The organism is Oryzibacillus soli (assembly GCF_051594765.1).
In the GTDB taxonomy this organism is placed as follows: Bacteria; Bacillota; Bacilli; order Paenibacillales; family NBRC-103111; genus Paenibacillus_AR.
In genome coordinates this window covers 227946-284573 of record NZ_JBPPGJ010000008.1, presented here as the reverse complement: position 1 = coordinate 284573, position 56628 = coordinate 227946, and the positions used below count along the sequence as shown (strand labels likewise).

Annotated in this window: 54 protein-coding genes and 2 riboswitches (1 of these 56 cut by a window edge); of the genes, 11 read left to right on the top strand and 43 right to left on the bottom strand. The window is 57.3% G+C overall.

Translation table 11 applies throughout. The features are described from left to right. Positions 1-79 precede the first annotated feature (79 nt). The 8 genes from ACSEXW_RS13320 to ACSEXW_RS13285 form a co-directional block, all read right to left on the bottom strand. Positions 80-1264: a GyrI-like domain-containing protein gene (locus tag ACSEXW_RS13320; RefSeq protein WP_438446642.1), complete on the bottom strand. Its 1185-nt coding sequence runs from the start codon at positions 1262-1264 to the stop codon at positions 80-82. Then, positions 1261-1938 carry a GNAT family N-acetyltransferase gene (locus tag ACSEXW_RS13315; protein ID WP_438446641.1) on the bottom strand — a complete coding sequence of 226 codons (678 nt, stop codon included), beginning with the start codon at positions 1936-1938 and terminating at the stop codon, positions 1261-1263. Before ACSEXW_RS13315 ends, ACSEXW_RS13320 begins: the two co-directional genes overlap by 4 nt. Before the next feature lie 48 nt (positions 1939-1986). After that, on the bottom strand, positions 1987-3255 hold the full coding sequence (locus tag ACSEXW_RS13310) for a helix-turn-helix domain-containing protein (protein ID WP_438446640.1): 1269 nt from the start codon (positions 3253-3255) through the stop codon (positions 1987-1989). A 60-nt stretch (positions 3256-3315) separates the two neighbouring features. Further along, positions 3316-4104: an EFR1 family ferrodoxin gene (locus tag ACSEXW_RS13305; protein WP_438446639.1), complete on the bottom strand. Its 789-nt coding sequence runs from the start codon at positions 4102-4104 to the stop codon at positions 3316-3318. A gap of 5 nt (positions 4105-4109) precedes the next feature. Beyond that, positions 4110-4508: an FMN-binding protein gene (locus tag ACSEXW_RS13300; RefSeq protein ID WP_438446638.1), complete on the bottom strand. Its 399-nt coding sequence runs from the start codon at positions 4506-4508 to the stop codon at positions 4110-4112. A gap of 31 nt (positions 4509-4539) precedes the next feature. After that, positions 4540-5502 (bottom strand): FAD:protein FMN transferase, encoded by a 963-nt coding sequence (locus ACSEXW_RS13295; RefSeq protein ID WP_438446637.1) that lies wholly within the window; start codon positions 5500-5502, stop codon positions 4540-4542. A 24-nt stretch (positions 5503-5526) separates the two neighbouring features. Continuing rightward, a complete protein-coding gene (locus ACSEXW_RS13290; protein ID WP_438446636.1) occupies positions 5527-6102 on the bottom strand; it encodes a TetR/AcrR family transcriptional regulator in 576 nt (191 codons plus the stop codon). Positions 6103-6247: 145 nt separating this feature from the next. Further along, complete coding sequence (locus ACSEXW_RS13285) at positions 6248-6907, bottom strand: DUF6483 family protein (RefSeq protein WP_438446635.1); 660 nt, start codon at positions 6905-6907, stop codon at positions 6248-6250. 133 nt (positions 6908-7040) lie between these two features. On the opposite strand from ACSEXW_RS13285, the gene ACSEXW_RS13280 reads away from it, so the two are divergent. Both ACSEXW_RS13280 and ACSEXW_RS13275 read left to right on the top strand, forming a co-directional pair. Continuing rightward, positions 7041-7757, top strand: coding sequence for a DUF2161 domain-containing phosphodiesterase (locus ACSEXW_RS13280; protein WP_438446634.1), 717 nt, complete (start codon positions 7041-7043; stop codon positions 7755-7757). Positions 7758-7852: 95 nt separating this feature from the next. Beyond that, positions 7853-8959, top strand: a complete 1107-nt coding sequence (locus ACSEXW_RS13275) for a polysaccharide deacetylase family protein (RefSeq protein WP_438446633.1) — start codon at positions 7853-7855, stop codon at positions 8957-8959. Between the two features lie 55 nt (positions 8960-9014). On the opposite strand, the gene ACSEXW_RS13270 is transcribed toward ACSEXW_RS13275, so the two are convergent. From ACSEXW_RS13270 to ACSEXW_RS13240, 7 genes are all read right to left on the bottom strand, one after another. Then, positions 9015-9179: a hypothetical protein gene (locus ACSEXW_RS13270; protein WP_438446632.1), complete on the bottom strand. Its 165-nt coding sequence runs from the start codon at positions 9177-9179 to the stop codon at positions 9015-9017. 135 nt (positions 9180-9314) lie between these two features. Beyond that, a complete protein-coding gene (locus ACSEXW_RS13265) occupies positions 9315-10253 on the bottom strand; it encodes an NAD(P)/FAD-dependent oxidoreductase (protein ID WP_438446631.1) in 939 nt (312 codons plus the stop codon). A gap of 81 nt (positions 10254-10334) precedes the next feature. Then, positions 10335-11102 (bottom strand): sulfite exporter TauE/SafE family protein, encoded by a 768-nt coding sequence (locus ACSEXW_RS13260; protein WP_438446630.1) that lies wholly within the window; start codon positions 11100-11102, stop codon positions 10335-10337. A 267-nt stretch (positions 11103-11369) separates the two neighbouring features. Next, a complete protein-coding gene (locus ACSEXW_RS13255) occupies positions 11370-12641 on the bottom strand; it encodes an MFS transporter (protein WP_438446629.1) in 1272 nt (423 codons plus the stop codon). A 185-nt stretch (positions 12642-12826) separates the two neighbouring features. Then, entirely contained in the window at positions 12827-14155 is a 1329-nt protein-coding gene (locus ACSEXW_RS13250) for an ABC transporter substrate-binding protein (protein ID WP_438446628.1), read from the bottom strand. 170 nt (positions 14156-14325) lie between these two features. Next, positions 14326-15162 carry a carbohydrate ABC transporter permease gene (locus ACSEXW_RS13245; RefSeq protein ID WP_438446627.1) on the bottom strand — a complete coding sequence of 279 codons (837 nt, stop codon included), beginning with the start codon at positions 15160-15162 and terminating at the stop codon, positions 14326-14328. Continuing rightward, entirely contained in the window at positions 15162-16019 is an 858-nt protein-coding gene (locus tag ACSEXW_RS13240) for a carbohydrate ABC transporter permease (protein WP_438446654.1), read from the bottom strand. Before ACSEXW_RS13240 ends, ACSEXW_RS13245 begins: the two co-directional genes overlap by 1 nt. 310 nt (positions 16020-16329) lie before the next feature. On the opposite strand from ACSEXW_RS13240, the gene ACSEXW_RS13235 reads away from it, so the two are divergent. The 4 genes from ACSEXW_RS13235 to ACSEXW_RS13220 all read left to right on the top strand — a co-directional run bounded on the left by ACSEXW_RS13235 (position 16330) and on the right by ACSEXW_RS13220 (position 21383). Next, positions 16330-18135 (top strand): cache domain-containing sensor histidine kinase, encoded by a 1806-nt coding sequence (locus tag ACSEXW_RS13235; protein ID WP_438446626.1) that lies wholly within the window; start codon positions 16330-16332, stop codon positions 18133-18135. Next, on the top strand, positions 18132-19766 hold the full coding sequence (locus ACSEXW_RS13230) for a response regulator (protein ID WP_438446625.1): 1635 nt from the start codon (positions 18132-18134) through the stop codon (positions 19764-19766). Before ACSEXW_RS13235 ends, ACSEXW_RS13230 begins: the two co-directional genes overlap by 4 nt. Positions 19767-19881: 115 nt before the next feature. Next, positions 19882-20313, top strand: a complete 432-nt coding sequence (locus ACSEXW_RS13225) for a hypothetical protein (RefSeq protein ID WP_438446624.1) — start codon at positions 19882-19884, stop codon at positions 20311-20313. Beyond that, positions 20310-21383 (top strand): phosphodiester glycosidase family protein, encoded by a 1074-nt coding sequence (locus ACSEXW_RS13220; protein ID WP_438446623.1) that lies wholly within the window; start codon positions 20310-20312, stop codon positions 21381-21383. The genes ACSEXW_RS13225 and ACSEXW_RS13220 overlap by 4 nt, the downstream gene beginning before the upstream one ends. A 63-nt stretch (positions 21384-21446) precedes the next feature. Here the strand turns inward: ACSEXW_RS13220 and rnhA are convergent, their stop codons facing one another. From rnhA to trmL, 3 genes are all read right to left on the bottom strand, one after another. Beyond that, positions 21447-22106 carry a ribonuclease H gene (gene rnhA, locus ACSEXW_RS13215; protein WP_438446622.1) on the bottom strand — a complete coding sequence of 220 codons (660 nt, stop codon included), beginning with the start codon at positions 22104-22106 and terminating at the stop codon, positions 21447-21449. 357 nt (positions 22107-22463) lie between these two features. Next, a complete protein-coding gene (locus tag ACSEXW_RS13210; RefSeq protein ID WP_438446621.1) occupies positions 22464-22712 on the bottom strand; it encodes an AbrB/MazE/SpoVT family DNA-binding domain-containing protein in 249 nt (82 codons plus the stop codon). Between the two features lie 239 nt (positions 22713-22951). Next, complete coding sequence (trmL, locus tag ACSEXW_RS13205) at positions 22952-23416, bottom strand: tRNA (uridine(34)/cytosine(34)/5-carboxymethylaminomethyluridine(34)-2'-O)-methyltransferase TrmL (RefSeq protein ID WP_438446620.1); 465 nt, start codon at positions 23414-23416, stop codon at positions 22952-22954. A 151-nt stretch (positions 23417-23567) separates the two neighbouring features. Between trmL and ACSEXW_RS13200 the strand changes: the two genes are divergently transcribed. After that, complete coding sequence (locus tag ACSEXW_RS13200) at positions 23568-24281, top strand: response regulator transcription factor (RefSeq protein ID WP_438446619.1); 714 nt, start codon at positions 23568-23570, stop codon at positions 24279-24281. Between the two features lie 81 nt (positions 24282-24362). Here the strand turns inward: ACSEXW_RS13200 and ACSEXW_RS13195 are convergent, their stop codons facing one another. From ACSEXW_RS13195 to ACSEXW_RS13185, 3 genes are all read right to left on the bottom strand, one after another. Further along, positions 24363-26048, bottom strand: a complete 1686-nt coding sequence (locus ACSEXW_RS13195) for a methyl-accepting chemotaxis protein (RefSeq protein WP_438446618.1) — start codon at positions 26046-26048, stop codon at positions 24363-24365. 149 nt (positions 26049-26197) lie between these two features. Then, positions 26198-27280, bottom strand: coding sequence for a 3-phosphoserine/phosphohydroxythreonine transaminase (gene serC, locus ACSEXW_RS13190; RefSeq protein ID WP_438446617.1), 1083 nt, complete (start codon positions 27278-27280; stop codon positions 26198-26200). A 202-nt stretch (positions 27281-27482) separates the two neighbouring features. Then, on the bottom strand, positions 27483-28226 hold the full coding sequence (locus ACSEXW_RS13185; RefSeq protein ID WP_438446616.1) for a stalk domain-containing protein: 744 nt from the start codon (positions 28224-28226) through the stop codon (positions 27483-27485). 92 nt (positions 28227-28318) lie between these two features. Next, positions 28319-28476: riboswitch (cyclic di-AMP (ydaO/yuaA leader) on the bottom strand. A gap of 76 nt (positions 28477-28552) precedes the next feature. Here ACSEXW_RS13185 and thpR point away from each other — a divergent pair. After that, positions 28553-29140: an RNA 2',3'-cyclic phosphodiesterase gene (thpR, locus tag ACSEXW_RS13180; RefSeq protein WP_438446615.1), complete on the top strand. Its 588-nt coding sequence runs from the start codon at positions 28553-28555 to the stop codon at positions 29138-29140. Between the two features lie 78 nt (positions 29141-29218). Next, positions 29219-29440: a hypothetical protein gene (locus ACSEXW_RS13175; RefSeq protein ID WP_438446614.1), complete on the top strand. Its 222-nt coding sequence runs from the start codon at positions 29219-29221 to the stop codon at positions 29438-29440. A 68-nt stretch (positions 29441-29508) separates the two neighbouring features. On the opposite strand, the gene glnA is transcribed toward ACSEXW_RS13175, so the two are convergent. The 11 genes from glnA to liaF form a co-directional block, all read right to left on the bottom strand. Further along, positions 29509-30933, bottom strand: a complete 1425-nt coding sequence (gene glnA, locus ACSEXW_RS13170; protein WP_438446613.1) for a type I glutamate--ammonia ligase — start codon at positions 30931-30933, stop codon at positions 29509-29511. Positions 30934-31182: 249 nt separating this feature from the next. Then, complete coding sequence (gene aroF / locus ACSEXW_RS13165) at positions 31183-32241, bottom strand: 3-deoxy-7-phosphoheptulonate synthase (RefSeq protein ID WP_438446612.1); 1059 nt, start codon at positions 32239-32241, stop codon at positions 31183-31185. A 158-nt stretch (positions 32242-32399) separates the two neighbouring features. Beyond that, positions 32400-32897 (bottom strand): DUF2062 domain-containing protein, encoded by a 498-nt coding sequence (locus ACSEXW_RS13160; protein WP_438446611.1) that lies wholly within the window; start codon positions 32895-32897, stop codon positions 32400-32402. Position 32898: 1 nt separating this feature from the next. Next, complete coding sequence (locus ACSEXW_RS13155) at positions 32899-33843, bottom strand: 4-hydroxy-3-methylbut-2-enyl diphosphate reductase (protein ID WP_438446610.1); 945 nt, start codon at positions 33841-33843, stop codon at positions 32899-32901. Positions 33844-33875: 32 nt separating this feature from the next. Next, positions 33876-35342, bottom strand: a complete 1467-nt coding sequence (locus tag ACSEXW_RS13150) for a sensor histidine kinase (RefSeq protein ID WP_438446609.1) — start codon at positions 35340-35342, stop codon at positions 33876-33878. A gap of 1 nt (position 35343) precedes the next feature. After that, positions 35344-36036, bottom strand: a complete 693-nt coding sequence (locus tag ACSEXW_RS13145; protein WP_438446608.1) for a response regulator transcription factor — start codon at positions 36034-36036, stop codon at positions 35344-35346. A gap of 140 nt (positions 36037-36176) precedes the next feature. Beyond that, entirely contained in the window at positions 36177-37745 is a 1569-nt protein-coding gene (locus ACSEXW_RS13140) for a S1C family serine protease (RefSeq protein WP_438446607.1), read from the bottom strand. A 233-nt stretch (positions 37746-37978) separates the two neighbouring features. Next, complete coding sequence (locus ACSEXW_RS13135; protein ID WP_438446606.1) at positions 37979-38392, bottom strand: YugN family protein; 414 nt, start codon at positions 38390-38392, stop codon at positions 37979-37981. A gap of 87 nt (positions 38393-38479) precedes the next feature. After that, positions 38480-39151, bottom strand: a complete 672-nt coding sequence (locus ACSEXW_RS13130; RefSeq protein WP_438446605.1) for a response regulator — start codon at positions 39149-39151, stop codon at positions 38480-38482. After that, positions 39148-40191 (bottom strand): sensor histidine kinase, encoded by a 1044-nt coding sequence (locus tag ACSEXW_RS13125; RefSeq protein ID WP_438446604.1) that lies wholly within the window; start codon positions 40189-40191, stop codon positions 39148-39150. The genes ACSEXW_RS13130 and ACSEXW_RS13125 overlap by 4 nt, the downstream gene beginning before the upstream one ends. Before the next feature lie 15 nt (positions 40192-40206). Then, positions 40207-41418, bottom strand: coding sequence for a cell wall-active antibiotics response protein LiaF (liaF, locus tag ACSEXW_RS13120; protein WP_438446603.1), 1212 nt, complete (start codon positions 41416-41418; stop codon positions 40207-40209). Positions 41419-41648: 230 nt separating this feature from the next. Between liaF and ACSEXW_RS13115 the strand changes: the two genes are divergently transcribed. After that, positions 41649-42953: an ammonium transporter gene (locus ACSEXW_RS13115; protein WP_438446602.1), complete on the top strand. Its 1305-nt coding sequence runs from the start codon at positions 41649-41651 to the stop codon at positions 42951-42953. A gap of 96 nt (positions 42954-43049) precedes the next feature. Here ACSEXW_RS13115 and ACSEXW_RS13110 read toward each other — a convergent pair whose 3' ends face one another. Together ACSEXW_RS13110 and ACSEXW_RS13105 are read right to left on the bottom strand one after the other, a co-directional pair. Beyond that, entirely contained in the window at positions 43050-43436 is a 387-nt protein-coding gene (locus tag ACSEXW_RS13110) for a hypothetical protein (protein ID WP_438446601.1), read from the bottom strand. 84 nt (positions 43437-43520) lie between these two features. Beyond that, positions 43521-44981, bottom strand: coding sequence for a methyl-accepting chemotaxis protein (locus ACSEXW_RS13105; protein WP_438446600.1), 1461 nt, complete (start codon positions 44979-44981; stop codon positions 43521-43523). Between the two features lie 493 nt (positions 44982-45474). Between ACSEXW_RS13105 and ACSEXW_RS13100 the strand changes: the two genes are divergently transcribed. After that, positions 45475-46518 (top strand): aldo/keto reductase, encoded by a 1044-nt coding sequence (locus ACSEXW_RS13100; RefSeq protein WP_438446599.1) that lies wholly within the window; start codon positions 45475-45477, stop codon positions 46516-46518. Positions 46519-46586: 68 nt separating this feature from the next. Here the strand turns inward: ACSEXW_RS13100 and ACSEXW_RS13095 are convergent, their stop codons facing one another. From ACSEXW_RS13095 to metA, 9 genes are all read right to left on the bottom strand, one after another. Then, the gene (locus ACSEXW_RS13095; protein WP_438446598.1) at positions 46587-47324 is read right to left on the bottom strand and encodes a 3D domain-containing protein; all 738 of its coding nucleotides are present in this window, start codon (positions 47322-47324) and stop codon (positions 46587-46589) included. Positions 47325-47478: 154 nt separating this feature from the next. Beyond that, the gene (gene thrS, locus ACSEXW_RS13090) at positions 47479-49422 is read right to left on the bottom strand and encodes a threonine--tRNA ligase (RefSeq protein ID WP_438446653.1); all 1944 of its coding nucleotides are present in this window, start codon (positions 49420-49422) and stop codon (positions 47479-47481) included. Positions 49423-49803: 381 nt separating this feature from the next. Next, the gene (ytxC, locus tag ACSEXW_RS13085) at positions 49804-50730 is read right to left on the bottom strand and encodes a sporulation protein YtxC (protein WP_438446597.1); all 927 of its coding nucleotides are present in this window, start codon (positions 50728-50730) and stop codon (positions 49804-49806) included. Between the two features lie 145 nt (positions 50731-50875). Next, a complete protein-coding gene (locus ACSEXW_RS13080) occupies positions 50876-51022 on the bottom strand; it encodes a hypothetical protein (RefSeq protein ID WP_438446596.1) in 147 nt (48 codons plus the stop codon). 74 nt (positions 51023-51096) lie between these two features. Then, on the bottom strand, positions 51097-51378 hold the full coding sequence (locus tag ACSEXW_RS13075; RefSeq protein ID WP_438446595.1) for a hypothetical protein: 282 nt from the start codon (positions 51376-51378) through the stop codon (positions 51097-51099). Between the two features lie 21 nt (positions 51379-51399). Continuing rightward, on the bottom strand, positions 51400-52530 hold the full coding sequence (gene mqnC, locus ACSEXW_RS13070; RefSeq protein ID WP_438446594.1) for a cyclic dehypoxanthinyl futalosine synthase: 1131 nt from the start codon (positions 52528-52530) through the stop codon (positions 51400-51402). Positions 52531-52629: 99 nt separating this feature from the next. Beyond that, positions 52630-53997 (bottom strand): EAL domain-containing protein, encoded by a 1368-nt coding sequence (locus ACSEXW_RS13065; protein ID WP_438446593.1) that lies wholly within the window; start codon positions 53995-53997, stop codon positions 52630-52632. Between the two features lie 164 nt (positions 53998-54161). Then, positions 54162-55319: an aminotransferase class I/II-fold pyridoxal phosphate-dependent enzyme gene (locus ACSEXW_RS13060; protein ID WP_438446592.1), complete on the bottom strand. Its 1158-nt coding sequence runs from the start codon at positions 55317-55319 to the stop codon at positions 54162-54164. Between the two features lie 113 nt (positions 55320-55432). Continuing rightward, on the bottom strand, positions 55433-56419 hold the full coding sequence (metA, locus tag ACSEXW_RS13055; protein WP_438446591.1) for a homoserine O-acetyltransferase MetA: 987 nt from the start codon (positions 56417-56419) through the stop codon (positions 55433-55435). Between the two features lie 112 nt (positions 56420-56531). Further along, positions 56532-56628, bottom strand: a riboswitch (SAM riboswitch); it runs 16 nt beyond the window's last position.

Here is a 56628-nt window from a genome sequence, read left to right as displayed (position 1 = left end):
AGTTGCCGTCGAATGGGTCGACACAAGAACGAAGGCACCTGCTTACCGGGAACCGACCGGCTGCAGGTGCCTGAAGACCTTACGACGATGCAGGGATGGAGGACAACAACAGCGGGACAAAGACGGAAGCGCAGTTAGCTTGCCGGAAGCGGGCGACCACATGCCGGCTCCAGTCGCGCTGGTATCGGGGATTGGCGGACAGGAACATCTCGTTCAATCGCTGGAACGCCACGTGATAGGGGATGGAAGGATCATCCCCGTTCACCTCCAATTGCGAGATGTGCAGATAGATGCCGCCCGGCACCGTCAGCTTTTCTACGCAATCGGGAAGCCCGTCGAAGGTGCTGACCCGGGTGCCGAAGCAGGAGCTGATCTTCCCCGGCTGGTCGCTGTCGATCGGGAACCCGTAATAATCATGCAGATAGTATTTGGCCGCTTCGGTGGCGAAGACCTGGTTCTGAACGCCGAAATACTTGAAGATGACGAATTCCTCGGCATCAGGAGGCGTTACGCTGCAAGCCATCTTCATCTCCGGCAGGCTGACCACCTTCATCCGGATGGAGTCGTAGCGCTCTGAATCGTCCGCCGGGATTTTGACAGGCTCGTACTTGGTCAGGACATCTCCCGTCTCATCGTAGGTATTGAACGCCACCCCCGCCGAGTTATAGACATAGCCGGTATCCTGGCGGAACTTGCCGATAAAATACCCGTCCGCATGCATCCGCTCGTCATAGCCCTTGCGGTCCGGCCGCTTGGTCTCGTTAATCAGAATCTTGGCGTACCGACAGGCAGGCACGGTGAAGAGCTCCGTGTATTCCGGCAGATACTCCGGCAGATCCTCGAAGCCCAGGACCTCGTATCCCGCGATGACCTTGTAATTGCCGTCGCCTTGAACCTCCGTACGCACGGTCGTAATCGTGCCGCTCCTCCTGCTCTCGCCGAGCAGACCGGACAGCAGGGACAGGTCATCTTCCTGAACCAGCTTCTTGGTGAAGAAATAATCGTTCAGAATACAATTCGCATGCTCGAAGCCGGAATAGCCGCCATACCCCCGGCTCTCGTAGCTGATGGGCAGGGCATAGCCCACAAGCTTCATCTCCGGCCTGTCCACAATGGTGCAGAACTCATCGATTTGCTCCACCACCGTTTCCCTGGGCTGCTCCACAAGGCTCATCTCCTCCGCAATCTTCAGGATGGCCGGTTTAACGGCTGGGCTGTAGCCTTCGGGCAATTGCTGCGGCAGCGCTTTCTTTTTGGGGTTCACGGCTCATTCCACCTTTCTCTGGTGATCTCCAGTCTGCAGCCTGTAAAATAGATCGGATGCCCCTCTTCATCCTTGGCGAAGGAGGCGTTCGGAATGGTTTCCGTCAAGGCCATTCCCACATCCAGCAAGGGGGCAATCTGGGGCGCGCAATCCAAGGGATTATGGGCATAGACGCCCTCTGCCCCCAGATGCTCGAAGGCATACTGAACCATAAGCGAGATGGCTTCGGTATCCAGCTTGGCGTGCCAATGCTCCGTATGCCACACATGCCCCAAGTCGATCCAGCGCTGCGCATCCATCGTATTGAAGACGATCATGCCGATCAAGGGATAATCGGGCTTCAAGCATACCGCCCACATATTCTCCCGGGAGGCGAACCAATCGGTCGCCTTCCTGCAGCCCGGCTCATCCGTTGGCCACGGATGGTCGTAATTCTTCATCACCGACCGGTTCCGGTCGTTGGCCAGAATATGAACATCCGCGGCATCTTCGGGATAGAACCGGCGGATGATCAAACGGCTTGTCTCGAACAGGAACGGCCGTTTCTCCGCGTTCTCATAGACCACCGCCTCCTGCTCCGCCAGCCGCTTGACCAGCTTGACGATCTCCGGCACGAACCGGGGAGAATAGTCCGCGGGCATGACTTGAATCGACAGCTTCTTCACCACATTCATGGAATCCCCTCCTTGCCTTCCACTTTACCGCATAACCTGGGAGCCGTATTATCCGTTCTTAACATCCTCCAATCGGATCCAGCAGGTGGTCTTGACATGCTCTGGCCCATAGCCGCCATCCACAACATAAATGGAACAAGCCGGCTGCACGCTCTTCCTTAATCCGTTTTCCCTGACCCACCTATCCAGCCGGGATTCCAGCACCTGCCCGTCTCCACAGCAGCCGCTCTCCAGCACCGCATAGCTCCCCTCCGGCAGCCGGAGCACCTCCAATCCGCTGTTCGCGGATGGCACAGCCGCCGGATCGAGCCTGACGCCGCAGGTGCTGGAGTCCGCTGTCTTGGACACATAGAATTCCCGTACGGCTCGGATCGCCTCTGGCTTGTGGGACGCCAAGACGTTCATGACCGCATGCGAAGCCTCCTGCTCCGCATCCTCTCCCTTCCGGGTAGCCACCAGGAAGGTCCTTTCCTCGGAACGGGTCAGGGTGATCCGGTCATAGTCCTCCCGCTTCTTCACCGGCAGGTACAGAACAAGCCGCTTGACCTGACCGTCCTGGCGAAGGTACTCTTCGTAGTAACCCTCGGCATCCGGCTCGAACATGCTGGTCTTCAACCAGCCGTCGTAGAGATCGTTCCATGCCTGTCCAATCTCCTCCTCGTCATTGCGGACGGCGGTTCTGGCACAGACCAGCCCCGTCTCCGGATGGACGGCGGCATCGCAGAAGACGCTGTTCCGGAATGTCCCCAACAGATCCGGAGCGTATTCCACGGATACCTCGTAGCAGAAGCGGTTGCCTCTTTGAGGCCCGTTTCTGCCGAAGATTCTGCCCCGGTAGGCAGGCAGCAGAAGGCTCAGACTGCGAACCGCATGATCCTCGATCCCTCTTAATTGCGGGTGATAGAACTTGGCACGGATGGTCTTCGGGAGATTCTCCGATGCGACGGTTACCTGCCGCGATGAAGCGCCGTCGAATCGGGGGAAGTAATAGAAGGCGCGGCTATGACGATATTCCAACGGGGTCATGAAGACAGCGGACCTGACGCTTCTGCATAGGGCTTGCTGGGAGCTGTAGCCGCAGCCGTAGGCGATGTCGACGAGGGAGATGTCCGAGCACCGGATCAGATTGAGCGCATTGGAGAGCCTCCGTTTGCGGATATATTCCTTCACCGAATGTCCGGTGAAGGTGTAGAAATCCCGGTACAGCTGCATGATGGAGGTGAACCCGGCTTGGGCCGCCCGCTCGAGAGCGATCTTGCCGGTCAGATGCTCCTCGATGTAATGAATGGCTCTATTGAACCGCGTAATCCTATCCATCTGGAAGAGCTCCTCTCGTGAAGCAGACGCTCCCGCTCCCGTTCCCGTATCCTCAGAAGATCATCCGCCTATGATTTCCTTAATGCTGACATTCCGGTTGGTATATCTGCCCTTTCTCTCCGTGCTCTTCCCATATTGAATCGCTTGAACGGGGCAATAGTGAAGGCAGGCGAGACACAGGGTGCACCGGCTCCCCCACTCCGGCTTCCCGTCAACGGCAATGTTGCCGCTGCCGCATACCTTCTCGCAAGTCTCGCAGCCTTGGCAGGAATCGGTGGCATGGAACTTTGCGGGCTGGATTCCGTTCTTCACGAACATCGGATGGACCACACCGGTTAATAACCTAGCGGGGAACCCCTTTTTGAGCCGAAAAACGCCCCGTTGCCTGTCCATAACGGCTTCCCGGATGCTCTCCAAAGCCTTCTCAGCCGCACTCAGCTTGGCCTCCTGTCTTTCCTTGGAATCCACATCGCCCATGATGATATAGTTATTGGGCATCACGATGGAAAACCCGCTGCTTAACTCCATTCCCTTCCGCTTCAGCTGACGGTTGACCACGTCCATCGCGTTGCCGATATTGCCCCCGCAAGTCGCTACACCAAACATATAGTGGCTGTCATATCCGTCCAGTTCAAGCCCTTCGAGAAAATCGAGAACGATCTTGGGCGGTCCCCACGAGTGTGTCGGAAATACGAAACCAATCGCTTCCCGGTCCTTCAATGTGTACTTGTAAGCTTGCGAACCGCTGTTCACGGCGGCGGCTATCGATACGAGCGGCTCATGAATATGCTCGGCGATTTGTTTGGCGGCGTAGAACGAGTTCCCGGTGCCGGAAAAATAAAAAATCATCGGATTCACCCTTTCGGATTATGGGAGAGCGCAATCTCCACGGATTTGAGATAAGCTTTGGAAGTGAGCGTCGCGCCGCTGATGGTATCCACCTGAAGCGACTGCGCATGAATGACCCGGCCATAGAGCTGGCCGGTGAAGGTGGCCGATTGATTTTCCTTGTGCATTAACAGCTCGATTCGGGTAACCTTGCCCTTGGACACCGTGACCTTGACTTCGTTAGCCCTCCATTTGTACATGCCGCCCTCGTATTTGCCGATATAGGTGCCGTCCTTCAGCTTGCTGAAATCAATGTTGCCGATGGGAAGATTTCGAGCCTCGCGATGCTCTCTGGATAAGAACGGCCATCCGATGGCCAATCCGGTCACGGTGACCGCGGTAATCCCCAACAAGATCTTCAACATGATCTTCATCTCCTCTGGCTTCCTCCGTTTCTTAATCCCATACGACCGTCCGGATGGATTCGGCGGCCCGGAACCTTTCCTTCAAATCCGGCGTCACATGAACCAACAGGTCCTTATCCACCAAGACAGCTCCCGTTCCGGGAAAACCTCTCAATAGAGCGAGCCCCTTCTCCATGCCGGCCAGGAACAAGATCGTGGATAACGCATCGGCCGTTGTGGAGCTGTCCGCGACGACGGTCACACTTACGAGCCCTGAATCGGAGGGATATCCGGTGGACGGATTCAGAATATGGTGGTATCGGTACCCTTCGGGGCCGGCGAAGCACCGCATGTAATCTCCGGAAGTCACGACGGCCTTGCTGCTTACCGCCACCGAACCGATCAAGGCGTGGTTCATCCTGGGATGCCTAATACCTACCTGCCACGGAGAGCCGTCAGGCTTCGTTCCCAAGGCGACGACATTGCCTCCGATGTTGCTGAAGGCCGATGTGACGCCATATTCTGTGAATATATTCACAAATTTGTCACCGGCAAACCCCTTCCCTATCCCCCCAAGGTCTACGGACTGCCCTTTTCTCCGAAGGCCCGCCGTCTTCTTGCATGGATCCAGCACCAGGTCCCTGTAATTTACCAAGGGTAGCAGCCGGCTAATCGCGGCTTGCTCCGGAGGCCTTGAGCGATCCCTGCCTTCTTGCCATAGAGCGGCCAAGGGGGCGATGGTCACGTCGAAGCAGCCCTGGCACCTGCTGGAGAAGCGCACTGCCTGCTCAAGCACCGCCCAGGTGTCATCGCTTACGAGTATGCCGGCTCCCCCGGCAGTCCGGTTGATCCGGCTGATCTCGCTGTCCGGTAGAAAGCGGCTCAAGAGCCTCTCGATTCGGTGCGCTTCTTCTTCGACAGCCCGAAGAGATGGTTCCGCATGCTTCCCGTAAGCCCGATGGGTCATGACAGTCCCCATCCCCATGTGAGCGGAATCCGCAATCCATGCTGACACCACGGTCACTCCTCCTTAGGTACCCTATACATCCGTCAGCCCTCTTAGCACAAAATCCGTCAGATAATCCAAAATGTGCGGAAAGTACTGGATGCCGATCTCCTCCTTATGGGTATCTACCTGGATCAATGCCGAGAACATCGCCATGATCAGCTCGCTGTCTATGTCCGTCCGCATCTTGCCCTCGGCCTGCCACTTCCGGACGAGCTCAATGGCGCCGCCATATAAGAATTCAACCGAGCTGCCCCCTTGATCCTCCCGGAACATCTGCTCCAGCTTGCCGAACACGTCCCGGTTATACCACATCTTCAGGATCGGATTCGAGTTCATCCCCTCCAGGTTCTTCGCCAGGAATTCCTTAATCAGCTTCGCAGGCTCGTCATCCGGGTTCACCGATTCCATGATGCTCATCTTGAGCTTCGCGTTCTCGTCCAGGTAGATCTCCATAAAGAGCTTATCCTTCGAGGAATAGTAGTTATAGAAAGTGCCGACGGCGACTCCCGCCTTCTCCGTGATGTCGGAAACATTGGTGTCCTTGAAGCCCTTCGTTTGGAACAGCTCTTTCCCGCAGCTATAGATTTCCGCTTTCTTATCCTTCAACAGAGGAACCTCCAACATGGTGAATGAATATTTTTTGGTTCATTCATATCGTACTATATCCATATTTTCCCGTCAATGAGAAAAAAAGAACATCTCAGGAGGCTTGGCCCGCCTCCTAGGATGTTCTTCTGCATTCGGCCGCTTCTCAGCCGAAGCGCCGTTCCAGCTCATGCCGCCCTTCCTCCGCTTCGGTTCGGGGCAGGCTGCCCTGCTCCAGCTCTTCGTCGGTCAACTCCAGAATCCGTCCGAAGAACGCCCGGGCATCCTCCAGGTACAAGTCCGGAGACTGTACCGTCTCCAACAGCTCGAACCAGACATCCTCCGCCTGCCCGAACCGTCTCGAGGATTCATAATGATCCGCCAGAAGCACCAGGGTTTCCGGCGGTATCCGGTAGGTCCGCAGAGATTCCCGCAGCTCTTCGATGTGACGGCTGCAGTCCACGCCGGGCACGTCCGCTCCCAGCCGAGCGGAGGTCACCATCAGATAGAGGGCTTTGATGAATCGCCCCGAACTATCCGCATGCCTTCCCAGATTCTCCAGTACCCGCCCCTCCTCCTGGAAGACCAGCGCCAGGCTTACCGTCTTGTCCAGGTCTGGCTCGCCGTTCACGCTCAGGAGAGTCAGGAGCTCCCGGTCCGTCATCCCTAAGAGCAGGCCGGCCTTGGGCAGCCGCAACTTGCCGTAGAATTCCTCCAGCTGCAGGAGCACCGCCTTCTGCTCCTCTTGGACTTTCAGCCGCATATACCGGGCCATGACCTGTGCCAGCTGCTCAATCATCCGTAAGATATAGTCGCGTTGGAACATGTCCGGCTCCTCCTCTCTTGCAATCGATCCTCGCTATTTCCCGCCGGGGCGTTTGACATCTTTTTACAACCTCCCCAGTTGGCCCTATGTTATAATGACTGTATCACAACTTGTAAAGGCGTGGAAACGAAAAATGCCCATCCAACATGAAACCGAGCTCTATGCACCGGTCAAAGCCTACTTCGAGAAGATGGGATACGAGGTCCGGGGCGAGGTGCGCAATTGCGACCTGGTGGCGATCCGCGGCGAGGAGGACCCGGTCATCGTGGAGCTGAAGAAAATCTTCAACATCCCTCTGCTCGTCCAAGGGCTGGATCGTCTCCGGACTACAGACCGCGTATATGTAGCGGTAGAGATGAACGCGAAGGGCCGCGCTCCCCACGGGCTGGGCTGGAGTGATCTGGTCCGCTTATGCCGGCGGCTGGGCCTCGGCCTCATCACCGTCCGCTTCTATAAATCGAAGAAACCGCATGTGGAGGTCCAATGCGATCCCGAGACCTATGTCCCCCGCAAGACCGCACGGAGAACGGCAGGGCTTGTAGCCGAATTCCGCCAGCGCTCCGCGGATTACAATGTCGGAGGCAGCACTAAGGTCAAGCTGGTGACCGCCTACCGGGAGAAGGCGCTTCACTGCGCCTACGCTATGCATACACACGGTCCTATGACCACCAAGCAACTTCGGGAAATCACCGGCAGCTCCAAGATTACCGAAATACTCCAAAAGAACTTCTACGGCTGGTACAGGAGAGTCAACCGGGGCACCTACGAGCTAACCCCGGCCGGCCGGGAGGCCTTGCGCCTCTTCGACAGCGTCATCCAAGGCTTGGATGCCGGGACGCTTCCCGGTTGATCCCTCCACGGCTGTATCCATAAGCACGGCACCGGAGAACCGCATCACGTGAACCACCGATCGAACATTCATGTTGGATAGGAGATGCGTGTGCCATGACCAAAAGCCGTGCCGTTTCTGCCCTCGTGTACGCCGCCGTACTGCTGTTCTTGCTGGCTGTTCTGCCTGCCGCCGTCCGGATGAAGCCCCATCCGCTGACTCCCGCCTTCGCCATGCTGCCGGCACAGACCCGGGAACCGGGGAATGCGCTCATCGTCGATCCCACCCGCCCCCATGCCGAGGTTCCCCCCGGGGCGGAGACCGCTTCCAGTGCCGCCCCCTTATCGGACAGCTCCTCACCGCCGGCTTCGACGGAAGCTGCAGCTGCCGGCCCCGAACGAACAGGCGAGTGGAGCCCCTCGGGGACTCCGCCCATACCGGCGGCCTCCGCTCCTACCATCGCTCTTCCAGCGGTGGCGGCTCCCGAAGCCTCGCCTGCCGGGCCTTCCGCAAGCGTGACCCAAGCCGTCTATCAGCCGGGTTCCCCCTCCCGAAACGCCAAGTTCAAGCCCATTCCGGTGCTGAATTACCACAGCGTCTCCGTGGATCCGGGCAATATCGTCGTGATCCATCCGGACAAATTCCGGGAGCAGATGCAGTACCTGCATGATAATGGCTATTCGACGCTGACGCTTAAGGAATTTACGGATATTTTCGAAGGCGCGGCAGAGGCTCCGGCCAAGCCGGTCCTGCTCACCTTCGACGACGGCTATACCGACAATTACATGACGGCCATGCCGGTGTTGAAGGAATACGGCTTCCATGCCACTTTATTTATGTCACCCGGGATGGTAGGAACCGCCGGTTATATCGATTGGGATCAGGCGAGGGCTCTGCAGGAGAACGGCTGGGACATCCAGCCCCACGGCATGACGCACCCTTCGCTTCCGAAGCTGTCCACGGATGACCAGACCCGGGAGATCACCGAGGCCCGCCGGCTGATCGAGGAGCACTTGAAGGTTACCGCCGACGTCTATTGTTACCCGTACGGTCAGTATAATAAGGAGACGCTGGACATCTTGACTCGGCACGGCTTCCGGTACGCGTTCACCATCGAGCAGGGGAAAACCGCGGCCGGCCAGCATCCCTACAAGCTGACCCGGATCTTCGTCAACGGCGAGGAGAAGCTCGCCTCTCTCATACACAAACTAACCAAGTGGTGAGCCGCCTCCCTTACATAATAACAGCCCCGGAGAACTCTCCGGGGCTGCATCTGGTTTAGGACTCCTGCTCATTCTCGTTATCAATCTTCGCAATGTGCCCCTGAACGGCCTGCATCGCATCGTCCTGCTGGTCTGCCTGGTTCTCCAGCTTCTGGTCGATGTCGCGGATCTCCTCACGCGCCTGGTCCATGCTCATGTTAATCTTCTTGTTGTAGGGCATACCGGTTCCTCCTTGGGGACTGACTTCCGTTTCCCGACTAGGTTGTGCCGAGGAGGGACGGCTTATTCTTCCCGTACCGGCTCCCACGGGAGTTTACGTCCATACCGCGTTACCGCATCCCTAGGCCTCTCTGCGCTAGGTTCCCGCACCTACCGGCTCCCTCGCCTTCATCTTCTCCCTGGCCAGCAGAGCCTTGTGCATCCAGATGGCCGCCTGCTGGCCGTCGCCCATGGCGATCACCACCTGCTCGGAATGCACGCCGATATCTCCGGCCAGCCACACCCCCGGCACCGAGGTTTCCTTCGTCCGCGGATCCGCCAAGGCATGCTTGTTCTCCAGTCGCTCCACTCCCAGCTGCTGCAGGAGCTCGGTCCTTACCTCATTGCCACCGAACGCGATAAATGCCTTCTCCGCCTCCACCTTGGCGCCATCCTCCAGAATAACGCCGCGGAGCTGACCGTCTCCCTCCGTCAGCACCTCCCGAATCGCCTGGGCATGAACCGGAATGCCTCCCTTCTGAAGCGATTCAAGAGCCTCCTCCGGAACGGGCTCCTTCCCATGATTCACATACACGAGGCTCCCGGCCGACCGCCGCAGCACCTCGGCCATGCTGGCCCCCGTTTTCCCGGAGCCCAAAACCAGGGTACGCTTGCCCCGAATTTCATAGCTGTCGCAATCCGGGCAGACATAGATGCTCTTGCCCATACAAGCCTCAAGCCCCGGAAGGTCCGGGTACCGGTCCTTCACCCCCGTAGCCACCAGCAGAACCGCCCCTTCATAAGAGGAGCCGCTGCGGCAGGTAATCCGAAAGCCTCCATCCAGCTTGACGGCGCGCACCGCCTCCTCCGTGACGAATCGGACCCCATATCGGCCTGCATGCTCCCGGCCCAGCCGCCTCAGCTCCTCGCCTGAGACGCCATCGGGCCATCCCAGCACATTATGATAGCCTCTGCAGAGCGTGGATCTCCCCGAGCCCGCATCCATAACCAGCACCTGGTGCTGCCCCCGGCCCAGCTGAATGGCGGCCTGCAAGCCGGCAATGCCTCCCCCTACGATCAGCGCATCCCATTCCATAATGAAAAACCCCCTTCCTGTGCCATTCCTTATAGGATGGACGTCCGAAGGGGGAACTATGAGAGCAGATGGGGGATGGAATCAAATCAGCTTCAAGCCGCTGATGAGAATGATGCCGGCCATGGCCGTCCGCAGCGGCGTCGGCGGAAGCTTGGCGCTCAGCACGCTGCCGATCAGCACTCCGGGAACGGAGCCGATCAGAAGCCGGCCCGCCAAGGCGAAGTCCACGTTGCCGAAGCTGGCGTGCATGATGCCCGCTACGGTTACGAGCAGGAAAGCATGGGCGATGTCCGTGCCAACAATCTCCGATGTCTTCAAGCGGAAGAGATACAGCATAGCCAGAGCGAACAGGGAGCCCGATCCGATGGAGGTCAAGCCGACGATAAACCCGAGGACAAATCCGACCGTCACGGTCAGGATTTTCTTGTCGGCCACGACATGCTCCTCCACCTCACCGCTCTTCTTCTCCTTCAGCTTCAGAAGCGGCTTCACTAGCGTGGCCACAGAGGCAATGATCAAGACTACGCCCAGCGCATGCTTGGTGAAGGACTCGGAGCTGTGGAATACACTGTCGAAGGCCTTCAGGATCAGCACCGCCGAGATGGCGCCCGGTATGCTGCCGTAAGCCAGATAGCGCACCAGCGTCTTGTTCACGGTGCGCTGCCGCCAATGCTGAACCGTACCGAACAGCTTCGTAATGGAGTTATAGAACAAATCCGTGCCGACCGCGATGGAAGGATTGATGCCGATCAGAACCAAAAGCGGGGTCAGAAGCGCCGCGCCGCCTACGCCCGTCAAACCAACGAGAAGTCCGACCAACAAGCCCAATAATGAAATTTCCCATCCCATCCAAAACACCACCCGTTCGTTATTCCTAGTAATTATATTGGAATTATAGTTCAATCCTTCGTGAACTGTAAAGATAAATTTTAGTAATTTGATCGGAAATGTGAGGTTGTTTTCATCTCCTTGATTTATCAGCTTCTCTTATGGGGTTTCATATTACACCTTATGATATGTGGCGTATGCCGGGTGGGTTCCTGTCTCTCCGAACGCAAACAAGCCCGAAATATCCGACGGATATCCCGGGCCAGCCCTATGAACGGCCGTATGCAATTAGGCGGAGCCTTTTATTTTTCCCGAGCCCAGAGGGCTTGCGGTCGTGGTCTTCTCCGTGTGCCGAAGCATCAGCGGAATGAACAGCTGACAGACGGAGCCTGCGATCAGCACCCAGGCCAGCTGCCTGCCGTCCAGCTCTTTCAGGAACAGGATCAAGGTGAAGATGGAGATCACTCGGCCCGTATTGATGAAGAATTCCCGGACCACGACGGACTCCACCCGGAAATTGCCCTTCAGGGGGAGCGTGCCGACCAGCCGGTAGAAGATCGTCGTCAAGGTATTCCCCTGGAGCGGGTTGAAGAAGGAGTAGACGACCATGAAGCCGATGACCGTCCAGACGTTCAAGCCGAACAGCATGAGGCTGGCTCCGGCAACCAGTCCCACAGCGGAGACCTGGAGATACAGCCCTGAGTACCGTTCCTTGGCGTACCGGGAGATCAGGGTTCCCATCAATATCGTGATCAAGGAGAAGGCTACGGTCATGTAGCCGACCTTATCCTCGCGGCTCATCACCTGGTACAAGAGGATGTTGGGCAGGAACAGCATGATGCCCTGAAGCAGGCCATAGATCAGATAGGCCCACAGAGACCGAAGCCACATGGGATTGCGGCGCATCATGGTGATGGTGTGGGGCAGGTAATAAGTCTTGTGCTTGGCGGGCTTGGGACCGATCCGCAGGCTCCCGATGGCCGCCAGAATGAACATGACGAAGGCGAAGCCGAACACCATCATGTACCCGTGCAGTCCATCGAAGGAAGCGATGATCCGTCCCGCAAGGGCCGGGCCGATTAGCCCCGCCGCGGTGAAGAAGATATTGTTCATGGCCAGGTAATGAATCCGGTTCCGGTCATCCGATACGTCATACATGAGCACCAGGTATCCCGTCCAATAGAAGGAGCTGGATATGCCTCCGAAGAGAGCGAACAGCCCATACCAGTGCACCACGTTCTCTCCGGCAATGATAACGCAAATATAGAAGAGGGAGATCAGCACCAGCCCCAGCCGGTAGACGTACATTCGGTCCGTCCGCTTGGCAATCCAGCCTCCGGCGATGAAGGCAGCGATGGTGACGCTGAAATTGATGATGTTGTACATGCCGTTAATCCACAGATCGCCCGTCAGCCGCCAGAGATACAGATTCAGGAATACCCCGGACATGGAGGCTCCGAACTGGAAGAAGAAATGGATCATGAGCGAAAGCTTCGCTTCGCGGCTTAAGGTTCTCTCCTCCGTCTGCGGACCGCTTCGCCGCCGAATACGCTCTATCATTCCAGCCCATCGTATGCCCAACCCCATCCGCTCCTTAACAGCTGTATCTGCAACAGCTCTCATCTGTTCTTCTATTGTAACACAGGGTGACACAGAGCCTGAGCCTGCATATCTCGCGGAATATCGCCCTCTCGTACCAAAAAACCCCGGCATGGAAGCCGGGGCGGGGGGCACATAACTCTACCTTATTTTTTCTTCAGGTTATCCCATGTTTTTTGGAAGGCGTCGAAGAGCTGGTCCTTGTTGTTCTTGCCGGCCACATAGGCCTGCATGGAGGCACCGAATTCCTGGCCTGCGCCATCCGGGAATTTCATGAAGTTCCAGGACAGCAGCTTGTTGTCCTTGGAGTACTTGGTGATGTCGGCTGCGATATCGCCCAGATCCTTGGGATCCGCCGGGATGTTCGTGAACGCCGGGATGAATTTGAACTCTTTGGTGATGTACTTCTTGCCGGTATCAGAGGTGACGAGCCAGTTCAGGAATGCCTTGGCCTCCGTCTTCACCTTGGACTTATTGTAGACCACCCAGTTGTTCGGCACGCCGGTCAAGAGCTTGTCGCCTGCGGCGGCATCCTCGCCGATCGGCATCGGGAGCAGTCCCAGCTTGATGTTGGGGCTGATGCCGTTGATCTGCACCTGGGTCCAGTTGCCCTGCTGCATCATGGCCGCTTCGCCCTTGGCGAACAGGGTGACCTGGGAGTTGTAGTCGGTGGTCAGCGGGTTCTTGTTGCCGTACTTCACGGTCAGGTCCAGGAGCTTGATCCAGTTCTCCATCACGGGATTGCCCTTGAACTTCTGGGAACCGTCATTCAAGCCCTTGATGAAGCTGTCCGGATCCGGCTTCTGGTTTGCGAAGGCCACGTTCAGATTGTGGAGGCCCAGAATCCACCATTCCTGATAGCCGTTGGCGAAGGGGGTGATGCCGGCCGCTTGCAGCTTCTTGGCCGCTTCCTCCAGCTGGCTCAGCGTCTTCGGAACATCGGTAATGCCCGCTTTGGCGAACAGATCCTTGTTATAGACGTAGCCATATCCCTCGATGCCCAGCGGCATGCCGTAGAGCTTGCCGTCCTTCGTCATCGGTTCCTTGGCGACGGTAACCACGTCCTTCACCCAAGGCTCTCCGCTCAGGTCCTCCAGATGCTCCATCCATACTTCTCGCTCGGCGAAGCCGCCGTTGTTGAAAATATCGGGAGCGTCGCCCGCTGCGAACTTCGCCTTCAGGGCTGCGCCGTAATCCGCGCCGCCGCCGACGGTCTCGATCTCCAGCTTGACGCCGGGGTGGGAGGCTTCGTATTCGGCTTTCAACCGGTTCATCTGCTCGGCGATCTCGACCTTGAATTGAAAGATCTTGACGGTCACGTTCTTCTTCGGAGCCTCGGAGGCGCCGGTTGTCGCCGCTGCGGGAGCCTTGCTTGCGTCGGCCGCCGGTTTGCTTTCGTCCTTGCTTCCGCAGCCTGCCGCGACGGACGCCGTCAAAGCCAGAGCCAAACCTGCCATGGAAAGCTTCTTCTTCATTCTTGTGTCTCCCCTTTAACATTTGGTTGATTGCCTTGACTTCAGTATAGAGCAAACGTTTGCGCTACCCCACCCATGATATTGAACAATGAGGTGCAATATATTGTCTAAGCGCTTTCATGATCCGCAGCTCTCTCATCTGAGCCCTCGGGAGAACCGCAGCCGGCCTCTTATCCCTTGACGGAGCCCGCAGTGATGCCTTCTATTATATGCCGCTGCATGGCCAGGAAAAAGAGTACGATCGGCGTCACGCCCAGCACCAGAGAGGCCAGGCCCAGATCCCACTGCTTGGTGTACTGCGCGAAGAAGGAGCTGGCCGCCAGCGGTATGGTTCGCAGATTCGGGCTGGTCAGAATCAAGAGCGGAAGCAGGAAGTCGTTCCAGATCCACAGGCTGTTAAGCAGGAGCACGGTGACGGTCATCGGCTTCAGCAGCGGGAAGACGATTCTCCAGAAGACGCCGTACGGGGAGCAGCCGTCCACCACTGCCGATTCTTCGATTTCCTTCGGAATGGACTTGATGTATCCATGATACAGGAACACGGAGAGCATGGAGCCGAAGCCGAAGTAACATAGGATGAGTCCCAGCCGGCTGTTCTGGATCCCCAGCATGCTGACCACCTTGACCAGCGGGATCATGATGGACTGGAACGGGATGATCATGGAGGCCACGAACAGGCCGAACAGCGTCTGATTGAACTTGGACGGGCGGCGCACCATGCGGTAGGCGGCCATGGAGCTGAACATCAGAAGCCCGATGTTGGACAGGGCGGTGATCAAGAGCGAGTTGCCGAATACATGCGGGAACTTGATGATTTTCCAAGCCTTCGAGTAGTTCTCGAAGTGCCAGGACTTGGGCCAGCCGGCGGAGTCGGTGAGCAGATCGCCGAAGCTTTTGACCGAGTTGATGATGGTAAAGTAGAAGGGCACCAGGAACAGGAGCGCCAGCAGAATGGCCAGTACCTCGGCCGTAAACACTTTATACGAATAAGTACGTCCGGTCTCCATTATGCCTCCACCTCCCGCTTCTTCGTCAAGTACACTTGGATGCTGGTGATAATGGCCACGGTCAGGAAGAACAGCAGCGCCTTGGCGGTGCCCAGGCCATACCGGTTGTTCTGGAAGGCCTCGGCATAGATGTTCAGAGCGACGGATTCCGTGGAGCGGAACGGCCCGCCCTTCGTCAGCGATACGTTCAGGTCGAACATCTTGAAGGCCCAGGAGATGGCTAGGAACAGGCATACCGTAACCGCCGGCATGATCAGAGGCAGAATGACCGACCGCAGCGTCTGCCCCAGGGTGGCACCGTCAATCTTGGCGGCCTCCAGAAGCTCGGAGGGAATGTTCACCAGAGCGGCGATATAGATGACCATCAGATAGCCGGCGCCCTGCCAGACGCTGACAATTAGGATGCCCCAGAATGCGGTGCTTTCTGTCCCGAGCCACGGCAGCTGGAAAAAGCCCAGGCCCGTAGCCTCTCCCAACGAGGCGAAGCCCTTGATGAAGATGAACTGCCAGATGAAGCCCAGCAGCAGTCCGCCGATAACGTTCGGCAGGAAGAAGACGGTCCGCAGCACGTTCCGGCTCTTCAAGGGACGCGTTAACAGGAAGGCCAGGACGAAGCCCAGCAGGTTGACGAGCACGACGCTTGCGACCGAGAACCGGGCGGTGAACCAGAAGGCCAGCCAGAAGTTCCGGTCCGACGTGAAGATGGCCCTGAAGTTATCGAAGCCCACCCAGCCTGCGGTGTTCCGGACTCCGTTCCAATCGGTGAAGGAATAATACATGCCCAGCACGAACGGTACCAGCACGATAATGGTAAAAAACAGGAACGCTGGGCCGACGAACACCGTCTGCTGGATCATCTCGGAACGGCGAAGCGACAAGCGGGAGCCTGCCGCGGCTCGGGCGGGATCGCTCCCTGTTGTTGCGATCGTAGGGGGTTGCAGCTCTTTCGACATTTCCTCTTCTCCTTCCTTCCCTCGTACCGGTGCAGCGGGGAAGCGGCGACCGGACATCAGGGGTTCTATCCATGATTTAAGTATAGAAGGCGGGGAAGCGGCGGAACACGCAATGACGTGATGATTATGGTGGAACATATTGACCTTGCCTGCTACAATGAAGCTCGAACCGTTAAATCGGTTGCACAAATGGACAAGCCGAAGGGGGAGCACCATGTTCCGGATCCGGGGAAGCATCCGCAATAAGCTTATCTTGTTCATGCTGATCGCCACGATCGTCCCCATCGTCACCTCGATCGCCATTACCTACAAGTACACCAAGGAATCCGTCAAGCGGACGGCTCTCCAGGAGAACAGCAACCTTCTCTTCCAAGGCAAAACCAATCTGATCCACTACTTCAACCTGATGGACCAGGCAACCTTAAGCGCTTACAGCGACTACAAATTTTTCAATATCCTGCAGCGGGGCTACGAGAACAACCGGGACGACCAGAGCCAGCTCCTCGCCGGCATTCAGAACATGTTCCGCTCCATCAACGAGACCTACCAGGTCCATCTGGATCCGGTGAAGAGCAAGGAGCACTTCATCTATACCCACGGACGCTTCCTGAACAGCGCCAAGCCGGAGAAGACGGAAGACGGGGAAGGGCCCTTCAAGGGGTACCAGGCTTATCTGGAGCCGACTCACTGGAGCCATGATTACAGCGTGACCTTCTTCCCGAAGTACGACCCGGTGCCCGTCATTACGTATCACCGCCCCATCTTCAACGTGCCGGCCTCAGACCGTCTTGGCCTCCTGTCCATCGACATCCTGCCGACCTTCATCGAACGGATCAGCGCCATGCTCTACAACCAGGACCACGAAGACCTGTATCTGCTGGACCCCCAGGGCGTGGTGGTCTACAGCAGCAAGCAGGAGGACTGGGGCAAGGTGCTCAATAAGGGCTGGGTCTCCCACCTTCTCGCCATGGAAGGGGAACGGGGGGCCTTCGAATGGGTCAGCGACGGGTTCTCCGGCATGGAGATCTTCGAGAAGCTGGAGACTCCCTATATGAACTGGACACTGGTCAAGCAGATCCCTTACGACCATCTGTACAAGAATGCGCGGGACCTGGCCGGCATCAACGTGGCCGTCTTCACGCTGTTCCTGGTGGTTGTCATCGCGGCCACGGTCTATATTTCCATCCGCTTCACCGCGCCGGTAAGGCTCTTGATCTCCACCATCAACAAGATCCAGACCGGCCAGCTGAACGTGGACATCGACGTGAAGGGCAGCGACGAGATCGGCATCCTCGCCCGGCGCTTCCGGCTTATGATGCAGACCATCAACGAGCTGATCCTTCGGGAGTATGCGCTGGAGCTGGCCAACAAGACCAACGAGCTGAAGGCGCTGCAGGCCCAGATCAACCCCCACTTCCTGAATAACGCTCTGCAGTCCATCGGCACTCTGGCCCTGCAGCACCAGGAGGTCAAGATCTACTCCCTCATCGCTTCCCTCGGGAAGATGATGCGATACCATATGAACACCAACGAAACCGTGGTGCCCCTCTCCAAGGAGATCGATTACGTGAAGGGCTACCTGGAGCTCCAGCAGCAGCGCTTCGACGAACGGCTCCAGGTGGAGCTGGAGGCGGCGCCGGATTCCCTTGCCGTGAAGCTGCCGAAGATGACGCTGCAGCCCATCGTGGAGAACTTCTTCAAGCACGGCTACGATACGACCCGGGAAGGGCGCATCCGGATCGAATGCAGCCTGACCGAAGGCGGTGAAGCGCTCCGGATTACGGTGGCCGACAACGGGAAGGGCATGGAGGAGGAGGAGCTGAAGGCCCTCTCCTCGAAGCTGGAGCAGGATCCGTCCTTCGTCTCGGAGGGACAGATCAGCATCGGTCTCTTGAACGTGATTCAGCGGATCAAGCTGTATTTTAACGAGAATGCCAGGATGAACGTATCCCACGCCGAGCCCACGGGGCTGCGGGTGGAGCTGCATATTCCCCTGGCGGATGGAGGGAAGCCGCAATGAAGGCCTTGATCGTGGATGATGAGAAGCATGTCCGGGACGCCATCAGGCTGCTGACGGATTGGGAGAGCTTCGGGATTACACACCTGCTGGAGGCCGAGGACGGGGAAACCGCGGTCCGGATCATCCGGGAGGAGCATCCGGAGCTGGTGTTCACGGACATGATGATGCCGGGCATGGGCGGCGCAGGGCTCCTGGAATGGATCCACGGCCATGCTCCAGGAACGAAAACGGTGGTCATCAGCGGCCATGACGACTTCGATCTGGTCCGGGCAGCCGTCAAATTCGGCGGACTGGATTATATTCTGAAGCCCATCGACCCCGGGGAGCTTCAGGACGCCGTCCGGAAGGCGGTCGAGAGCCGCAGGCAGCAGGACGCCGCGGTCCGCGAGCAGCAGCAGAAGACCATGGAGGTCAACCGGATCAAGCCGGTGTACTGGGACCGGATGCTGTCGGACCTGCTGGACGATCCGGGCAGCTTCGACAAGGTCAAGACGAGCCTGGTGAAGGAGCTGGGACTGCCTGCGGACTGCCGGGAATGCCGTGTGGCGGTCATCGCCATGGACACGGTCCCCGAGGAGCTGCGCCGCAAGTTCAGCTCCGGCATGGACCTGCTCTACTTCTCCTTGACCAACATCTGCAACGAGGTCCTGAATGAGCGGCAATCCGGCTACGCCTTCCGCCATTGGGGCGGGTCCGGGTATATCGTGCTCTTATATTGGCGCCATGCCGAGGGAGTACCGGACGACATCCGCCGGATCCATGAGAGCATCTACCGGACCCTGAAGGGCCGGTTCGACTTTGGGCTGGGCGGCAGCAAGCCCTTCCCCGGCGGTGTCGGAGCCGCCTACCGGGAGGCCGTGCAGGCGCTGCGGAGCCGGAATCTCCTGAAGCGTACGGGCTGGATCCACCAGCCCGTGCAGGATCCGGCCGCCTCCCGGAAGCCGCTGGCCTTCGGCGAGTACGAGGAGCGCCTCCGGCTGGCCATTCGCAGCGCTTCGCAGGAGCAGATCTTGATGGCCGTGGGGATGTGGTTCCAGTCCTTGGAACGGCTCACAGCCATCAGTCCGGACCAATATGAGCTGTGGACCCGGGAGTACGGCCTGTTCCAGGCGCGCTGGGCCAAGGAGCTCTTCGGCGAGGAGCAGGGGGAGCTGCCGGAGGAGTGGCTGGCGCCGATCCATCCGGAGCCCCCGCTTCACGACGACGGCACCTTGTCGCTTGTGGTCTGGCAGGACCGGCTGATCCGCAGCTTACGGACCATTGCCGAGCAGTACCGGCGGCAGCAGCAGGAGGACCGCCATGTGATTTTTGACATCGCCAAGTATATCGAAGCCCACTACCGGGAGGAGATCACCCTCCAGGACATTGCAGACCGGTTCTTCCTGAGCCGGGAATACATCTCCCGGAAGTTCAAGCAGGAATTCAAGGAGAATCTGTCCGATTATATCGGTCGGATCCGCATCGGGAAGGCCAAGCTGCTGCTCCTGAACCCGGACAGCCGGATCGCGCAGGTGGCCGAGCTGGTGGGCTACCAGGATGAGAAGTACTTCAGCAAGGTCTTCAAGAAGCTGACGGGGCAGACGCCCGGGGAATACCGCAAGAATCCGACGCCCTGCGACGGCGAAGGGTGAACATTCGACGGCGATCCGGTTATTACGTCTCGCCCCTGCATCGGGCGTATGGTATACTGGATGGGTGTAATCGAGCCGGCAACGGCGCAAGTCTCTTTTTTCGAGGTGAACCATCATGAGCATGCCCTTGGAGGTGCGGGACCAGCCTTATGTCCGTTCCGCCAAAACCGCCCAGCCGAAGAAGAAGCATACCTACAAGATTCTCTTCCTCCTCTGGGTATTCTTGATCGCCAGCGGCGTATGGGGCACCAAGGTCTACAGCGATCATCTTCGTTCCCAGATCGCCAACCAGATCAACGCTGACACCCGCGTACAGCTGGAAACCATCCAGAAGGATTACCAGGCCCAGGTCTCGGACCTGAAGGTGACCGTTCAGAGCGACATGGCGAAGCTCCAGACCAAGCTGGACTCCCTGACGGAGCTCCTGGCCTTCGCCAAGGATAGCGCCAATTCCAAGACCGACAACAGCAACCAGCTGTACACCCAGCTGTCCGACGTGAAGAAGAAGCTGGAGGAGCTGGAGAAAAGCCTGGATGTGCTGAAATGAACGCCAACCAAGCCGTAAACCGTCTATTCCTCCTGGCGACCGCACCGTTCCTCGGAATGGCCGCCTGGATGCTGACCCTGACCACGGACAAGCTGATGCCGTCGCTTCCGGAGGTGGACCGGCCTTCCTTCACCGCTTATTCGGCCCAGGAGGAAGCGGCTCCCCTGGTGACCAAGCTGGACAACGCCGTGAAGGACGGAGCCGCCATCAAGACGACCATCGAGAAATACTTCGATATGTACCATCAGAGTGCCAACGAGGTCTCCGTCATGCTGCAGAAGGCTTCGGCCCAGGCCGGCAAGCCGGCGGCCATCTTCGAGAGCCGGATCGACTCCGTATTCGGGTCTCCTGTCCGGCAGGCTTCCTCCGGCAACATCGACCTGAAGCTGTACCGCTTCAATGACCGCAACTACAAGGGATATGCCCTGAAGGCGAATCTGAAATCGGACAAGGCCATGAAGCTGGCCCTTGCCGGCGATAAGATCGGCAGGAGCGAGACGACCCTGTCCGCCGTGAGCCGCCTGGGCGGCATCGCCGGAGTGAATGCCGGAGGCTTCGCCGATGACGGCAACGGCAAGCGCTATCCGACGGGCAACACGATCCAGAACGGCAAGTATGTCTACGGATTCTTCCCTTCCGACGACCTGGCTTTCGTGGGGCTGGATGCCAACCGCAAGCTGGTCGGCGGCAAGTTTAGCCGGGCCGAGGAGTTGGACAAGCTGAAGCCCGTGTTCGGCGCCTCCTTCACCCCCATCCTGCTGAAGGACGGGCGCAAGACGACCATCCCGGTCAAGTGGATGACTAACCCTTACCGCGCCGCACGAACGGTGGTGGGCAACTTCAAGAACGACCAGATCCTCTTCATCGTCGCGGACGGTGTAGACGAGCGCGGCGGCTCCGGCGCTTCCTTGGCCGAGCTGCAGGACAAGCTGCAGCAATTGGGGATCCGCGATGCCTACAATCTGGACGGCGGCGGCTCCTCGACTCTGGTCTGGGGCGGAGAGGTCATCAACAGTCCCTCCGACGGCCGGATGCGCTCTATGCCGACCCACTTTGTCTTCTTCAAGTGAAACGTATCCATCCATGCAAGAAGGCCGCGGGCAATCTGCCCCGCGGCCTTCCTCACGTTCATGCTATTTCCGGCCGAAATCCGCCTTGATCTCGCCCCATTCCTCCGTATTCCACTTCCGCACCTTGTTCGGGTACGTGTGGGTTTCCAACCAGCGAACCGCCCGGTCCGTCAGCTCCCATATTTTGCGGGTGGATTCGTTGCGGGGCAGGTTGGACGCCACCTTCTTGTTCCGGAGCCAGCTGAGAGCGGTTCTGGAGTCCGTGTAGACCGTCTTGGCGCTGCCCCGTTCCTTCAGATAGGAGAGAGCATGGACGATCGCGATGAATTCCCCCAGATTATTGGTCCCGTTCTCGATCGGTCCCACATAGAACAGGATGTCACCGGTCTGCGTGTCCACGCCTTTATATTCCACCGGACCCGGGTTCCCTCTTGTCCCCACGTCCACTGAGATGCTGTCGTAGTCGATCTCCTCCTCCGCAGCCGCGGCTGCCTTGGATGCCTTTCCTCTTGAGCCTGCTGTCTTGGATGCTGCGGCTTCGCCTCCTTGGCCCCACATCTTCTTCCAGCCCGCCGCCAAGGCCGCCTGCGCCTCCGAAGCCGTCGAATAAGACTTGTATTTGGCTTGGGGGTAGCCGTCCACCTGTGCCTTGCACTCCGCCCAGGTGCTGTATACGCCTGCTTTCTTGCCTTCCCAGACTACATAATATTTGCTTGCCGCCATAGCATTGCTTCCGCCTCTCGCAGTTCGTTTTCGTACGGTACGAAGATCGTACCATGACCAAGCAGTGCGACTCAACCCAGCCGAGCCGGTAAGGTGCAGAAGATGTTAAATAGAATATTTATTTTTTAATCATCATTGGTTATAATAGATTTATGGTTGTGAACGGATCGCTTCGTTATCCGCACGGGAGGTGCTGTAATGTCTTTTTATTTGGTTATGGTGGTCTTCGTCCTGTTCCTGGGGGCTATCCTGTCGGCTGCCTATAATGATGATAAAACCAAAGGCCTGTAATTGCCGATCTGCCAAAAAAGCATCGCCCCCCGCGAGGAGGGCGATGCTTTTTCGCATTCATATTGCTTAGCCGAGTGCGCGGTTCATTTCACGCAAACATTCGGAACAAATATGCTTCTCTTTGAAATCTACGATATCATCCATAGAAGAACAGAATACGCATCTCGGACGGAAACGCTCCAAAATAATATGATCGCCCTGGACCAAAATTTCAACCGGGTCGCCCTCATTCATCTGATAACGCTTGCGGAGTGACTTGGGCAATACAATTCGTCCAAGCTGATCCACCTTACGTACAACACCTGCCGGTTTCATAGCACTTCCCCCATTCCGCTTAATATACTCTATTATAACAGTTTCATAGACTTTTTGGAAAACCCTTCTCTGAAAACTCGCTGAAAATTTATTAAAATCTTTAAAAAGAAAAGTAGAAAGGATCTAATTTCCCGACATTTTTAAGGGTATGTACCGAAAATTATTAGGATTCTTGTCCTCCCTATCCATTGAAGCAGTCCAGAGCAGAAGGTCTCAGGATAGAATTATGCTACAAGCTGTTACAATAAACTCATAAAACTGTTTTGCCGTAGCGCCTCATAGAGAACAATGGCAGCCGAATTCGACAGGTTGAGCGACCGGACCGCGTCTGTCATGGGCATCCGGATACAGGTATCCGCATGTGCTTCGATAATCTCCGGCCCCAGTCCCTTGGTTTCTTTCCCGAAGACCAGGAAATCGCCGTCACGGTAGGAGACCTCCGTGTAGAGCCGGTTCGTCTTGGTGGTGGAGCAGAAGAAGCGCCCCTCCGGGAACAGCTCCTTCACCTCTTGGAAGCTGTCGTGATAATGCACTTGAACGGCGTGCCAATAATCCAAGCCCGCCCGCTTCAGCGTCCGGTCATCCGTCTGGAAGCCCAGGGGACGCACCAGATGGAGATGGGTGCCTGTAGCGGCACAGGTTCGCGCGATGTTCCCCGTATTGGCCGGAATCTCTGGCTCGACTAACACAATATGAAATGCCACTGGATGTCACCTCGTCATGGATTCCTTTCATTATACACCAACTTGTCCCGAAGTGCATTTTACACTCGTTTAACTTTTCATTAATACCCGGTTGATAGAGGAATGGCATAATGGAGACTAAAGGTGTTCCCGAACGAAAGGAGATGAAGTAATGAAGAAGAAGATCCTGGTTGTCGACGACGAGCCCTCCATCTCCATGCTGCTTGAATTCAACTTGAAGCTTGTCGGTTATGAGGTCCATTGCGTATACGACGGTGAAGCCGTCTTCGAAGCCACCTCGACTTTCCGGCCGGACCTGATCGTTCTGGACCTGATGCTTCCCAAGATGGATGGCATCCAAGTATGCCGCAAGCTGCGGAGTCAAAATAATATGGTGCCGGTGCTCATGCTGACGGCCATGCAGGATTTGAACGACAAGATTGCCGGCTTGGACAACGGCGCTGATGATTACATGACCAAGCCCTTCAGTCCCCAAGAGCTGATCTCCCGAATCCAAGCCATCCTGCGGCGGGTCCAAGCGCTTCCCGGGGATGCCAACCCTCCGGCCATTGAGATCGGCAAGATTACCGTTCTTCCTGCCGAACGGGAGGTGCTCGTCAACGGAAACCCGGTAGACTTGACTCCGAAGGAATTCGAGCTGCTTCTCTTCCTCTGCAAGCACCGCGGGAAGGTCCTATCCCGCCAGCAGCTGCTCCATGGTGTATGGGACTATCACTTCCTGGGCGATACCCGCATCGTAGATGTGCATATCAGTCATCTCCGGGACAAGCTGGAGACTCAGGCCCGGAGCCCCGAATACATCATTACCATCCGCAATGTCGGCTACAAGCTGACAGAGCCGGCTGTGAAGGAATCCTTGGCGTAAACAGCTGCTCCTTCATAAACAAGCCCCCGCATGACCGTCGATGGATCGAACGGCCAATGCGGGGGCTTTGGTGTGCTTCTGTTAGAGCTTGAATCGCGAAACCTCTTGCTGCAGCTCCTCCGCCATGCTGTTCAGCGTCGCGGCGGAAGAAGCGATCTCCTGGATGGCGGCCAGCTGCTCTTGACTTGTGGCAGCCACGGTCTGTACTTTGTCGGCGGAGAGACGAGCGATCCGGGCGGTTTCTTCCACGGAAGCCGCTACCTCCTCCGAGCCGGCCGAGATCTCCTCCGACGTTGCGGACACTTCCTCGATCTGGGACGCGACATGCTCGATCGCCTCCCGGATGCGGGTGAAGGCCAGCCCTGCGGCTTGTACAACCTGGAGACCTTCCTGGGATTGCTGCATCCCCTCGTTCATGCCCTTGACCGCAGAGGAGGTGTCCCTCTGGACCACGTGGATGAGGTCTGTGATTTGCTTTGCAGCCGTCTCCGATTGGATGGCCAGCTTTTTTACTTCCGTTGCTACAACCATGAAACCTCTGCCCTGCTCACCGGCACGGGCCGCTTCGATGGATGCGTTCAGAGCCAGCAAACTGGTCTGGGTGGCGATATCCGTGATCACCTGAATGATCTCGCCGATCTCGGTGGAATGCTCGTGGAGCTTCCTCACACGCTCTGCCGATTGTTCGGCCGCTTGATAGATCACGTTCATCTGCTCTACGGCCCGCTGCGCAGCCCGGTCGCCTTCATCCGCTTGGGCTCGGGCCGTCACCGACTGCTCGTACACCGAAGCGGAGGACTCTGCGATCCGACCGATGCCTGCCGTCATCTCTTCCATGGCCCGGGCGCTATCCTCCGCACCCCGGACCTGCTGCTCCGCTCCGGTTGCCACCTCCTGCGATACGTCCGAGATCATGGAGGTCCCTTGGGACGTTAATTCGCTGCTCTCGGTCAGCAAGCGGGAGCTCTCCGCCATCTTTCCGGCGGAGCGTTCCACCTTGCCGATGATGGATCGAAGCTGCTGAACCATAGCCTCGAAGGTGCCGGCCAAATCTCCGATCTCGTCCTTCGTCCGCACTCCCAGCTTTCCGACAGTCAAATCACCGGCGGCGATCTGCTTGGCGGCTGCCGTGATTTGGCGGAGAGGCCGAGATATCAGCAAGGAGCATAGAATACCGATGCCGATGGCAAGAGCCACGATGATGAAGCTCACCACCATACTGGTCGTCTGGTCTCTATTCGCACTGTCCTGAACGGCCTTCTGTTCCTCTCCCATCCGCTTCAGATGATCATTGGCCATTTCCTCCGCCAGCACCGAAATCTGCGTAGCCAGTGGGAACAAGCTTAACGATGCTTCTCGAAGCGCCTGCTCATGGGGGAGGATCATAATGCTGTCCACCCGGGTCTTGTATTCCTTAGCCAGTTCGATCACCTTTTTGAAGCTTGCTTTATCTTCCTCCTTCTCCACAGAAGGAAGGACCTCTTCAATTAAGTCGATAATCTTCTTGTTCGAGGTCTGCATCCGCTGGACCGCAGCAGGATTCTGTGTAAGGAAATATTCCCTCATGTAATCGTTCTGTTCGAGGCCTGCGACCTGCACCCGCTCCACATGGGACAGCACCTGCACCCTGACCTCAACCAGATCTTCAAAGGATTTATTAATGTTTCGCAATGAATTGAAGGACAGGCCGCTAACGGCCGCCGTAAGCAAGGCCACAGCCATAAAAGCGCCCACGAGCTTGCGTCCGATGGTAATCTTCATAGACATCATCTCTCTCTCCCTGCAGTTGTTAGCTAATATAACATCAACCGAACATCATATCTGTGAAGTATATCATAAGAGGTAAAAAATTTAAACTCCGGTTAATTATTCATATAAAAAAACCCGGCGGGCATGCCGCCGGGTGATTGGGTTTCTTAGCCGTTCTTGCGCTGGAACTCGCCCATCAAATCAACCAGTGCCTTACAAGCCTCATAAGGTACGGCGTTGTAAGTGGATGCGCGAAGATGACCTACGCTGCGGTGGCCGCCCAAGCCGACGAAGCCGTTCTTCTTGGCTTCCGCCAAGAATTCTTTCTCCAGCTCTTCGGTTTGAAGCTTGAAGGTAATATTCATGATGGAGCGGCTGTCCTTCTGAGCCATTCCTTCATAGAAGCCGCCGCTGTTGTCCAGCGCGTTGTAGATCAGGTCGGTCTTCTCGCGGTTCAGCTTCTCGACGGCGCCGATGCCGCCCTTTTCCTTGATCCACTTCAGCACTAGGTTGACCATGTAGATGGAGTAAACCGGAGGCGTATTGTACAAGGAATTGTTCTTGATGTAGGTGCTGTAACGAAGCATGGTCGGCAGGTGCTTCGGGGTCTCCTTCAGCAGATCGTCCTTGACCACAACGACGGTTACGCCGGAAGGACCGAGATTCTTCTGGGCGCCCGCGTAGATCAGGGAGAACTTGGAGGAATCGATTCTGCGGGACAGGATGTCACTGGACATGTCCGCTACGAGCGGAATGGAGCCGGTATCCGGGAAAGCTTGGTACTGGGTCCCCGCGATCGTTTCGTTGGAGGTGACATGCAGGTAAGCGGCATTCTCGGGAATCTGGATCTCGCTCAATGCCGGAATATGTAGAACGCCTTCTTGGGAGCTGGCTGCGATGTGGGTTTCACCGATCAATTGAGCTTCTTGGTACGCCTTCTCCGCCCACGAACCCGTCATGACGTAGCTGCCGACCTTGCCGGAGGCGAGCAGGTTCATCGGGACCATGGCGAACTGGGTGCTGGCGCCGCCTTGAAGGAACAGCACTTTATATCCGGACGGAAGCTCCAGATGCTCAAGCAGAAGCTGCTGGGTCTCGTCGTTAACGGCTTCGTATTCTTTACTGCGGTGGGAAATCTCCATGATAGACATGCCAATCCCCTTGAAGTCTACGATTTCCTCTTGCGCACGCTGCAGAACTTCCAGCGGAAGTGCTGCCGGGCCCGCATTAAAGTTATAAGCTCTTTTCATGTAAATCCACACCTGCCCCTTCACGTTTTCATCTATGATAGCAAGATTCACTAGGTTCTACAAGTAGGTATAAGGCTGTCACACAAATTTTACTTTTCTCCTTTACAGCGTTCCATAAGAACAACATCAAAGAGATAAATGAGTAAATCATCGGCCCAAAAAAGAAGCAGCCTCCCAACCGGGAGACTGCCATAGGTTACGCTTATTCAGGTAATTTGTATACATGAACCTGCTGCATGCCGAACTTCAGACTGTTGTCTCTGGAGCCTGGCAGGAAGATATCCACCTTGTTTCCCTGGATGGCACTACCCGTGTCGGAGGCAATGGCGTACATTCCGCCGGCGGGAAGCCCGTTGTAGGAATAACCTTCTATATAGAGCCTGGTGCCGAGTGGAATGACGTTGGGATCCACAGCTACGGTGCCCAGCTGAAGGGGCCTGCCGAAGTAGTCCACGGCCCCATAGCCGCCGTTCTCGCTCGGACTGGCCGAATAGGCGGTTGCGGTGAAGCTCGAGAGCAGCTGCATCTTGGGCTTATACCACGCGGGCGCATGATAGTTCCCATCCTCGTTCAGAATCGCGATGAAATTGTTCGGATCCCATTGGACGCGGATGCCGGAAGCTTCGGAGATGAACCGGAGCGGTATATAGACCCGGCCTTCCTGAAGGATCGGCGCGGAGGCCAGCTCCACTTTCTTCCCGTCGACCTCAACATCCTGCTGTCCCGTTACCATTTCAATATGAGTACCGTCCGAGTTCAGCATATGAACCCGAATCCGGCCGTTCTCCTCGGACCACTGGATCTTATATCCCAATTCCTCCAGTACGAAACGGACCGGTACCTGGGTCAGCTTGTTCTGATCGATGAAGGGCTGCGCATCCGGAAACCGGATCAGCTCGTCATTGATCTGGACCTTCACGTCCGAACCCGCGGCGGACGAGGCCATGGCCGGTTCAGCCCCTGCCCAACAGGAAAGAGCGACCGCCGACGCACATGTCAAAAGTAAGCTTTTCAGCCCTGTGCGAAAAATATTCAATTGTATGTCCTCCTTGTAGCCTCCGAGGTTAGCTGTCGGGTTCGGGAAGAAGGTTTTCCCTAGCACGCTCTTACTGACGCGCTCATTCACCCCATGTAAATCGTCCCCCGTACCAGCACTTTTATTTTGGTATGTATGCTGGATTCGGCACTACATAAGCTAACATATCGAGCAACGGGCTGGCAACCGCCAAAACATTCCAGCCCCCCATCCTGACAAGAAAAGAGGGACTATCCATGTCCGGCAGCACATACCGATTGTTCACGGCAGTTCCTTTGCCCGCGGAGATCAAGAAGTCTTTGGCTGAGTGGACCCGTGCCCATAAAGCTCTGTACCCTTTCCAGAAATGGGCCCACACGGAGGATCTGCATATTACCCTCTATTTTATGGGGGACACGGAGGAGGAACGACTCCCGAGGATTATGGCATCCCTGGAGGAGGCCGTTTCTCTCCACGTCCCGTTTAAGCTGCGCCTGAGCGGTTTGGGCACCTTCGGTCCTCCCGCGGCGCCCAGCATTCTGTGGACCGGCCTGGAAGGGGACAGAGACCGTCTCGTCAGTCTCCAGCGGGATGTCCTTCAGGCCCTTGTCCGTGTAGGCTATTCCAAAGAGGACAAGCCTTTTCGTCCCCACATTACCCTGGCCCGCCGTTATCAAGGAGACCGTCCCTGGACGCAGGTCCGAAGCAAGCTGCCTGAGCCGGCTGGCCTTGACGGCCTCGAATGGACCAGCGGCTCGGTCATCCTGTACCGAAGCCATCTGGGCCGCAGTCCCATGTACGAGGTCGTGAAGGAATTCCGGCTTCCTGTTCTCAGCGCCACCTGAAGTTGGCACCCTTCCTTCCCCCGCGCCCATCCGGATCAGGGCACCCTAGAAGCATCCGGATGAAAGGGAGGAACGCCCGTGTTGACTGAGCACAAGCGCACCGTTCTTCGGGACCGCAATTATGTTTTATTAGACGGCAAATGGCGGCACAAAGGCGAAGAACCGGATTTGTCCTTTCTGGCCGTGGAGCTTCTGAATGACGGGGACTTTGAAAATGGGCTGGACCGGTACGTCTCGGCCCTGCACCGTCAGATCCACCAGGTTCATCTGGGTGCCCCGCTGTTCCGGTTCGAACAGTGACGGTAAAAAAGCCCTCCGGGATCAGGATCCCGGAGGGCTTTTGAATGTGATTGATGAATACCTGCCAATTAGCAGCCGAAGTACAGGGAGTACTCGTGCGGATGAATCCGGATGGATACCGCTTTGGCTTCTGCACGCTTCAGCTCGATGAAGTTGTTGATGAAGTCTTCGGTGAAGACTCCGCCTTCGGTCAGGAAGCTGTGGTCAGCTGCCAGTGCATCCAGAGCTTCATCCAGGGAGCCCGGAACACTGCGAATCTCGGCTTTCTCGGAGTCAGCCAGCTCATAGATGTTCTTGTCAACCGGACCGTAGCCCAGCTTGCGCGGGTCGATCTTGTTCTTGATGCCGTCCAGACCGGCCATCAGCATGGCAGCGAAAGACAGATACGGGTTAGCGGTGGAGTCCGGAGTACGGAACTCGATCCGGGAGCCCTTCGCGTTAACGGCTGCGATCGGAATACGGATGGCAGCGGAACGGTTGCCCTTGGAGAATACCAGGTTAACCGGAGCTTCGTAGCCCGGAACCAGACGCTTGAAGGAGTTGGTGGACGGGTTGGTCAGCGCGATCAGAGCCGGAGCGTGGTGCAGAATACCGCCGATGTAGAACAGAGCGATTTCGCTCAGGTTGGCGTACGCGCCCTTCTCATAGAACAACGGAATGTCGTTGTTCCAGATGGATTGGTGAACGTGCATACCGCTGCCGTTGTCGCCGAAGAGCGGCTTCGGCATGAAGGTTGCCACTTTGCCGTATTGACGGGCAACATTGTGGATGATGTACTTGTACTTCTGCAGGTTGTCGGCAGTCTTGGTCAGCGTGCTGAAGCGGAAGTTGATCTCGCCTTGGCCGGCGGTAGCCACTTCGTGGTGATGACGCTCGATGCGCAGGCCTGCTTCTTGCATCAGGCGGCACATTTCGGAACGGATGTCTTGTTGAGTATCAACCGGAGCTACCGGGAAGTAACCGCCCTTCACGCCGACCTTGAAGCCCAGGTTGCCGCCTTCTTCCTTGCGGCCGGTGTTCCAAGCGCCTTCTTCGGAATCAACCTCGAAGAAGGATTTATTCATACCGCTCTCGTAGCGGACATCGTCAAAAATGAAGAATTCGGATTCAGGAGCGAAGTATGCTGCGGTACCTACGCCGGTGGTTTGCAGGTATTGCTCTGCTTTAACGGCGATGGAACGCGGGTCGCGCTCGTAACGCTCGCCGTCCGGAGTGAAGATATCACACAGGATGACCAGAGTCGGATGTGCGGTGAAAGGATCCACGAAGGCAGAGTCCGTATCCGGCATCATAACCATGTCGGATTCTTCGATACCGCGGAAGCCGGCGATGGAGGAGCCGTCGAAGGCTACGCCCAGTTCGAAGGTTTCGGCTTCTACTTCACATGCCGGGATCGACAAGTGATGGGATTTGCCGCCGATATCGGTAAAACGAAAATCAACCCACTCAATACCTTTTTCTTTGATGAGATCCAGCACTTTCTGAGCAGACATGGATAAATACCCTCCCTAATTCCGAACATTATTGGTTTGTAATGCTATGATTGTTCAAGTTTTCAGTCAACTTGCACCTATTATAAAACGTTCGGTTTTAAGCGTCAATACTTATGTAAGGTATTTTTTTGGGCCATGTTAGGTATCTTCACAGCACGGTTCATAATATCGCCAAAAAGGCTTATTCCCAGTGGAAACCCTTGGAATAAACCTCTTTCTTCATTATATACACTTCTGAAATCCCGAATATTACTTCTTCCAGGAGCCGGCCAGAATAGGCTCTTTGCGGGTGGTGAAGGACTTGCCGCACAGAGGCGCCAGCTTCTCCAGGTCGGACAGCAGATCTGCGAACTGATCCGGGAACAGGGATTGTACGCCGTCGCCGGTCATGGAATTGTCCGGATCGGTGTGCATCTCGATGATCAGGCCGTCGCAGCCTGCGGCAACGGAAGCCTTGGTCATCGGGACGACCAACTCCCTGCGGCCGGTACCGTGGCTGGGGTCGGAGATAACCGGAAGATGGGACAGCTGCTTCAGAACCGGGATGGCGGCCAGGTCCAGCGTATTGCGGGTGTAGGACTCGAAGGTGCGGATGCCGCGCTCGCAGAGCATGACATTCGGGTTGCCGCCGGCCAGGATGTACTCGGCTGCGTTCAGGAACTCATCGTAGGTAGAGCTGAAGCCGCGCTTCAGCAGAACGGGCGTCTGGATCGTGCCCAGCTTGCGGAGCAGATCGAAGTTCTGCATATTGCGGGTCCCCACCTGCAGAATGTCGGCGTATTCGGCGCAGACATCCACGTATTCCGGAGTCATGACTTCGGTGATGGTCAGAAGACCATGCTTCTCACCCGCATCCTTCATCCACTTCAGGCCTTCCACGCCGATGCCTTGGAAGCTGTAGGGGCCGGTGCGGGGCTTGAATGCGCCGCCCCGGAGCACTTGGCCACCTGCTTGCTTCACCAGACGGGCGATCTCATCGATCTGCTCCGGCGTTTCCACTGCACAAGGGCCGCCCATGATCACGAGCTCGCTGCCGCCGATCTCCACACCCTTGATCTTGATGACGGTGTCGGCCGGATGGAACTCGCGGGAAGCCATCTTGTAGGACTTGGAGATGCGGACAACCTGCTCCACTCCGGACATCTGGCGAAGATGCTCCGCAAGCTGGGAGTCGAACTTGCCCACGATCCCGATGACGGTGCGGTCTTCTCCTTGGGATACATGCGCTTGCAGGCCGTGCTTCTCAATATATCGAACAATAGCATCCACTCGTTCTTGGCTGGTCTTATTGGATGTCACTACGATCATTCCGAACACTCTCCCTTTGCTTGCACACTTCAACGCTTGTGTGCTTCTATGCTTTTAATCGTTAAAGTAACTATATCGGATTAGCGCCTGTACGTCAAGCGTTTTTTCGCCCTAATAGAAAACCCGCCCGTGCTCGATGCACCGGGCGGGTCTTGAATTTACTCCATCTGAAGCAGCTTGGAGGCCGCCTTTTTGCGGCGCCTCTCCTTGCGGCGGGCCGTGTACCATTCCAGCAGAAGCCATACCGGGAAGTACATGATCAGACCCAGGATGGCGCCGACGGCCATTCCTCCGATGACCAGGTCCAGCGCCGGGCTCACGATATTCCCGAGCCAGGCCGGCAGATGTGTGATCGCCCGGTGCCAGGCCTCGGGTACGACGGCGTCCCCAACCATCCGGTTCAGGAACGCCATGGGAATATAGATGATTTTGCCGAAGACGAAGCCGATGAGGGCCCCGGGAAGGCTCGCCCGCAAGAGATAGACCAAGGGAATGATCAAAACGGCTGCCAACCCGAACGTCGGCAGAGTGAACATCTCTACGGCGATACCCACCGAAAAGCCGCGCGCCACCTTGGAGGGCCCGCCTTTTGCACGGAGCAGCTTGATATATCGGTATTTGAACCAACGCCCGGTTCCGGCTAGCCATTTTTTCATATTAGGATTTTTCCCTTACGGTTGGGATGAGTCGCTTCATATTAACGGTTCTGCGGATCACCCAGGTATCCGGATTCTCAGGACTGTACTGCTCCAGATACTGGATGACCTCCTTGGTGATCGGGGTGGGCGTGGAGGCTCCGGAGGATACCGCCACCTTGTTCACACCCTTCAGCCAATCGGGATTCAGCTCACCCAGGTCCGCGATCCGGTAGGCTCTGACCCCCGCAATCTCCTCCGAAACCTGCGCCAGCCGATTGGAATTGTTGCTGCGCGGATCTCCGACGATCAGCGTCAGATCCGCCTCCTTGGCCTGCTCCGCCACAGCCTCCTGCCGCAGCTGGGTGGCGAGGCAGATCTCGTTGTGGATCTCGGCGGTGGGGAACTTGGCGATCAAGAGGTTCATGATAATCTTGATGTCCCATTGGCTCATGGTAGTCTGGTTCGTAATCACGATCTTATCCGTCGGAATCGAGAGCGCCTCGATCTCCTCCGGCTTCTCGATCAGGTGAACCCGGTCCGGCGCCACGCCTATGGCTCCCTCCGGCTCCGGATGGCCCTTCTTGCCGATATAGATGATATGATAGCCGGCTTCCGTCTTTTCCTTGATCAGGACGTGAGTCTTGGTCACATCGGGACAGGTGGCGTCCACCACGGTCAGCCCTTTGTCCCGCGCCCGCTGCCGAACCTCCGGGGAGACCCCGTGTGCGGTGAAGATGACGGTGCCCTGGGTGATCTGCTCCAGAATTTCGAGACGGTTGGGCCCGTCCAGCGTGATGATTCCTTCTTCCTTGAAGTACTCCGTCACATGGGCATTATGCACGATCATGCCCAGTATATAGATCGGCCGCGGCACATTCAGATTTTTGGCCGTCTGCATGGCAAGCGCCATAGCGTCCACGACGCCGTAGCAATAGCCCCGCGGGGAGATTTTGATCACTTCCATACGAGCTGCACCTCCTTCATGCTGATTATACTCTATTCCCCCAATTGTTGAAAGGAAACCGGGAGCCAGACCACGAAGGTGGTGCCGACGCCTTTTTGAGTCAGAACCTCGATGGAGCCTCCGTGCTCGTCAATGATCCACTTGGCGATGGACAGGCCCAATCCGGTCCCCGAGGTGACGCCGCGGGACACATCCGCCCGGTAGAACCGCTCGAAGATGTGGGGCACTTCTTCCTTGTCCATGCCGATCCCCGTGTCGGAGATCCGGATACCCACCTGATTGTCGGAGCGGACGGCGTCCAGACTAACGAAACCTTCCTTGGTGTACTTGAACGCATTCTCGATAAAGATGAACAGGAGCTGCTGCAGATAGTCCTTATCGCCACGGACCCCGATGCCGTCCAAGGACGACAGGTCGCCCAACCGCCAATCCACAGTGCGCTTCAGATGCTGGGCTTTGCGGGCCGCTTCCTCCACCGTATCCCGGATGACGACCGGGTCCTTGGACATGGCATGCCCGGCATCGGCCCGGGCCAGCGCCAGCAGGTCGTTGACCAGCCGGCTCATCCGGGCCGCCTCGCCGGCAATATCCCGCATGGCCTCCAGGGACATGCTGAGCTTCTCCGGGTCCTCCAGTGCCGTCGTGGCGGAGTTCTCGGTCTGCCTCCACATTTTCTCCAAGAGGTCCACGTTGCCCCGGATGGTGGTGAGCGGCGTCCGCAGCTCATGCGAAGCATCCGATACGAAGCGGCGCTGCGCCCGGTCGGACTCCTCCAGCTCCGTATAGGCCCCCTGGATGCGGCCCAGCATGCTGTTGATCGTCTGAGTCAGCCGCCCGATCTCGTCATGGGGACCCTGATAATCGATCCGGACTCCCAGGTCCGCCCCCTTCTCGATCTGAGCCGCCGCCGCGATGACCGTGTCGATGGGCTTCAGTGCCTTGCGGGCCAGGAACCAGCCTAGGGATGCGGCCAGGATCAGTGTGATGAGCGACAGCATCAGAAGCACCAGCTTCAGAGTCTCGAGAATCTTCTCGGTGCTGTCGATGACCACGGCAATCTGCAGAATTCCGTAGACGGTGTTGGAGCCCTTCTCGTACAGCGGGCGGTTCAGGACCAGGAGCAGGTTCTCCCCTACGCTCTGGCGGTAATAGGCGGATTCGCCGGCTTCCACCTTCGATTGGTTGTAATTCAAGGGCAGCTCCACATTCAGGGAACTGTCGGCGATGCTTCCGTCCATATTGACGGCTTGAAGGAAATACCCCGGGTACTTGAACTGGTTCAGCGGCGGCAGCTTGAACACGATCTTGGTCTGCCCGTTGGAGGAGAACCGGATCGGGATGATCTGGGATTCGATCTCCCGGACCAGCACCTGCATCTCCTTCTTCTGATCCTGAAGCAGGATAATCGAGGAACTGAAATAGAGCGCTACACCGAACACTAACAGAAGCACGGCCAGGATGGTGGAGTACCAGAGTGTCAGACGCAGACGGATGGACATCTTACGAATCCCCTCTCAGGACGTAGCCGGCGCCCCGGACCGTCTGGATGATCCGCTTGCCGCCGTGCTCCTCCGTCTTCTGCCGCAGAAGGGCGATGTATACCTCCATGACATTGGATTCGCCGCTGTAGTCGTAGCCCCAGATCTTCTCCATGATCAGATCCCGGGACAGAACCCGCTTCGGATTCTGCATGAACAGATGCAGGAGATCGAACTCCTTGGTGGTCAGCTCGATGAGCTTGCCCTCCCGGAATACCTCCCGGGTGTCCAGATCCAGCACCAGGTCCTCATACTGTAGCCGGTTCGTCGGCGCTTCCGTCTTCTCCGCCGCCTTGCGCCGGAGCAGCACCCGAACCCGGGCCAGCAGCTCCTCCAGCGCGAACGGCTTCACCAGATAATCGTCCGCTCCCATGTCGAGTCCCTTGACCCGGTCGGAGATGTCGTCCTTGGCGGTCAGCATCAAGACTGGCGTGCCGATGCCCCCCTCCCGGATCCGGCGGCATACCTCCCAGCCGTCCACCTTGGGCATCATGACGTCCAGGATGATGACATCCGGTTCCTGCTCAAGCACCCGGCGGAGCCCCTCCTGTCCGTCACCGGCGGTAGCCACGCTGTAGCCCTCGAAGGTCAGCGCCCGGCGCAGCATGGACGTTATTTTCTCATCGTCGTCGATCACTACGATCTTCTCTCTCATGAATACGATCCCTCCAGAAGGAATTGTCTCTATCATACCAGATTCCGCCCCGTACATGGCAAGAAGCGGGCTTCCGGCGTCAACCGCCGAAGCCCGCTTCGCGTATCTCCTCTGATCGGCCGGGTGGGCCGTCTCTATTCCTATTGCTGCTTCTGGGCGAAATCGTTCTTGTTGCCGATCGTAATGTCAACCGCAGCCTTCTGTCCGTCGCGGAGGATGCCGAAGGAAGCCTTGTCGCCCACCTTCTTGGCTTGGATCTTGGTGATCAGCTCCTCCTTGGTCTTGACGGCCGCACCGTCGATGGAGGTGATGACGTCATAAGTCTTCAAGCCGGCCTTGAAGGCCGGATGGCCCAGCTCCACGCTGACGACCATGACGCCGTCGGTGCCGTCAATCTTCAGCTCCTTCAGGTAGGAGGCGTCCACATCCTTCAGGCTGCTAAGGGTAGCGCCGATGTAAGGCACCGGTGCCTTCGGAATCTGAACGTTGTTCTTCAGGCTCTCCAGAACCTCGCTGATCGTGCTGGTCGGGATGGCGAAGCCGATGCCCTGGGCCTGCGCGTTCACCGCGGTGTTGATGCCCACGACCTCACCGTTCAGATTAAGCAGCGGACCGCCGGAGTTGCCGGGGTTGATGGAGGCGTCGGTCTGGAACAGGTGCTTGTAGGTACGGGTGCCGGTGGTTTCCGGAATTTCGATCTCCCGTTCCTTGGCGCTCAGCACGCCGACGGTTACGGTGTGCTCGAACCCGTACGGGTTGCCGATGGCCACCACCCAGTCGCCGATGCTCATGCTGTTGGAATCGCCGATGGGCAGGATCGGGAAGTCCTTGGTGCCCTCGATCTTCAGCACGGCCAGATCCAGCTCGGCGCTGTTGCCCAGCAGCTTCGCGACGAACGGCTCGTCGTAGCCCTCCACCGTGACTTGGATCTCTTCCGCGCCTTCGATTACGTGCTGGTTGGTCAGAATGTAGCCGGACTTCTCGAAGATGAAGCCGGTTCCCATCCCTGCCTGCTGCTTGGTGCCCGCCTTCGGCTGGGATTGGCTGTTGCCGCCGTTATTGCCGTTGCCGAAGAAGTATTGGAAGAAGGGATCGTCCATCAGGGAGTTGGACCGGGTCCGCTGCTTCACGGTGACGAACGATTCGATCTTGACGACGGCGGGGCTGGCCTGCTGCACGATGGAGGAGACGCTGCCCGGGCGGCTGATGTCCAGGGCCGCGCTCTTCACGCCGGCGGAGGAGCCGGAGCCCGAGGACACGTTGGCGGGAGCCGATGCGCTGCCGGAGCCGCCGGTTGCGGTACCGGTGAACAGGTTCATGCGGTCCGAGGCGAACATCAGGCTGCCGACCAGCACGGCGCCGGCCATGAAGGCCGCGAACATGCCGCGTACATTGGAGCGCCGCTTCGGCGCAGCAGGAGCCGGTGTCCAGCCGGAGGGCGCCGCAGGAGCCTGCGGCTCCTGCACGCCGTACGGATACGGGCGGACCGGTTTGGGCGCCGTAACCTCCACCGACTCGGAGTGGTCGAGAGATTGATAGGAAGCGGCCGATTCGGAATCGCCTTCCGGCTGCGGAGCGGATTTGTAGGGACCGTATGAATAATAGTAAGGACGCTCCGGATCGGCTTCTCTGCGGGAATCCTTATTGTCGTTCGCGCTATCGTCTTGGGACTTGAAAAAGTCGCTGTAGTCTTTTTTGTTCTCTTCCATCTCGGGGTTCCTCCTTCACCGGATCCCGGCGTTACAGGGCGCTTGCCCTTGCCGGATCCTTTGTTTAACCTGATGTCTCTATCATGCACCCCCAACCTTAAACGAACCTTAAATTGCGCTAAAGCCAAGCTAAATTAATAGAAAAAACCGCTCCGGTCCATGCCTCGAGCGGCAGCCGAAACGGTTCCTATCATTGTTCTGGGATGAATGGACGAATTTGGGCATACTCCCGTTCAATGAACCAAGCCTTGCTCGACCTTGCGCAGAAGGTCCTCCGCCTTCTCCACCCACTTGCCCTCGACGGGGGCATCCTTATCCACGGGGGATTGGAATTGGTCCACCAGAGCCTTGTACACCATGGCGTCGGCGTTCTGATCCAGCCCGTCATTATAGAGATGCTTCAGCACGAAGGGCTGGCCCAGCCGGACGATGGCGTCGGAAGCGTCGGAATCTCCGTCGAAGGTGCCATGGGTCACCGTAAAAGGCACCCGTACCCAAACCTTATGCTCTTCATCCAAGTATCGGTCAAAATAGCCGTGGTCATACTCCCAGTTCCCGCCCAATGCAAATTCATACTGGCCCAGGTAGTCGTTCAGATTAACAAAAGCCGCATCTCGGTTTTCCAGACTCGATGTCAGGGGAATCATCCATCCGCTCTCCTTTGGCATTCGTTTTCCATAGGATGGGCAGGGAAGGAGTTTTTTATGTCCTCTTCCGGAGCACCGCGGACCGGCTTATTTCTCCGCTTCGGCCAAACCCTTGCGGTGGGCGTAGATAGCCAGCTGGGTCCGGTCCTCCAGACCGCACTTCATCAGCAGATTGCTGACATGGGTCTTGACCGTCTTGATGCTGATGTGCAGCTCGTCGGAGATCTCCTTGTTGGACTTGCCGTCAGCGATGAGCAGCAGCACCTCCTTCTCCCGGACGGTGAAGCCCTCATCGTCGTTGCGGGCCGTGCGCTGCCGGAGTCCGCGGGTCAAGGCCTGGGACACCTCCGACACCAGAACCGGCATGCCGCGGGATGCGCCCTCGATGACGCTTACCAGCTGCTCCGCCTGAATCGTCTTCAGCACGTAGCTGATGGCTCCCGCCTCGATGGCCTTCACCACCTTGTCCTCCTCCAGGAAGCTGGTCAGCATGACCACCTTCACGGCGGGGTACAGCTTCAAGAGCTCACCCGTCGTTTCGATTCCATCCATCCCCGGCATCATCAGATCCATCAGCACCACATGGGGCATGGCATCCGGGCCATTCAGGGCCAGATGAGCCAGCTGATTCAAGGCATCCGGGCCGCTCCCCGCCTCTCCGATCACCTGAATGCGAGGCTCCAGCAGCAGATAGGTCTTCAACCCCAGCCGTACCATATCATGGTCATCCACGATCATCACTCGTATGCTTCCGCTCATTCCGCTCCAACGCTCCCCACTTGACCGAATTTCGGTATATGAATATGAATGCTCGTTCCGCTGCCCGGCTTGCTCCGGACCTCCGCATTGCCTCCCAGCCGCTCCGCCCGTTCCTTCATGGTGGCCAGCCCATAGGAGGAGCGCTTCGCCGGATCCACCGTGAAGCCGACTCCGTCATCCGCGATCTGCAGCACCAGCTGGTGGCCGGCATCATAGAGGGTCAAGGAAACGTGCTTGGCCCTGGCGTGCTTGACCACATTGGCCATGCCCTCCTGGATGATCAGGAAGAGCTGGTGCTCGATGGCTTCGGTCAGCCCGTCCGGCAGGGAGATCTCCAGCTTGCCCTGGAGCCCGTTCTGATTGCAGTAGTCCGGGAACCACTTCCCGAGGGCCTCCTCCAGCGTCTGGTCCTCCAGCTCCAGCGGACGCAGCTGGGCGATCAGGCTTCGCATCTGCCGCTGGGCGTGGTGAGACATGGTCACCAGCTGGCTGACCACCATCTTGGCGCCCTCCGGGTTCAACTCCAGCAGCTTCGGCAGCGACGACGCGGACATATGGATGGCAAAAAGCTGCTGGCTCACCGTGTCGTGAAGGTCCCGGGCCAATCTTTTGCGCTCCTCCATTACGGCGTCCTGATTGGACTGCAGCTTCTCCATCACGTCCGCTTCCCCGAATTGCTGGAGAAGCCGAAGACGGCTCTCCAGGGAGCCCGCCATGGCGTTGAAGTCCCGGTAGACGGAGTCGAAGGAATCTCCGTTCCCTACGGGCAGCCTTTCGGCCAGGTTGCCGATGGTGATCTGCTTGACGGCGAGATGCAGAGCATCCACCCGGCGCTGGTACTGGCGGGCTACGAAGTACCCGACGGACGGCCCGATCAAGAGCAGCAACAGAACAAACTCCACCCAGAGCTCAGGCCCGGGAGCCTCCTCATGGGTGGATATATAGTACCAGCCGAACAGGGCCAGCAGCAGGGTAGCCGAAGTCGCCGCCAGAAAATAAACCGGCAAGAGCCATTTGATATTCTTGATCCTCTTAAGCATCCGTTCGCCCCGTTATTACCCGACCCGCTTGATGAACACATCCCCGATGAACATGCTCACGGTCAGGTTGATCTTTTTCTCCGCTTCCACATAGTGCTTCGTGTCGTACTTCATATGCCGGAACATACCGCCCTCGTGCCGGTCCAGCACCTTCATGTCGCCGATGAAGGCCGAGGCCGTAACGCTGATCTCCACCTGCACGTCGTTCGGTACGAATACCTTCACGTCGCCGATGAAGGAGGAGACGGTAAGCTTGGTCTCCCCGTAAGGAATGCGTGCCTTCGTCAGATCGATGACCGTATCCCCGATGAAGTGGGACACGTTGGTTGGCTCCAGCTCCCAGTAATCGTGCCCCAGATGGATATCCCCGATAAAATTGGACCGGTCCACCGGACGGCGGTGATGGGCCTCCCAGCCGCTGTGCCATTCAGGACCGTTAGGCGGCGGGGGCGGCGGAGGCGGGGGCGGTGGAAATCCGCCAGGATTGGCGGCCCCCCCGATTCCATGCAGATCCGGTTCGGGAGGGATTGTCCCCTTGGTGGCGGCGCCGGACCCTGCTTGCGCGTCGGACACCAGCGGGAACGGATCGTCTCCCAGCTTCTTCACCACACGTTCATGGAACACGTGGTCCAGATCCCGCTCGATCTTGCGGGTATAGGCGGGATCGTATTCGGCCGGCTCCTCTTCAGGACGGATGGCTGCCCCGCCGTTCTCTTCAGGCGCCTGGGGCTCCATGGGATATTTGCGCGCCATCTTGGCCTTGTACTTGGCCTCCATATGGGCCGTCCGCATGGCATGGCGCTGTTCCCGGTGAGCCTCTCTCCGCTGACGATGCTCCTCACGCAGGGCGGCTCGGCGTTCCTCATGCTTGGATCCGGGGCCCTTGGTCAGCATATTCAAACCCACAAGGATCAGAATAACGGGAACGGCGAACTGCCACAGATCCAATCCCTGCAGGATGTCGATGTCCAGGTTCCGCAGGAGGAAATAGGTGCCGATCAGGGCGATGAAGATATTCCATATATAGGAGCCGCCCCATCCGTATTCCAGCTTCCGTTGGATCAGAATGCCCTTCAAACCGAAGTAGATCAGAAGGACGGGCCAATAATCGACGATCAGATGCACGGGATCTACGCTGACGGTACCGGTTTGGTTTAATAGAAAGAGGACTCCGGCTCCGATCAGGAGGAGGCCCCAGACCGTCTTGCTAATGAAGCGCTCGTTCATGTTCTTTCCCTCCATGGTGCTTGCCTTTGACTCTAGTGTAGTCGTTTTTGGAGATGGAGAAAAGAGGCGGGGGAACGAAGCGTGTCTCGGTCCCGAGACTGAGCCAAAACCTAACATCAACTGTTAGTTATGTTAGATATTCTGACACATTTTCGTTGACATATTTGTCGAGAGGCCCTTATAATGTGTGAGATTACTTACGAAAACGCTTTTAAGGAGTGACATAACAGGTGGATATCAACCAACTGTCCCAAGGACTCGACACGATCTGGGTCGTGCTCACCGCCGCCATGATTCTGCTGATGGAAGGCGGCTTCGCCCTCTTGGAGGCCGGATTCGTCCGGCAGAAGAACGCCGTCAGCATTATTATGAAGGTCTTCGTGGACATCGCCTTCGGTGCGCTCGTCTTTTATTTTATCGGGTTCGCCCTCATGTACGGCAAGGATGCCGGCGGCATTCTCGGCATTTCCGGCTTTATGATGGGCGGAGACCTGTCCCATATCCAGCTGAATATCTCCCATGATACTTATTGGCTGTTCCAATGCGCCTTCGTCATCGCGGTGATCTCCATCGTGTCAGGAGCCGTTGCCGAACGCATCAATTTCCGCGCTTACATCTTATATACCATCGCCATGACCGGCTTGATCTACCCCGTTGCCGGGCACTGGGTATGGGCCGTAGGCGGCTGGCTGGGCAAGCTCGGCATGGTAGACTTCGCCGGCTCCGCCACCATCCACGCCTTGGGCGGCTTCTCCGCCTTGGCGGCGGCCATCTTCATCGGTCCCCGGATCGGCAAGTACAACAAGGACGGCTCTGCTAACATCGTTCCTCCGTCCAACCTGCCGCTGGCCTCCGTCGGAGCCTTTATCCTCTGGTTCGGCTGGTTCGGCTTCAACTCGGGCAGCACCTTGTCCGCCACCAACGCCTCCATCGGGCATATCGCCGTTACGACCATGCTGGCTGCAGCATCCGGCGCCGCCTGCTGTATCCTGTTCACCATGTTCCGCTATAAAAAGGCGGATCCGCCGATGGTCATCAACGGCGCACTTGCCGGTCTCGTCGGCATCACCGCCGGCTGCGCCTTCGTCACCGACGGAGCGGCCCTCTTGATCGGCGCCGTCTGCGGCATCGCCATGGTCTTCGCAACCGAGCTTCTGGACGGCCGCCAGGTGGATGACCCGGTCGGAGCCTTCGCCGTCCACGGCGTCAGCGGCAGCCTGGGCACCTTGGCCGTCGGCTTGTTCGCCACACCGGAGCTGACCTCCGAGATCGGCAAAGGCTACTACGGCCTGTTCTACGGCGGCGGCTGGAATCTGCTCGGCGTTCAGGCCTTGGGCTTGGCCGTCATCATCGTCTGGGGCTTCTCCATCTCCTGGGTTTCCCTTATTCTGATTAACAAGGTCGTGAAGGTCCGCGTCAGCCGCGACGAAGAGCTGGTCGGTCTGGACGTTGGCATTCACGGGGTTCCGGCCTACAGCCAGGACCACGACTTCATCGAGATCACCAAGCTCATGGAGCCTGCCGCCAAGAATTAAATCATAGCGGATCATAGAACAATCCCCCGTCCCTGAACGATTCAGGGCGGGGGATTCTTTATGGGAATGAAAGGTTATGGACAGAACTTCCGTGCTTCAGCCCATCTCGCTCAGCATGGCTTCCGGCAGGACAACCTCGCCATGCGCCTTGGACTCCGCCATCAGGGCTTTGGCTGCTTCAATTTCGTTGCGAAGTTTCTTCACATGCTCCATCGGCTTTTTCACGTAGTGGATGTACTCTACGGCCAAATGGTGGTCCGGCTTGCGGCCCGTGAGCATGCGGCGAAGGGGGGACATGGTCTGATATGCCTTCTCTTCTACGGCGCGTTTCTTCTCGTACCGCTCCACCACCTGGAGGATCTCCTCCATCTGGTGCTGCTTACGTGCGATATAAGCCTCCAGAAAAGGCAGTAATTCGCCGGTCTTGCGCTTCTCGGCACGGACGGGACGGTTCGAATAATCCGGAATAAGAGCAGTCAGCATGATAATTCACCTGTCTCCACATGTTATATATAATTACACTAGAATCAGTTTACACCATTTCCCCCTAAATGAAAACCATTATTTTTAGGAATGAACCCGAAGATCCACCCCAATTACTGCCACAATCTCCCCGTTTCCATTGCGGATCCCTACGGAAAGGGTGACGCAAGGCTTCTTGGTGATGGCGGAGATGTAAGCTTCCGACTCATAGAGCTGGCCCGCCATGGCCTTCTGGAACCATTCCCGGCCTCTGGCGTTGACTAATCCCGCTGCAGGCTTGGAAAAAATGAAGGTTCCGTCCGCCCGGTTGGACCAGATGGCCTCCAGACCGTCGGTCTGTGCCATCCAGCGGCCCAGCAGCTCCCCATGAACGGCGGCGTCCAGCCCCTTCAATCCGGAATCCTCAGCCTTCTCCGACAGCCATGCCTTCATCTCGCGCAGCCGGCCGCCCAGCTCCAGCTTCCGGTTCTGCTTCGAGGACACACCCTGAATAGATTCGAACATTTCATGTGAGGTTTGGTCCAGATTCGCATAGATCACCTGCATGCGGCCGATCTGCATCCGCTGTCGCTCCATCATAGCGACCGTCTGCTCGATGCTGTTCAAGGTCTCGCTGACCAGCTCCACTACCTCGCCCAGCATGGTTGTGGAATCCATGGTGGTGGAGGTCTGCATGCCGCTGGCCTCCTCCGTCAATCCGATTATCTCATCGACATGCAGGACCCGGTGAAGGATCTTGTCCATATTGTCCTTCATGCTCCCCATCTCATGAAGACTGCCGTCCACCGCTTCCTTCTCACCCTTCATGGCGGTCACCACTTGATCGACCCCTTGCTCGATGGCCCCAAGAATGCCGGAGCTTCTGCTGACCGCCTCATGGCTCTGCTCGGCCAGCTTCTTAATCTCCTGGGCGACGACGGAGAAGCCCCTTCCGTTCTCCCCGGCCCGAGCCGCTTCGATGGACGCGTTCAAGGCCAAGAGCGAGGTCTGGGAGACGACCTCCCGGATAAAACCGTTGATCTCGCCGATATTGGACGCATGACGGGTCAGCTCATGAATCCGGTCCGCCATCGTCTCCTGATGGTGCTGGAGTTCCCCCATCACCCGGTCCGTCTGGTTCAGCGAACGGCAGACGTCAAGCACCAGGTCCTTCGTCTTCACGCTCTCCTCCCGCATGCCCGTGGAGTGCTCATGGATTTGGGACGCAGCCGCCGCCACCTCCTCCATGGAGGCGAATACCTGGGTGATCCGCTCCACCGCCTGCTGGCTGCGCTCCTTAAGCTGATCCTCCGAGGCCATGGAGGTATCGGCAATCTCGGTCAGCCGCTGAATGCTGGTGCTGACCTCCTCTTTGGCGGCGACCAGCCGGTCGGCCACCACCTGAGTTTCGTTGACGAACGCCTGGAATGCCTCACCGGCTTCCGGCGCAAGTGTTCCGATGCGGGTTGAGAACGCTTCGGAGCCGGCTGCCTCTCTCCGGCGAAGCAGGAGTCCCGCCAGTACGACAATTACGACAAATTCCACTGCCAAAGCCGCATACAACATGGTTCATACCACCCATCCGTCTAAATGTAAGGCGACTGTCCATGGGCCATTGTGCCGCTGTTTGTACCGATTCCATGGAAGAATTTCTTACATTATAGCGCTTTATGTCAAAATTGAAAAGGAGAGACTCACGTCTCTCCCTTGGGTATGTTCAGATGCTTATTTGTTGGCTTTCTCTACGGCCTTCGCTTGAGCGCCGGTGTTCTTTACACTGATTTCGTCCGCGAATTCAGCGTTTTCCTGCTTCGCTTTTTTGTTCTTCTTCGCCATGTCGGATCACCTCCCTGCTAGTTGTATTATTTGAAGATGCGTCCTTTTTTACGCATTCCGAAGCAAATTGGAACAGCCTTCTGCTTTATGTGCTGGCTTGTTAATTATGTACAAATTATGAACAATACCCATTTCCCCCCGTTTAACTGGAGTCTGATTAGTAAGAATAGTAAAATGGATACAACGTGATAATCATTTTCAAAATAAAGGAGCGAATATATCCATGAAATACCGCACATTGACAGGCACCGACCTGATCGTGTCCGAGGTAGGCTTCGGCGTCTGGTCCGTGGCTACCACCTGGTGGGGCGTGAAGGACCGCGGCTTCGGCGTCCGCCTGCTCCAGGAGGCCTTGGACCTGGGCGTAACCTTCTACGATACCGCAGACACCTACGCCCTGGGAGAAGGCGAGACCATCCTGGACGAGGCGTTCCGCGGGAAACGGGACAAGCTGGTCATTGCCACCAAATTCGGCTATGACATCTATAGCCAGCAAGGGGAGCGCAAAGGCTTCTCCGAGATGCCCCAGCTCTGGACCCCGGAGCATATCCGCTATGCCTGCGAGCAGAGTCTGCGCCGTCTGAACACGGATTACATCGACCTGTACCAGCTCCACAACGTCCGTCTCCAGACCCTTCAGGACGATGCCGTCTTCGAGACCCTGGAGCGCTTGAAGGAAGAGGGCAAGATCCGCGCCTACGGTCCAGCCTTAGGCCCCGATATCGGCTGGCATGACGAGGGACTGTGGACTCTCGAGAACCGCAAGGGCATCGCAATGATGCAGGTTATCTACAACCTGCTGGAGCAATGGCCGACCAACCAGTTCCTGGCTGAAGCCGAGCGTCAGAATACCGGCTTGATCGTGCGCGTGCCGCATGCTTCCGGCCTTCTGGACGGTTCCTACAATCCGGAGAAGCATTATGACAAGACCGACCATCGGAACCATCGCCGATACGAGTGGATGGGCCGCGGTCTGAAGGCGGTGGAGAAGCTCAGCTTCCTGTACGGTCCGGAGACCGGGCGGACCATCGGCCAAGCCGCCATCCTGTTCTCCTTGTCCGCCCCGATTGTGGCGTCGGTCCTCCCCAACATCACTACCAGCGACAATCTGAAGGAGTTCGCCTCCGCCTCCGATTGCCCGCCGCTGACCGATGCGGAGATCGCAGAGGTCCGCCGCCTGTGGGACACCGAGCTGATGGAGCTTCTGGACCAGCCGTACGCCGACAGCGAGAACAAGCCCATCCCGGCTGCTGCAGCCCAAGCATAAGCTTTACACCATCCTCTAGCCCTAACGCGAAAAGAGCTCCGATCCCGTACTTCGGGACCGGAGCTTCTTTATTTGCTAGCCTTCTTGGTGGCCGGAGTCTCGATGCTCTTGTCCACCGGAACCGACTTGGTCATGCCGTTCAGACGGTTCATCATGGCCTCCGTCACTTTGCCGTCGCCTTTGCGGAGGATGTAGACGCGAACCTTTCTTTTGCCCCATTCCTTATAGACCTGCTCCTTGGTGGCGAAATACAGGTCGATCTTATGGCCTTTGATGGCCCCTCCCGTATCGGCAACAACCCCGAAGCCGTAGCCGGGAATGTACATGACGGTTCCGATGGGAAAAATCTTAGGATCCGCCGCAATGGTGGAGAAGTCATCCTTACGGACCTTGACGCCGGAGTAGGTAATGCCGTATTCCGGATGCCCGGGCGACTTGCCCGTGGATTCCTTACCGGCGGTATAGCCGGTTGCCACCACCTCTACGGATTCCAGCTGTCTCATATCCAGATGCTCAAAGGGCTTCACTTTAATGCGTCCAATGGCTTCTTCCGCTTCCGCATATTCCTTGCCGGTATGGGGATTGGCCTCCTGAACCGCAGGCTTCCCGGCGGATTTGGACGGTGCTGCGTCCGTTGCCGTTATTCCCGCCGCCTTGGCTTCCGCTTCCCAACGGTATGATCCGTTCCAGCCGTGGAGCAGAGCGGACTGCTCACTGCCGTTCGGCCACATGCAAGTCAGAAGGCTGAACAGAACTACCAGATGACCTGTACGTAGAACCGAACTTCGTATCCTGCCATCACTCATGAATTGATATACCCTCCCCTAATCATGAAGGTTGCCCTATCCGGAGACTTCCTATTCACCGGCAACCGACCGTTCATAAGGTTTCCATTACCAGGAGAATTATTCATAGGAAAGCAAAAAAACCTCCCCGAAGGGAAGTTCATGTGCGTACTTGTTATTCCGCCTTGGTCTTGGTGGCGATATCCTCTGCAATCAGCTTCACGACGTCCTCGAGCTTCACGGCGCCCAGATCCTCGCCGCCGCGCTTGCGGACGGACAAGGTTCCGCTGTTCACTTCATTCTCACCGCAGACGAGCATGTAAGGAATCTTCTCCAGCTGGGCCTCGCGGATCTTATAGCCCAGCTTCTCGTTGCGCTGGTCGGCCTCGGAACGGATTCCGGCCAAAAGCAGCTTCTCGTTGGCTTCAGCCGCATACTTCTCGAATGCCGGAGATACCGGAATGACGCGGGCCTGAAGCGGCGCCAGCCAGGTCGGCAGGGCACCTGCGAAGTTCTCCAGCAGGTAGGCGGTCATCCGCTCCATGGTGGAGATAATGCCGCGGTGAATTACGACCGGACGGTGCTTCTGACCGTCTTCGCCGACGTATTCCAACTGGAAGCGCTCCGGCAGGAGGAAGTCCAGCTGGGCGGTGGACAGCGTCTCTTCCTTCTTCAGCGCCGTCTTGATCTGAACGTCCAGCTTCGGTCCGTAGAAGGCAGCTTCACCTTCTGCCTCGTAGTAAGGCAGGCCCAGCTCCTCGACAACCTCCTTCAGCATGCGCTGGGAATTCTCCCACATGGCATCGTTCTGGAAGTATTTCTCCTTGTCGTTAGGATCCCGGTAGGACAAGCGGAAGCGGTATTCCTTAATGCCGAAGTCTTCGTACACCCGCCGGATCAGGTTGACCACGCGAGCGAATTCCTCCTTGATCTGGTCCGGACGGCAGAAAATATGGGCGTCGTTCAATGTCATGGCGCGAACGCGGTGCAGGCCGGTCAAGGCCCCGGACATCTCGTACCGGTGCATGGTGCCGAGCTCCGCTACGCGGACCGGCAGGTCCCGGTAGCTCCGCATCTCGCTCTTGTACACCATCATATGGTGAGGGCAGTTCATCGGACGCAGCACATATTCTTCATTATCCAGCTGCATCGGCGGGAACATGTCCTCCTGGTAGTGCTCCCAGTGGCCGGAGATCTTGTACAGCTCCACGCTGCCCAGAACCGGCGTGTACACGTGCTGATAGCCGAGGCTCTCCTCCAGGTCCACGATGTAGCGTTCCATGGTCCGGCGAAGCTTGGCGCCGGCCGGCAGCCACAGCGGAATGCCTTGACCCACTTCCTTGGCGAAGGAGAAGATCTTCAGCTCCTTGCCCAGCTTCCGGTGGTCCCGCTTCTTCGCTTCCTCCAGCAGGTGCAGATGCTCATCCAGCTGGGCTTTCTTCGGATAGGCGGTGCCATAGATACGCTGCAGCATCTTGTTCTTGGAATCGCCGCGCCAGTAGGCACCCGCCAGGCTCAGCAGCTTGAATACTTTGATCCGGCCGGTGGACGGCACGTGCGGTCCGCGGCACAGGTCGAAAAACTCGCCTTGATCATAGATGCTGATCACGGAGTCCTCCGGCAGGTCACGGATGAGCTCCAGCTTGAAGGGGTCGCCCATCTCGCTGAAGATCCGGACCGCTTCGTCGCGGCTGACTTCCCGGCGGACGATCGGCAGGTTCTCCTGCACGATCTTCTCCATTTCCTTCTCAATCTTCGGGAAGTCCTCGGAGGATACCGGAACCTCACTGTCGATGTCATAATAAAAGCCGTCCTCGATAACCGGACCGATGCCCAGCTTCACGGCCTTGTCCCCGTAGATCCGCTTGATGGCTTGGGCCATAAGATGGGCGGTGCTGTGCCTCATGACCTCCAGCCCCTCCGCAGAATCCAAAGTGACGATTTCAACCGCCGCGTCACCCAGAAGCGGCGTATTCAGATCGACCACTTTCCCGTTGACCTTGCCAGCCACGGCGTTCTTCTTGAGTCCTTGGCTGATGCTTCCAGCTACATCTTCAATGGTCGAGCCAGCCGGATATTCACGGACGGCTCCGTCGGGCAGGGTTACTTTGACGGACATTTGTACGGACATGCCAATTCCCTCTCTCTTCATAAGATTCCTCATGAACGCAAAAAACGCACTTCATCCCAAAAGGGACGAGTGCGTTCGGCTCGTGGTTCCACCCTCGTTCGGTCTCCATGCTTCCCGCACAGGCAGGAAGGTGCTGAAGAACCCTCGATGCATCCGGTAACGGGGATGACCCGGTACAATATACTACGGCAGGCCCAAGGGCGTTCAGCCGGTTCCATTCTACAGCTCTCAAAGGGGTAAACCCTCGATCAGTCGCGGAAGAAGCTTGCAGCCGCTGGCTTCTCTCTCTGGAACCGCCGTATCGGGAGTTCATGTCTTTGGTCATGGCTTCATAATAATATCCTATTATAAAGATTCCATGTCCCAAGGTCAAGGGGACAGTTTATCCTGATGGCTGTGATTCCCCAGAATAGACCCGCACACGCCGCAGTAATCGCAGATCTCCGATCTTCCTTCGAAGATTTGGGAGATGGTCTTAATGACGGCTACGCCGGGCTCCCGGGTGTGGATATAGATTTTCTCGGGTGCGATGGTGATCAGCGTGCTGACGATCAAGTCCTCGAAGCTGTAGTCCTTATCCAGGAACTCCACCTTGAAGGTGGTGTCCAGCTGATCGGTCTCGATGGGCTTCAGCTGCTCGTTCAGCAGCAGGAACTCGTGTCCGCCCTTGTGCAGCAGGTGGGCTTCGGGAATCTTGGCATCCTGAATATAGACGAAGTACTTCAAGAGCGCGATGAATTCCTTGTACTGCTGGTCCATCAGGTACTCATCCTTGGCGTACTCGATAATATCCTTCAGCTCTCCTCCATACTTAGCCAGACGGAAGCGAAGGAAGCCGTCCACATTCAGGATGGGCTCCTGCTGAACGCACTGAAGCAGGTCCTGGGTCAATAGCTTCTTCCGGCGTGTACGGCCATGCTGCTCGGCGGTGGGATCCCTCATGGAATCCTCCTCGCTCATGATCTGCTTGCAATAGCCCAGCACATCCGCGGTTTCTTCCTCCTTGTACTGCCCTCCCCTGCGGATCATGCCCGTCAGAAGGAAATCCTCCGCATGCTCCAGCAAGTAATCCGCCAGCACTCCGCTTACGCTCTCCAGCCAATCGGCTTTCACCTTCGAGGATTTCCCGGCTCTGGACTGGGGTCTGCCCACCGTAATCTCCGTGAACCCCTTGTGATGATTCCATTCCAGCGAGCTGTTATGTAGCGTGGAATCTATATGCTGAAACAAACAATCGTATAGATCCTGCCCCCGGATCACCGAATCGGGTAAGATCTGCAACGTAAGTTTGTCCATCCCGCCTTTCACTCCCTTCCAGAAGGCTGTCGGTTCTTTCTAAAGTATATGCCCGGGGGGAGGGGATATACGAACAACTATCTGGAAGGGGGCAAAAACAAAGCACTCCTTTCCCGCGTTAGCGGGAAAGGAGTGCCGGGTTCGATTAGGAATGCTTCTTCGGTTGGTCTTCGGACGGCTTCGCGGTCTTCGGCTGCTCTGCAGGCTCTGGCACCTTACAGCTGTCGCATATCCAGTGCTCTCCGATATCGCCTTCGCCGTTGGTCTTCCCGCATTCATTGCAGGTGATCATCCAGGACCCTCCCTTATTGTGCAAGGTTGTACTGCTAGTGTACCCTCATTCATCCGCGGGGGATGTGGGATCAATCACGATACTTTGGATTTTCCTGTGAACTCAAGGGCCTGGGCCCCGATATCATCCATGTAACGGTTCAAGCAATAACAGAGGAAGTCCTTCTTGCAGATGCCGCAAGGAACGGTATAGAGCCGGTTCACATGGGTGACCTTAGGTGTTCCGGTTTCCGGATCCTTCTCGAAGGTCAGGCGGCAGCGGTTGCGGTCATGCAGCTCCGCTACAATTTCGAAATACCCGTTATTCGGATTTTCGCTGACTACTTTGGCATCGATTACTTTGGGTTGGTAAGCCATGGATCATACTCCTTCGATAAGTTAATTCTGCATCACAAAATCCTTGTCCACCGAGGCAGTCTCCCCGAATATCTTCAGGATCTCGTATTTGGTGTTCCGTTGGGCCGGAATCTTGCCGGCCTCGCGGATCAAGCGAATAATCAGTTCGATATTCACCTTGTGGGTGGCGCCGGCGGCGGAAACCACGTTCTCTTCCATCATGGTGCTCCCGAAATCGTCCGCCCCGTACGATAAGGATAGTTTACCCACTTCCGGGCCCATCGTAACCCAAGAGGATTGGAAATGGGGCACGTTATCGATCATCAGACGGCTGATGGCCAGGGTCTTCAGATACTCCTCGGGAGTGGCCCGTTCCTTCTTCAGGTTGGTATTGTCCGGCTGGAAGGTCCAAGGAATGAAGGCCAGGAAGCCCTTGGAGGGAAGCCCCTTCTCCAGGCAGTCATCCTGGGCATCCCGCACACGGAGCAGGTGCAGGGCACGCTCCTCCATGGATTCGCCAAAGCCGATGACCATAGTGGCCGTGGTGTTCATGCCCAAGCCATGCGCGGTCTGCATGACATTCATCCAATCCCGCCACGAGCCCTTCAGCTTGCTGATCTTGCTGCGAGTGCGGTCGTCGAGAATCTCGGCTCCGCCTCCTGGGATGGAGTCCAGTCCGGCTTCCTTGAGTTGACGGATGACCTCCTCCAGGCTTAATCCACCGGAGACCTCTACCATCTTCATGATCTCCGCCGGAGAGAAGCTGTGCATCGTAATATCGAAGTGTCGCTTAATCTCTCGGAGCAAATCGGTATAGTAGGTGAACGGCAGATTCGGATTGGTGCCCCCCTGCATCAGAATCTCGGTGCCGCCCACATCGACGGTTTCCTGGATCTTCTGAAGGATGGTTTCGGTCGGAAGAACGTAGCCGTCCTCCTTGCCCGGCGCCCGGTAGAAGGCGCAGAAGCGGCAGTAAACGTCGCATATATTCGTATAATTGATGTTCCGGCCCACGACGAAGGTCGTGATCGGCTCCGGATTCCATCGCTGCATGACAAGATTGGCGGCTTGACCGATTTTCTCCACTTGGTCGGATTCGAAGAGGGTTACGCACTCCTCCACGTCGATCCGCCTTCCGGCCACCGCTTTGTCCAATATCCGATCGATGGACATGCGTGCTCTCACCCCATAACGGCATATTATGATTCCTCTATCTTACCATACCTCCAAAACAAAAGCATCCCTGCCCGCCCGGGGAAGGATGCTCTTGGCCTATAAATTAGCCGCTTGCTTGCGCATATGTATGATCTTCTCCTTGAGCGTGGCGAAGTGGACGATATTGCGTCCGTGCTCGAAGGGCTGGGGCTTGGCGAAATAATAGCCTTGGCCCATATGAACGTGATTCTGCAGCAGGATGTTGGCTTCTTCCTCCCGCTCTACGCCTTCGGCGATGACGGTACAGTTGATGTTCTCCGCGAAGTAGAGCAGCGAGCGGAGCATCGCCTGCTTAACCGCCTCCCGGTCGATGTTCCGAATGACGGACTTGTCGATCTTGATGATATCCGGGATCAACTCCGACATGGACTGGAGGCTCGAATAGCCGGACCCTGCGTCGTCGACGGCAAACCGGAAGCCCTGCGCCCGGTAGGACCGCAGTATGGACGCCATCTGCTCGAAGTCCCGGATGGAATGGCGCTCCGTAATCTCGAAGATGAGCTGGGAGGAGTCCAGATTCAGCACCCGCAAGAGCTCCAGAAGCTTGCCCAGCAGCTTCGGATCCGACAGGGAAACCGGGGTGATGTTGATGAAGACCTGCTCCTTGATCTGCCGTTCGACGATCTCGCGGAGCGCCTTCTGGATCACGACCCATTCCAGGTCCGGCAGAGCTTCTGCCTGGTCCGCAAACTCGAAGAGGGCCTCCGGGTTATGGAACGGGGAGTTCTTCGGCCCGCGGGTCAAGACCTCCCAGCCGAAGATCTCTCCGCTCTTCAGGTCCATGATCGGCTGGGTCAGAACGGTCAGATCCTCTGTCTGGAGAATCTCTTCGAATTGTAGGTTCTGCATGGCGAAGTGTGCGGGAAGATCCTTCGCCGCCTTGGCCATGGCATAATGATAGGCTGCATCCACCGCAAAATCGGGGTCCGGATGGTTCTCGATCAGCGTGCTGCCCGTCTTGATCTTGAGCGGGGTGTCGGTATGCAGGCTGAAGAGCTTCTCCAGCCGGGTCTCCAGCTCCTCGCAGATCTTCCCGGCGATGACGGCACACCGGCCGAAGTCCTCCACATCCTCGATCCGGACGAACAGGACGATCTCGTTGGTCTGGTACTGCTTGATCCCGATGATGTTCCGCTGGGTAATATAAGCGAACGCCGTCTCCAAGAAGCAGGTCTGGAGCAGGGATTGCATAGTCCTGATCAGCTCCGTAGACTTGTTCTTCATGACGACATGGTAGTCTTCGATATGGAACAGCAGCAGGGCTGACTGGCCGCCGTCCCGCCGGATCCGCTTCACCATACGAAGAACGGGATCGCGGAAGATAAAGTCAGGCGGGAAATATTGTAGCATCCGATCTGGGTATATCAATCGGGACAGTTTACGCAGCCGTCTTGTCCATGTGCCCCGATTCGTCTCGCCGCGCATTATTGTTCCCCCTGACACAGGTGTAAGATGGTAGCTGTCCTCTACCAGTTTAGCACAACTCCAGAGGCAAAAATAGTAGGATTGGCGCGAATCTTCCCGTTTTCTCCCCGCCTGTATACCGAACGCCATCAAATTGTGCCAAGTCCGCCACCGACTGCCGGGACTTAAACCCCGATCTCTTTGCGGGCCTCTTCTAGGGCATAGGCCAGATCCGCTATCAGGTCATCCGCGTGCTCGATGCCAACGGAGAAACGAAGCAGTCTGTCGTCCACCCCAACCGCGCGGCGGATCTCCTCCGGGATGTCCGCATGGGTCTGAACGGCGGGATAGGTCATGAGAGATTCCACACCTCCCAGGCTCTCGGCAAAAGCGATCAGCTTGATATGGCGCAGGATCGGCTCCACCAGACGGGCGTCCTTCAGCCGGAAGGAGAAGATTCCGGTGTTCCCCGAGGACTGTCGATTCTGCACGTCATGGTGCAGGTGCTCAGGCAGCGCCGGGTAGTACACATTCTCTACGTCCAGGTGAGTCTTCAGGAAGCAGGCGATCTTGGTGGCGTTCTCCTGATGCCGCTCCATACGGAGCGCCAGCGTCTTCATGCCTCTCATCAAGAGCCAAGCATCCTGCGGCCCCAGCACGGCACCGATGGAATTGTGCAGGAAGGCCACCTGCTCGGACAGCTCCTTGCCCTTGGTGACGATCAGGCCCGCCAGAACGTCGTTATGTCCGCCCAGATACTTGGTGGCGCTGTGGATGACAATGTCGGCTCCAAGCTCGATGGGGCGCTGGAAGAAAGGCGTCAGGAGCGTATTGTCCACGATGGTCAGCAGACCATGTCGCTTGGCCCAGGTGCTGACCTTCTCGATGTCGGTCACCATCATGAGCGGGTTGGTCGGGGTTTCGATCAGCACGGCTTTAGTGGAGGGAGTCCGCTCCGATTCAAGCGCGTCCAGGTCGTTGGTATCCACGTAGGTAGCCGTAATGCCGAACCGGCTCATGATTTTCTCCAGCAGGCGGTAAGTGCCTCCGTACAAGTCCAGGGAGACAATCAGATGATCCCCTTGGCTGAACAGGGCGAAGATGGTCTGCAGCGAAGCCATGCCGGAGCTGGAGGCGAACCCGGCATCTCCGGATTCCAGCTGGGCGATGGCATCCTCCAGAATGGTCCGGGTCGGGTTCTTCGTGCGCGTATAGTCGAACCCTGTGCTCTGTCCCAGCTTTGGGTGGCGATAAGCGGTGGAGTGATAGATCGGGTAGCTGACTGCTCCCGTGACCGGCTCGGAGATGGAACCGATCTGGGCTAACCGGCTTTCGATTTTCATAGATAGTATCCCCCTCGTTTTAATGAGCTATATTCCGGAAAAAGAGGCAAGCCCGGGCGGTTCCGGCGCTTGCCATCGGCCGTCTGGCCGGTTGCGGCTGTAGACACCAGGCCTTAGATGCCTGCTCCTGAATCGTGATCAGGTCCGCCCGACAGGGCCGGGACGAGATCCTTGGAAGCCGACTTCTTCAACTGCTTCAGATCGTAAGGCGTTTCCTGGTAGACATAGTAGTTCAGCCAGTTGGAGAACAGGAGGTTCGCATGGGCTCTCCAGGTGATGGGCGGCTGCTTGGTGGGATCGTTGTTAGGATAGTAATTCTTCGGAACGTCGATCTCCATCCCTTTGTTCACGTCACGGTCATATTCCCACTTCAAGGTACAGGGATCGTATTCCGAGTGGCCGGTGACGAAGATCTGGCGCCCGTCCTTGGTAGCGACGATGTAAACGCCGGCCTCGTCGGATTCGGAGAGGATATCCAGCTCCCCGATCTTCTCGATATCCTCCCGGCGTACTTCGGTATGGCGGGATTGGGGGACCAGATACAGCTCGTCGAAGCCGCGGAGCAGCTTCACGTTGGATTTATTGATCCGGTGGGGGAAGACGCCGAACATCTTCTCTTCTAACGGATACTTGGGAACGCCGAAGTGATGGTACAATCCCGCTTGGGAAGCCCAACAGATATGCAGCGTGGAGGTCACGTTCTCCTTGCTCCAGTCCATGATCCGCTGTAGTTCCTCCCAATAGGTCACATCCTCGAACTCCAGCGTCTCCACCGGAGCACCGGTAATGATCATGCCATCGAACTGCTGGTCGGAGACTTCGTCGAAGGTCTTGTAGAACATGTTCAGATGGTCCGCCGAGGTATTCTTGGACACATGGGTTGCCGGGTGCAGGAGCTCGAATTCCACCTGCAGCGGCGTATTGGACAGAAGGCGCAGGATCTGGGTCTCGGTCGTTTCCTTGGTAGGCATCAGGTTCAGGATGGCGATCCTTAGCGGACGGATGTCCTGGTGGAACGCCACGGTTTCGTCCATGACGAAAATGTTCTCGTTAATCAACACTTCTTTGGCCGGCAAATGGTCGGGAATCTTGATGGGCATCCGTCTCTCGCTCCTTCAAATATGGGATGGGGCAAGCCCCTTGAAACATAAAAAACCTTTCTCGAATGGAGAAAGGTTCCGATTTGCAGGAGGAATAGCAAAGATCGTCCCTTTCTCATCTCTCAGAAGCCGCAAAGCTCCTGCAAGAATTAGCACCGTACACAGCTAGCTGTGCCGGTTGCCGGGTATCATCGGGCCAGTCCCTCCAC

What these genes read in the sequence shown, in the direction of transcription:
- ACSEXW_RS13185 (WP_438446616.1), bottom strand. Translation starts at nt 28,226, where the DNA reads ATGGCCTCGTCCGCCGCGGGTTCGGACGTGAAGGTCCAGATCAATGAC.
- ACSEXW_RS13315 (WP_438446641.1), bottom strand. Translation starts at nt 1,938, where the DNA reads ATGAATGTGGTGAAGAAGCTGTCGATTCAAGTCATGCCCGCGGACTAT.
- ACSEXW_RS13135 (WP_438446606.1), bottom strand. Translation starts at nt 38,392, where the DNA reads ATGATTCCCCTGACATCGAGTCTGGAAAACCGAGATGCGGCTTTTGTT.
- metA (WP_438446591.1), bottom strand. Translation starts at nt 56,419, where the DNA reads ATGCCCATCAAGATTCCCGACCATTTGCCGGCCAAAGAAGTGTTGATT.
- thpR (WP_438446615.1), top strand. Translation starts at nt 28,553, where the DNA reads ATGTCCGGCAGCACATACCGATTGTTCACGGCAGTTCCTTTGCCCGCG.
- ACSEXW_RS13280 (WP_438446634.1), top strand. Translation starts at nt 7,041, where the DNA reads ATGCCCATCCAACATGAAACCGAGCTCTATGCACCGGTCAAAGCCTAC.
- ACSEXW_RS13200 (WP_438446619.1), top strand. Translation starts at nt 23,568, where the DNA reads ATGAAGAAGAAGATCCTGGTTGTCGACGACGAGCCCTCCATCTCCATG.
- ACSEXW_RS13075 (WP_438446595.1), bottom strand. Translation starts at nt 51,378, where the DNA reads ATGGCTTACCAACCCAAAGTAATCGATGCCAAAGTAGTCAGCGAAAAT.
- ACSEXW_RS13230 (WP_438446625.1), top strand. Translation starts at nt 18,132, where the DNA reads ATGAAGGCCTTGATCGTGGATGATGAGAAGCATGTCCGGGACGCCATC.
- ACSEXW_RS13195 (WP_438446618.1), bottom strand. Translation starts at nt 26,048, where the DNA reads ATGTCTATGAAGATTACCATCGGACGCAAGCTCGTGGGCGCTTTTATG.
- serC (WP_438446617.1), bottom strand. Translation starts at nt 27,280, where the DNA reads ATGAAAAGAGCTTATAACTTTAATGCGGGCCCGGCAGCACTTCCGCTG.
- ACSEXW_RS13160 (WP_438446611.1), bottom strand. Translation starts at nt 32,897, where the DNA reads ATGAAAAAATGGCTAGCCGGAACCGGGCGTTGGTTCAAATACCGATAT.
- liaF (WP_438446603.1), bottom strand. Translation starts at nt 41,418, where the DNA reads ATGAACGAGCGCTTCATTAGCAAGACGGTCTGGGGCCTCCTCCTGATC.
- ACSEXW_RS13235 (WP_438446626.1), top strand. Translation starts at nt 16,330, where the DNA reads ATGTTCCGGATCCGGGGAAGCATCCGCAATAAGCTTATCTTGTTCATG.
- ytxC (WP_438446597.1), bottom strand. Translation starts at nt 50,730, where the DNA reads ATGGACAAACTTACGTTGCAGATCTTACCCGATTCGGTGATCCGGGGG.
- glnA (WP_438446613.1), bottom strand. Translation starts at nt 30,933, where the DNA reads ATGTCTGCTCAGAAAGTGCTGGATCTCATCAAAGAAAAAGGTATTGAG.
- thrS (WP_438446653.1), bottom strand. Translation starts at nt 49,422, where the DNA reads ATGTCCGTCAAAGTAACCCTGCCCGACGGAGCCGTCCGTGAATATCCG.
- ACSEXW_RS13110 (WP_438446601.1), bottom strand. Translation starts at nt 43,436, where the DNA reads ATGCTGACTGCTCTTATTCCGGATTATTCGAACCGTCCCGTCCGTGCC.
- ACSEXW_RS13265 (WP_438446631.1), bottom strand. Translation starts at nt 10,253, where the DNA reads ATGGAATGGGATGCGCTGATCGTAGGGGGAGGCATTGCCGGCTTGCAG.
- aroF (WP_438446612.1), bottom strand. Translation starts at nt 32,241, where the DNA reads ATGATCGTAGTGACATCCAATAAGACCAGCCAAGAACGAGTGGATGCT.
- ACSEXW_RS13300 (WP_438446638.1), bottom strand. Translation starts at nt 4,508, where the DNA reads ATGTTGAAGATCTTGTTGGGGATTACCGCGGTCACCGTGACCGGATTG.
- ACSEXW_RS13305 (WP_438446639.1), bottom strand. Translation starts at nt 4,104, where the DNA reads ATGATTTTTTATTTTTCCGGCACCGGGAACTCGTTCTACGCCGCCAAA.
- ACSEXW_RS13240 (WP_438446654.1), bottom strand. Translation starts at nt 16,019, where the DNA reads ATGATCCAGCAGACGGTGTTCGTCGGCCCAGCGTTCCTGTTTTTTACC.
- ACSEXW_RS13220 (WP_438446623.1), top strand. Translation starts at nt 20,310, where the DNA reads ATGAACGCCAACCAAGCCGTAAACCGTCTATTCCTCCTGGCGACCGCA.
- ACSEXW_RS13275 (WP_438446633.1), top strand. Translation starts at nt 7,853, where the DNA reads ATGACCAAAAGCCGTGCCGTTTCTGCCCTCGTGTACGCCGCCGTACTG.
- ACSEXW_RS13060 (WP_438446592.1), bottom strand. Translation starts at nt 55,319, where the DNA reads ATGAAAATCGAAAGCCGGTTAGCCCAGATCGGTTCCATCTCCGAGCCG.
- ACSEXW_RS13125 (WP_438446604.1), bottom strand. Translation starts at nt 40,191, where the DNA reads ATGCTTAAGAGGATCAAGAATATCAAATGGCTCTTGCCGGTTTATTTT.
- ACSEXW_RS13225 (WP_438446624.1), top strand. Translation starts at nt 19,882, where the DNA reads ATGAGCATGCCCTTGGAGGTGCGGGACCAGCCTTATGTCCGTTCCGCC.
- ACSEXW_RS13095 (WP_438446598.1), bottom strand. Translation starts at nt 47,324, where the DNA reads ATGAGTGATGGCAGGATACGAAGTTCGGTTCTACGTACAGGTCATCTG.
- ACSEXW_RS13065 (WP_438446593.1), bottom strand. Translation starts at nt 53,997, where the DNA reads ATGCGCGGCGAGACGAATCGGGGCACATGGACAAGACGGCTGCGTAAA.
- ACSEXW_RS13255 (WP_438446629.1), bottom strand. Translation starts at nt 12,641, where the DNA reads ATGATAGAGCGTATTCGGCGGCGAAGCGGTCCGCAGACGGAGGAGAGA.
- ACSEXW_RS13155 (WP_438446610.1), bottom strand. Translation starts at nt 33,843, where the DNA reads ATGGAAGTGATCAAAATCTCCCCGCGGGGCTATTGCTACGGCGTCGTG.
- ACSEXW_RS13145 (WP_438446608.1), bottom strand. Translation starts at nt 36,036, where the DNA reads ATGAGAGAGAAGATCGTAGTGATCGACGACGATGAGAAAATAACGTCC.
- ACSEXW_RS13210 (WP_438446621.1), bottom strand. Translation starts at nt 22,712, where the DNA reads ATGAAACCGGCAGGTGTTGTACGTAAGGTGGATCAGCTTGGACGAATT.
- ACSEXW_RS13245 (WP_438446627.1), bottom strand. Translation starts at nt 15,162, where the DNA reads ATGGAGACCGGACGTACTTATTCGTATAAAGTGTTTACGGCCGAGGTA.
- ACSEXW_RS13150 (WP_438446609.1), bottom strand. Translation starts at nt 35,342, where the DNA reads ATGTCCATCCGTCTGCGTCTGACACTCTGGTACTCCACCATCCTGGCC.
- ACSEXW_RS13285 (WP_438446635.1), bottom strand. Translation starts at nt 6,907, where the DNA reads ATGTTCCAACGCGACTATATCTTACGGATGATTGAGCAGCTGGCACAG.
- ACSEXW_RS13100 (WP_438446599.1), top strand. Translation starts at nt 45,475, where the DNA reads ATGAAATACCGCACATTGACAGGCACCGACCTGATCGTGTCCGAGGTA.
- ACSEXW_RS13080 (WP_438446596.1), bottom strand. Translation starts at nt 51,022, where the DNA reads ATGATCACCTGCAATGAATGCGGGAAGACCAACGGCGAAGGCGATATC.
- mqnC (WP_438446594.1), bottom strand. Translation starts at nt 52,530, where the DNA reads ATGTCCATCGATCGGATATTGGACAAAGCGGTGGCCGGAAGGCGGATC.
- ACSEXW_RS13250 (WP_438446628.1), bottom strand. Translation starts at nt 14,155, where the DNA reads ATGAAGAAGAAGCTTTCCATGGCAGGTTTGGCTCTGGCTTTGACGGCG.
- ACSEXW_RS13140 (WP_438446607.1), bottom strand. Translation starts at nt 37,745, where the DNA reads ATGGAAGAGAACAAAAAAGACTACAGCGACTTTTTCAAGTCCCAAGAC.
- ACSEXW_RS13105 (WP_438446600.1), bottom strand. Translation starts at nt 44,981, where the DNA reads ATGTTGTATGCGGCTTTGGCAGTGGAATTTGTCGTAATTGTCGTACTG.
- ACSEXW_RS13130 (WP_438446605.1), bottom strand. Translation starts at nt 39,151, where the DNA reads ATGAGCGGAAGCATACGAGTGATGATCGTGGATGACCATGATATGGTA.
- ACSEXW_RS13310 (WP_438446640.1), bottom strand. Translation starts at nt 3,255, where the DNA reads ATGGATAGGATTACGCGGTTCAATAGAGCCATTCATTACATCGAGGAG.
- ACSEXW_RS13260 (WP_438446630.1), bottom strand. Translation starts at nt 11,102, where the DNA reads ATGGGATGGGAAATTTCATTATTGGGCTTGTTGGTCGGACTTCTCGTT.
- rnhA (WP_438446622.1), bottom strand. Translation starts at nt 22,106, where the DNA reads ATGGCGGCAAGCAAATATTATGTAGTCTGGGAAGGCAAGAAAGCAGGC.
- ACSEXW_RS13270 (WP_438446632.1), bottom strand. Translation starts at nt 9,179, where the DNA reads ATGCCCTACAACAAGAAGATTAACATGAGCATGGACCAGGCGCGTGAG.